We start from the raw sequence: 57,671 nt of genomic DNA on the forward strand, positions 1-57,671 counted from the left end.
GTACGGCTCGGGCGTGTCGGTGTAAAGCTGAAATTGCAAGGATTCGTGACGGCCGACGACGCGCTGCTGGCGCAGTAGGTTTGTCCGCGAGCCCAAGACGCTGGCCACGATCGTCGCGTTGTAGCGTTGCCGGACAACGCCGCAACGCGCTTCGATAAACTCCTCATCAGGCGCGATATCTATGCCCGAAGATAAAACGCGGCTGCGCGAGGAAAGATCCCTCACCACCTTGCTGGCCACCAACTCGTTGCGCGCTTGCTGGACCTCGTCTGCGGCAAACTCAGGGCCGAATAGTTTCTGCCATGCAACCAGTGCGGCTGCGTCATCTCGGCCTTGGAGATCGAAAGCCTCACGCGCCCAACGGGCATAGTCGGCAATCTTGGACTTGAAATTAGCGATCACCACCGGGTCTTCCCAGCGGTGGCCGAAACTCACCCCGGGACAGCTCGGATCGTCGAGCGGGGGACTCCCCACGTACCCGGCGAGCCAGGTATCGAGGGCTTCCAACAGGTGCACCAATGCCGTCGGCAGATCTGCGTACGTGGTCTCGGTTTCCCAGAACTGAACGCAGTTACCCAGCATCACGGTGAGGATGACTGAAGGGCAACTGAAGGTGTTCTTGAAGTCGCGTAGCCACTTGAGCAGCCGAATCACCCGGCGCAGCTGACCGCCCGTTATATCGTCGCGTTCCTTCATCCAGTCGGAGAACCCGAGGGGGTTCGTCTCTTCGAACTCATTGTCGCGATAGCAGATGATTACCTGCCGCCCGTCGTCCAGGGTGATCGACGGCACCACATCCACGTGACAATCGTTGGCGTAAGCGATACGAACACAGCGGTTCTTGCGTACCAGTTTGGCCTTATAGGTGTTGTTGCGTTTGAAGGCGGCCCTGACTTGCTGCAGGTACGTCTTGGGATTGCCGTTCCAGTCGTGGTTCTGTTCTAGATGCAGCAGAACGTCGGCGTCGAACTCGTCGTGTGTGGCGACGGGATTGATGATGGTTTTCTGGGACCAGGATCCCTGGGGCAAGTGTTCCTTGTACATGTGGCCGATCCCGGGGTCGCGCTTGAACGCGTTGGTGATGGCGTCGACATGAGCGTCTAGCTGATCGAGCCGATACTGTTTGAGATTGACCGTGCGGTCTAGGAAGGCATGGAAATGTGCGTCGAAATCGGTTGGCATGGTTACACCTCCAGTGCGCGGCGATAACCACCGTCCGCGCGGTCGTAAAGGACAATCACGGGCCGCAAGTCCTTTGACTTCAGGATCCGCCCGAAGGCGACGGCGGCCGATAGTGGAAGGGCGCCCACCACGTGCAAGCGACGCATCTGTTTATTCGTCGCTTCCAAGCCCGTGAAGTAGCTGCGGACGGCAGCGGTGAACCGGTCCAGAACTGCGGCATGTGAGAAGACGTCTTCTGCAGGCCCCACATCCGGAGCGAGCGTCCAAATCGAAAGCCCTTGCAGGCGTTCGGGTAGATCACCGAACGGAGTGGTGCCAGAAAGGTTGGTGATGAGCACCCCGTCCGCGGCAGATTCGTCGGTGGAAACTTGCTTGAGAATGAAATCAGTTCCTGGGTCTATTGATTGGGGCCACAACCACGAGTCCGTACAGCGGTGCCGCTGGTAGATCTCGGCCGGTGACCCGTCATCCAATTTCGACCCCAGATACACCAGCAGTGGCAATCTCGCGATCGCGAAAACACTCAAGTGAGTGATGTCACCCTTGCGGATCCCTGGCTGGACCCAATTTTCCACAACGCGGTCGATCTCGCCTGCGGCGAGGCGGTAGTAGTCCGGGCTCAGGGGATGTTCGCCCGGAATACGCTGCAGATCGATCTCTACACCCTGTCGATCGTAGGACTCCAGGAAATGCGGAAAGCGTTGAGCGCAGCGCAATACCGCCTCGGCAGCTGCGCGACGGGGCAATTCCATGACATCACCGCGGATATCGCCAGCCATCCGCAAGATCGCGGTGCGCCGATCCTGGACGAGGCCGGTCTGGAATTTGATCTCGGTCTCGTGTTGCCGTTTGCGTTCGCGCAGAAACCGGACGTCGAGAAGTCCAGCGACTTGCTGGCTGTCGATTTCGTTATGGCATGCACTGCACGCGAGGAGAATGTTGTCGACCTCGTCACGCTCGTCGACGGGCAGCGAATCCATTCCCCGCGGCGACTTCTCGGAATTGACTCGACCGACAATGTGGGCGCCCTCGCCCAACGACACCTCTTTCGCACTGAGATCACCCTCAAGCAGATACCGCTTACACAGTGTGCACCGCCCGCCTGCGCGCACCCACAAGATTCGACGGTCGGTATCGGTGAGGCTCATCGACGAGAGCCTCCGGAAAACCGGTTCTGCATAAAATTGAGGGAATCCAATTGTCAACCGTAACTTAGAGACCCAGGCAGCCCGGGCCCAGCAGCTCCTTGAGATCGCCCATCAGCGCCGGCGACGGCGTCACCCGCAGCGAGGCATCCAGCTCGAGCGTGGTGATCCGGTCCCCACTGATCAGTCGCAGGTGCACCTGCGACGTCCCGGGGTGGCGCGCCAGCACCTGCTTGAGCGCGCTCACCTTGTCGAAGGTGCACTGACGCGTCGGCATGCTGACCGCCAGCGGCCGGTCCGGCTGGGCGTTGGAAAAGTCCGGCACCACAAGCTCGTTGGCGATCAACGCGATCCGGTCGTCGCGAATCGCGACCTTGGCGTTGATCAACACCACCGCGTCGTCGACGATCTCGGCGCCGAAGGTGGAGTACGCGTGCGGGAAGAACATCACCTCGATGCCACCCGTGAGGTCCTCCAATTGCGCCGAGGCCCAGGGCATTCCGTTCTTGTTGACCCGCCGGTTCACCGACGCGAGGATGCCGCCAACGCGCACCTGGGTGTCGTTGGGGACGTCGCCGTCGAGGATCGCCGGGATCGCGGTGTCGACCTGCGCGGTCAGCAGGTGCGCCACCCGGTTGAGGGGGTGCCCGGACACGTACAGCCCCAGCATCTCCCGCTCGAGGGCCAGCTTGTGCTTGTCCTCCCACTCGTCGTCGGGCACCTTGATGGTGAACACGGAGTCGGTGGTGCCGGCCTCGCCGCCGCCGAAGAGGTCGAACTGCCCCATCGCCTCGGCCTTCTTGGTGCCCAGCACCGAGTCGACGGCGTCGGTGTGGACCAGGAACAGGCCCTTGCGGGCGTGGCCCAGCGAATCGAACGCGCCAGCCTTGATCAGCGACTCGGTCACCTTCTTGTTGCACGCCGAGACGTCGATCTTGTTGAGGTAGTCCGAGAAGTCGGTGAACTTGCCCTTCTCGCCGCGGGTGCTGATCAGCGAGCTCACCACGTTGGCGCCGACGTTACGCACCGCGCCCAACCCGTAGCGGATGTCGGCGCCCACCGACGCGAAGTTCAGGCCGGACTCGTTGACGTCCGGCGGCAGCACCGTGATGCCCAGCTTGCGGCAGTCGGCCAGGTAGACGGCGGCCTTGTCCTTGTCGTCGCCGACCGACGTCAGCAGGCCGGCCATGTACTCGGCGGCGTAGTTGGCCTTCAGGTAGGCGGTCCAGTAGGAGACCAGGCCGTAGCCCGCGGCGTGCGACTTGTTGAACGCGTAGTCGGCGAACGGAAGGATGGTGTCCCACAACGCCTTGATGGCGCCGGCGGAGAACCCGTTGGCCTTCATGCCGTCGGAGAAGCCCTCGAACTCCTTCTCCAGCACCTCGCGCTTCTTCTTGCCCATGGCCTTGCGCAGAATGTCGGCTCGGGCCAGCGAGTAGCTGGCCACCTTCTGCGCGATCCGCATGATCTGTTCCTGATACACGATCAGGCCGTAGGTCTCGGCGAGGATCTCGCGCAGCGGCTCCTCGAGCTCGGGGTGGATCGGCTTGATCGCCTGGCGGTTGTTCTTGCGGTCGGCGTAGTCGTTGTGGGCGTTCATGCCCATCGGGCCGGGCCGGTACAGCGCGAGCACCGCGACGATGTCCTCGAACCCGGTCGGCTGCATGCGGCGCAGCAGGTCGCGCATGGGCCCGCCGTCGAGCTGGAACACTCCGAGCGTGTCGCCGCGGCCCAGCAGCTCGTAGGTGGCCTTGTCGTCCAGCGGCACCGACTCCAGGTCGAGGTCAATTCCCTTGTTGGCCTTGATGTTCTCGATCGCGTCGCCGATGATCGTCAGGTTGCGCAGGCCCAGGAAGTCCATCTTCAGCAGGCCGATGGCCTCGCACGACGGGTAGTCCCAGCCGGTGATGATGGCCCCGTCCTGCGGGCGCTTCCACAGCGGGATCGCCTCGGTCAGCGGCTCGCTGCTCATGATCACCGCGCAGGCGTGCACGCCCGCGTTACGGATCAGGCCCTCCAGGCCGCGCGCGGTCTGGTAGATGGTGCGCACGTCCGGGTCGGTTTCGATCAGGCCGCGGACCTCGGCGGCCTCCTTGTAGCGCTCGTGGTTCGGGTCGGTGATGCCGGACAGCGGGATGTCCTTGGCCATGATCGCCGGCGGCAGCGCCTTGGTGATCCGGTCGGCGATGGCGAAGCCCGGCTGGCCGTAGTGAATGCGCGCCGAATCCTTCAGCGCCGCCTTGGTTTTGATGGTGCCGAACGTGATCACCTGGGCCACCCGGTCGGAGCCCCACTTGTCGGCGGCGTAGCGCACCATCTCGCCGCGGCGGCGGTCGTCGAAGTCGATGTCGATGTCGGGCATCGACGTGCGCTCGGGGTTGAGGAACCGCTCGAACAGCAGCCCGTGCGGGATCGGGTCGATGTCGGTGATGCCCAGCGCGTAGGCCACCAGGGATCCGGCGGCCGAGCCGCGGCCGGGCCCGACCCGGATGCCCACCGACCGCGCGTAGTTGATCAGGTCGGCGACGATCAGGAAGTACGACGGGAAGCCCTTGTCGCAGATGACCCCGATCTCGTAGGCCGCCCGCTGTGCGTAGCCGTCCGGCGGGCCCGCGGGAAACCGCCGGGCCAGCCCGGCGTCCACCTCGTGGCGCAGCCAGGACGCCTGGTCGTGCCCGTCGGGCACCGGAAAAACCGGCATCCGGTCGCGCGGCTGCCACACCTCGTCGTAGGGCTGGACGCGCTCGGCGATCAACAGCGTCGAATCGCAGGCGCCGGGCACCTCGTCGTCCCAGATCTGGCGCATCTCGGCCGCCGACTTCAGGTAATAGCCGTCGCCGTCGAATTTGAACCGGTTGGGATCCGACAGCGTCTTGCCCGTCTGCACGCACAACAGCGCCTCGTGGTTGTGGGCGGCGTCGCGGGTCACGTAGTGGCAGTCGTTCGTCGCCAACGGGGGAATCCCGAGCTTCCGGCCGATCTCGAGCAGCCCCTCGCGGACCCGGCGTTCGATGGACAGCCCGTGGTCCATCAGCTCGAGGAAGTAGTTGTCCGGCCCGACGATCTCGCGCCACTTGGCGGCCGCCTGAAGCGCCTCGCGGTCGTGTCCCAGCCGCAGCCGGGTCTGCACCTCGCCCGACGGGCAGCCGGTGGTGATGATGATGCCCTCGGCGTGTTCGGCGATCAGCTCGGCGTCCATCCGCGACCACTTGCTGAGCTGGCCCTCGAAGGAGGCGAGGGAGGACAGCTTGAACAGGTTGCGCAGGCCGGTGGCGTTCTCGGCCACCATCGTCAGGTGCGTGTAGGAGCCGCTGCCGGAGACGTCGTCGGACTTCTGGCTGGGATCTCCCCAGGTGACGCGGCGGGTGTCGAAGCGTGAGCCCGGCGCGATGTACGCCTCCACCCCGATGATGGGCTTGATCCCGGCCCTGGTCGCCTCGTTGTAGAACTCGCTGGCCCCAAACATGTTGCCGTGGTCAGTCATCCCGACGGCGGGCATCTGCAGCCGATCGACCTCGGCGAGCATCGGCGCGATCTTCGCGGCACCGTCCAGCATCGAGTACTCGGTGTGGTTGTGCAGGTGCACGAACGACGACTGGTCCATAGGGACGCCAGTGTATGACCGACCACCGACGCTTCCCCGGCGTGTCGCGTCGTGTGTCTCTTAACTCCGCCGTTTGGGCGCGGCGGATTTAAGGTGGCGCTATGACCCAGGCCGCCGACCCGTTCGCGGGGCCGCCGTGGTCGCCGCGAGAGGCCGAGCTGCTCGCGGTGACGCTGCGCCTGTTGCAGGAGCACGGGTACGACGGCCTGACGGTGGACGCCGTGGCCAGCGAGGCGCGGGCCAGCAAGGCCACGGTGTACCGGCGCTGGCCCTCGAAAGCCGAGTTGGTGCTGGCCGCCTTCATCGAGGGCATCTGCCAGATCGCGGTCCCGCCGGAATCCGGCACGTTGCGGGGCGATTTGCTGCACATCGGGGAGAAAATCTGTCAGCAGGGCCCCCAGCTCGCCAGCACCATCCGCGCGGTTCTCGTCGAAGCGTCGCGCCACCCCGCCCTCGCCGACGCCCTGCAGCACCAGTTCCTCGATCAGCGCAAGGCCCTGCTCCAGCACGTGCTGCGACAGGCCATCGACCGCGGCGAGATCCCCGAGGACGCAACCGCCGACGAGCTCTGGGACCTGTTGCCCGGATACCTGATATACCGCTCGATCATTCCAGGGCAGGCGCCCAACCGCCGCACGGTAAGAGCCCTCGTCGACGGCTTCATCATTCCCGGACTCACCCGGCACCACGGATATCAGGCAAATTGATAGATGATGCACAAAGTGCACGGTCGCGTCTCTTGTGCAGTACTGATCAGTACCGTAAGGTCATGCCCAGCGATGGCGCTCGAAGGGGCCGCGTGACCGTGGCGCCCGAGCATCGAAAGGCCGACGGATGAAGGGGATTTCGATCATGTCCCTCGTCAGACGGGGATGGATTCCACTGGTCGCGGTGCTCGTCGTCGCGCTCACGGGATTCGCCATCTACCGGCTGCACGGGATCTTCGGCTCCCACTCCAACGTCTCGGCCAACAGCGGCCTGGCCAACGAAATCGTCCCGTTCAACCCCAAGAAGGTGGTCCTCGACGTCTTCGGCGCACCGGGCGCCGTGGCGACCATCAACTACCTGGACGTCAACGCTCAACCGCAGCAAGTCAAGAACGCGCCGCTGCCCTGGTCATACACCATCACGACGACGGAGCCCGCGGTGATCGGCAACGTGGTCGCGCAGGGCACCGGGAACACCCTCGGCTGCCGGATCACCGTCAACGGTGAGGTTAAGGACGAACGCACCGTGAACCAAGTCGACGCCTACACCTTCTGCCTGGATAAGTCGGGATGAGCAATCACACAGAGAGACGGCCCCGCGTGCCGCACATCATCCGGCGGCTCTCGCTGCCGATCCTGCTGTTCTGGATCGCGCTCGCGGCCATCACCAACATCGCGGTGCCACAGCTGGAAGAGGTGGGCAAGACCCACAACGTGGCACTGAACTCCCCCGACGCGCCGTCGCTGAAGGCGATCAAGCGCATCGGCCAGAAGTTTGAGGAATTCAATACCGACAGCCAGGCCATGATCGTGCTGGAGGGCGACAAGCCGCTCGGCGCGGACGCGCACAAGTTCTACGACGCGATGATCCGCAAGCTCGAGCAGGACAAGAAGCACGTCGAGCACGTTCAGGACTTCTGGGGCGACACGTTGACCGCGGCGGGGTCGCAAAGCAACGACGGCAAGGCCGCCTACGTCCAGCTGTTCCTGGCGGGCAATCAGGGCTCGGCGTTGGCCAACGAGGGCGTCGGCGCCGTCCGCGACATCGTCGAGCACATGCAGCCCCCGCCGGGCGTCAAGGTCTACGTGACCGGCGCGGCGCCGCTCATCTCCGACCAGTTCGACGTCGGCAGCAAGGGCACCGCGAAGGTCACGGCGATCACCGTCGGGGTGATCGCGGTGATGTTGCTGTTCGTCTACCGTTCCCTCTTCACGATGCTGCTCGTGCTTTTCACTGTCCTCATCGAAATGTCCGCCGCCCGAGGGATAGTCGCGTTTCTGGGCAACGCCGGCATCATCGGATTGTCGACGTACGCGACGAACATCCTCACGCTGCTGGTGATCGCCGCCGGAACCGACTACGCGATATTTTTCGTCGGCCGCTATCAGGAGGCGCGCGGGACCGGCGAGGACCGGGAAACCGCCTACCACACCATGTACCGCGGAACGGCCCACATCGTCCTGGGCTCGGGGCTGACCGTGGCCGGCGCGGTCTTCTGTCTGAGCTTCACCCGGTTGCCCTACTTCCAAAGCCTGGGCATCCCGGCCGCTCTCGGCATCCTCGTCGCACTCACCGCCTCGCTGACCCTGGGCCCGGCGGTGCTCACCCTGGGTTCCGCCCTGGGCGTCTTCGAGCCGAAACGCGCGATGCGGACCCGCGGTTGGCGACGGATCGGCACCGCCATCGTGCGCTGGCCCGTCCCCGTGCTCACCGCCGCGTGCGCGCTGGCCCTCGTTGGCCTGCTCGCGCTGCCCGGATACAAGACGAGCTACGACACCCGGCCCTACATGCCCGCCAGCGCGCCGGCCAACATCGGTTACACCGCGGCCGAGCGGCACTTCTCGCGCGCCCGGCTCGAGCCCGAATTGCTCATGGTCGAAACGGATCACGACATGCGTGACCCGGCCGACATGCTGATCCTGGACCGGGTGGCCAAGGCGGTGTTCCACGTCCCCGGCGTCGCGCAGGTGCAGACCATCACCAGGCCGCTGGGGACCCCGCTCGTCCACAGCTCGCTCGCTTTCGTGATCAGCAATCAGAGCGCCGCCCAACAGGAAAACCTGTCGTACCAACGGGATCGAGCGAATGACCTGCTGACGCAGGCCGGCGAGCTGGCGAAGACGATCAACATCCTCAAGGAGCAATACACCCTTCAGCAACAGCTTGCCGCCGCCACCCACAGCGAGACTCAGAGCTTTCACGACACGGTCGACACGATCCGGGACCTGCGCGACAAGATCGCGAACTTCGACGACTTCTTCCGCCCGATTCGCAGCTATTTCTATTGGGAGAGACACTGCTTCGACATCCCCGCCTGCTGGGCGATCCGCTCGGTCCTGGACGCGCTCGACGGCGTCGACCAGCTCACGGAGAAGTTCGAGAACCTCACGGCCACTTTGGACAAGCTCGATGCGCTGCAGCCGAAACTGGTGGCATTGATACCGCCCCAGATCGACAGCCAGGAGACCAACCGCCAACTGGCGCTGGCGAGCCACGCCACCCAGGCCGGCATCAACGCCCAGACGCAGGACGCGATCGACAACGCGACGGCGCTGGGGCAGGCCTTCGACACGGCGAAGAACGACGACAGCTTCTACCTGCCCCCCGAGGTGTTCAAGAACCCCGACTTCAAGCGGGGGCTGAAGCTGTTCCTCTCCCCCGACGGCAAGGCGGCCCGGATGATCGTCACCCATGACGGCGATCCGGCTACGCCGCAAGGCATCTCGCACATCGACCCGATCGTCAACGCCGCGCACGAGGCGCTGAAGGGCACGCCGATGGCCGACGCCAAAATCTATGTCGGCGGCACGGCGGCGACATACAAGGATATCCAGGACGGCGCCAAGTACGACTTGTTCATCGTGGGATTCGCCGCCCTGGCCCTCATCCTGCTGATCATGATGATCATCACGCGCAGCCTGGTCGCGGCACTGGTAATCGTTGGGACGGTGGCCCTTTCGCTGGGCGCCTCGTTCGGACTGTCGGTGCTGGTGTGGCAGTACCTGTTCGGCATCAAGCTGTACTGGGTCGTGCTCGCACTGGCCATCATCCTGCTGCTGGCCGTGGGATCGGACTACAACCTGCTGTTGATCTCCCGATTCAAGGAAGAAATCCCCGCCGGCATAAAGACCGGCATCATCCGCTCGATGGCCGGCACCGGCTCGGTGGTCACCTCCGCCGGGCTGGTCTTCGCGATCACCATGTGCGCGTTCGTGTTCAGCGGTTTCCAAGTGCTCGGCCAGATCGGGACCACGATCGGACTGGGGCTGTTGTTCGACACACTGATCGTGCGTTCCTTCATGACGCCTTCCGTCGCAACGCTTCTCGGGCGCTGGTTCTGGTGGCCCCTACGGGTGCGCCCACGCCCGGCCAGCACGATGCTGCAGCCCTACGGGTCGCGCGCCTCGGTGCGTCAGCTGCTGCTGTGGGAGGACGACGACACCGCGGTGATGCCTAGCCGTACCGCTCGACAAACTGCTTCAGCGACTTCTCCACGTCTCCCCTGACGGCGCGCGCCGCGGCCGAGCCCACCGGGCCGAACAACGCGCGCCCGCCCAGCTCGAGACGCAGGCCCAGCGTCGACCCGCCGCCGGCCGCCCGCACGGAGAGCGTGACGGCGTACTTCGCTCCGCCCTTGCCCGCTCCCGACATCGCCACCTCGTGCGGCGGATCCCACTTGGTCACCGTCCACGTCACCCTGTTGCGCAGACCCTTGGAACGCGCCACGCCGACGATTTGAGTTCCCTCGGTGATCTCGTCGGGCAGCTCGCTGCGCCACGCCTCGTGCATCACCAGCCATTCGCCCAATTCCGAGAGGTCCGAAACGTGATCCCACATCTCATACGGGGTCATCGGCATGTCGGCGGTCATCTCTACGGCGGCCATGGTTCAAACGTAGCCGTCGACCAGTGTGCGCCCACGGCTGTGAGTGTGAACTCAGGGCTTTTCGAGTGAGCTCAGGGCGCGGAACGGGCGATTTTTCCGCCGTGGACGCACAGTCAACGCCGTGGATTCACACTCAACGCCCGCGCAGACAAAGCCGCTAGTGACTGGGCCCGCCCCGGAATCGGTTGCCGATCCGGAGTCCGGGCAGCAGCAAGGTGCGCGGCACGAACCTGCCGCCGGTGCTGACGACCTTTGGCACGATGCCCGGCACCACGCTGCGCTTGCCGGCGAGCATCCCGCCGATGGCCGCCTCGGCGACGTCGCGCGGCGAGACCTGCGCCACCGGGATGCTGAACCGCTCGGCGTTGGCGATCTCGGCCCACTCGGTGGGCACCGGACCCGGACACAGCACGGTGACCGACACCCCCGTTCCGTGCAGTTCCTCGTGGATGGCCTCGGAGAAGGTCTGCACGAAGGCCTTGGTGGCCGAATACACCGCCATGTACGGCAACGGCTGGAAGCCGGCGATCGAGGCGATGTTCATCACGGCGCCGGCGCCGCGCTCGACCATGCCCGGCAGGACGGCGTGGGTGAGTTCCATCAAGGCGAGCGCGTTGAGGGTGATCTCTTCGCTTTCGCGTTCCAGCGGCAGCTCGTGAAAGACCCCGCTGGTGCCGAAACCGGCGCTGTTGCACAGGCCGGCGATCGGCTCGTTGCGCAGCCGGTCCGCGAGCTTGCCGCGGCCCTTGGCGTCGCTGAGGTCCAGCGGCAGGACCTCGACGGCCACCGAGTACTCCTGGCCCACCTCGTTGGCGAGGTCGTCCAGGCGGTCGCGGCGCCGCGCCACCAGCAATAGCGGGAAGCCGCGGCGGGCCAGGCCGCGGGCCAGTTCGGCGCCGATGCCGGAGGAGGCGCCGGTGATGACGACGGTGGTGTCGGTGTCGGGTTTCGGAAGACTCATGGTGTCACCAATGTATCCCTCGGGTCGCGCGGACAAACGTCTCGCTCCGCTTGTCGAAATGCTCTGCCTCACTGGATGATTCGCCGCCCCTGGCCGCGTCGGAGTCTTTGAACATGGCGAACGCGCGGTTGCGCACTCGGTCCATCACCGCCGGGTTGACGGCGTCGGCGACGGCGGCGAATTGCCCGAACGGCGAGCTCGCCCGCCGGGGTCGGTGCACGATCGCGTCGGCGATCACGCCAGCCGCCTGGTCCGGCGTCAGCGCCGGGAACTTGTCGTACATGGTGGTCGGGCTGATCATCGGCGTGCGCACCAGCGCCATGTGCACGGTGGTGAACTTGACGTCGTCGTTGACCACTTCGGCCTGCAGTGCGTCGCACAGGCTGTCGAGGGCGGCCTTGCTGGCGATGTAGGCGCCGAAGCGCGGCGCGCGGGTCTGCACGCCGACCGAGGAGACGTTGATGATCTGGCCGAAGCCGCGCTCGCGCATGCCGGGGATGAACTTGAGGATGAGCTGGACCGCGCCGAGGTAGTTCAGTTGCATGGTCCGCTGGTAGTCGTGGATGCGGTCGTAGGACAGCTTCAGCGAGCGCCGAATCGATCGCCCCGCGTTGTTGATGAGGATGTCGACCCCGCCGAGGTCGTCGAGCACCTGATCGGCCATCGCGGCGATGGCGTCCATGTCGGTCAGGTCGCACGGGTACACGTGGGCGGTGCCGCCATTGCCCTCGATCTCCGAGGCGACCTTCTCGAGGTTCTCCCGGGTTCGGGCCACCAGCACCACCACGCCGCCCGCCTCCGCGATCCTCTTGGCGGCGGCCGCGCCGATGCCCGACGACCCGCCGGTGATGAGGACGGTGCAGCCCTCCACGGCGTCGCTGAGCGTACGGCCCTGCACCACGTCCAGCAGATTCCGCAGGTAGAACGGTCGATATCGCCCGGTCGAGTTGGGGGTGTTGATGATGTTGGAGACCGCCGCGAAGGGCTTTTCCACCAAGTGGGTCAAGTCACCAAGCAGATTCATCGGCGCTCGCTCCTGAGGGGCAATGTGACGTGGATCATAAATCCAACCTAGGGCATTAACCGACCGCGAGCGGCAGATTCGCTCACACAGCTGCCCAAATCGTGACCATTAGAGAGCAATCGGCTTGTTACACAGGGTAATCCGGGTGTGATCGTGGACTAACTGACGGGCAACGCTCAAATGTTCCAATCGGCGTTATGAAAATGCTGGCGCACTTCCGCAAACCGGAGCCGCACACGATCTACGACCGGATCGGCGGACGCGAGGCCATCGAAGTCGTCGTCGAGGACTTCTACGTTCGCGTGCTTGCCGACAGCCAACTGGCGGGCTTTTTCACCGGGACCAACATGAACCGCCTCAAGGGCAAACAGGCCGAGTTCTTTGCCGCCGCACTGGGCGGCCCCGAGCCGTACACCGGGGCGCCGATGAAACAGGTGCATCAGGGCCGCGGCATCACGATGCACCACTTCAGCCTGGTCGCCGGGCACTTGGCCGACGCGCTCGCCGCGGCGGGGGTCTCCGCCGCGACGGTGACCGAAATCCTCGGCGCCATCGCGCCGCTGGCCCCCGAGATCACGTCACCGGAAACCACGAAGGTCTAAGCGCGGCGCTCACCCGCGACCGATGCGGGCCGAGATTGCCGTGACGGCTGCGATCGGGCGCCAATCACGACCACGGCGGCAATTTCGGTGATTGCTCGCATGACGATTGAGGCGATGGCACCCGATCGACGCGTCGGTGAGAATGCAATGCATGCCCCGCACATTCGAAGATCTGGTGGCCGAAGCCGACTCGGTCAACGTTGACGGCTGGGACTTCTCCTGGCTCGACGGCCGCGCGACGGAGGAACGGCCCTCCTGGGGCTTCCAGCGGCTGCTGAGCGGCCGCCTGGCGACGGTGTCGGCCGCGCTGGACATCCACACCGGAGGGGGCGAGGTGTTGGCGGGGGCGGGCCCATTCCCGCCCACCATGGCGGCGATCGAGACCTGGCCGCCGAACGCGGCCCTGGCGACCAAACGCCTGCATCCGCTGGGCGTGGTGCTGGTGGCGACCCGCGACGAGCCGCCGCTACCCTTCGCCGACGAAGCGTTCGACCTGGTGACCACCCGCCACCCGATCTCGGTGTGGTGGAACGAGATCCTGCGGGTGCTCCGGCCAGGCGGCAGCTACTTCGCGCAGCACATCGGGCCCGCCACCATGGGTGAGCTGGTCGAGTACTTCATCGGGCCGCAGCCCGAGAAATGGGCCGAGTTCCACCCGGACGCCGTGCGCGCGCAGGTGCGGGCCGCGGGCCTGGAGGTGGTCGAGTTGCGCATGGAAAAACTGCACGCCGAGTTCTTCGACATCGGCGCCGTCGTCTACTTCCTGCGCAAGGTGGTGTGGACGGTGCCGGACTTCACTGTCGAGCGCTACCGCGACCGGCTGCGCGAACTGCACGAGCGGATCGAGGCCGACGGGCCCTTCGTCGCGCACCCGACGCGGGTGCTCGTGGACGTCCGCAAGCCCGGCTGATCAGCCCTCGTCGCGCAGCACGTCCAGCGCGTGCTGCAGATCGGGCGGGTAGGGGCTGACGATCTCGATCCGCCGGCCGTCCGCCGGGTGGGCGAAAGCCAGCGAGCGTGCGTGCAGCCATTGCCGTTCCAGCCCAAGCCTTTTCGCGAGTTTCGGGTCGGCGCCGTAGACGAGGTCGCCGCAGCACGGGTGGTGCAGGGCGGAGAAATGCACCCGGATCTGGTGGGTGCGTCCGGTCTCCAGGTGCACGTCGAGCAGGCTGGCGGCGACGTGGGCTTCCAGGGTGTCGTAGTGGGTGAGGCTGTGCCGGCCGTCCTTGGTGACCGCGAACTTCCACTCGCCGCCGCGGTGCCGCCCGATCGGCGCGTCGATCGTCCCGCTGGACGGATCCGGATGCCCCTGCACCAGCGCGTGGTAACGCTTGTCGACGGTGCGCTGCTTGAACGCCCGCTTGAGCACCGTGTAGGCGCGCTCGGAAAGCGCCACCACCATCACCCCGGAGGTGCCGACGTCGAGGCGATGCACGATGCCCTGGCGCTCCGGCACGCCGGATGTGGTGATCCGGTAACCGGCCGCGGCCAGGCCACCGAGCACCGTGGGTCCGGACCACCCGACCGACGCGTGCGCGGCCACCGCCGCAGGTTTGTCGACCGCGACGATGTCGTCGTCGGAGTACAGGATGGTCATGCCCTCGATGTCGACGGGCGTGTTTTCCACCGGCGCCGGCGCGCCGGGCAGGCGCACGTGCAGCCAGGCGCCGCCCGTCAGGCGGTCGGACTTGCCCGCTTGCACCCCGTCCAATTCCACGCCGCCGTCCTCGGCCAGCGCGGCCGCCGCGGTCCGCGACAGCCCCAGCAGCCGCGACAGCCCGGCGTCGACGCGCATGCCCGCCAGTCCCTCCGGGACGGGCATCGAACGCTCGGTCATCGGTGCTGATCGGCCTGGCGCCGGGCGACGGCCTCCCCGTTGGCCTTTCGGCGGCCCACGGCGTCGAAGTCGTATCCGAAGACCGACAGCACCACCAGCAGGATGGCCCCGCCGACCACCGACGGGTCGGCGACGTTGAACACCGGCCACCAGCCGACCGACAGGAAGTCCACCACATGGCCGCGCAGCGGGCCGGGTGACCGGAAGAACCGATCGACCAGGTTGCCCATCGCGCCGCCGAGGATCATGCCGAGCCCGACCGCCCACCACGGCGACACCAGCCGCCGCCCCATCCAGAAGATGCCGGCCACCACGCCGGTCGCGATCAGCGTCAGGACCCAGGTGTATCCGGTCGCCATCGAGAACGCCGCGCCCGAATTGCGCACCAAGGTCCACGTCACGGTGTCACCGATGATCGACACCGGCTGGCCGGGGGGCAGCAGCCTGACGGCGAGCACCTTGGTCACGATGTCGAGGGTCAGCACCACCGCCGCGACTGACAGCAGCAGGCGCAGCCGCCTCGGCGGCCTGGCGGGTGCGGGTTCGGGTTCGGCCACCTCCCGGGCCGGTCCTGAGGGTTCGTCGGACACGTCACCATCATCCCCTAACCCGAAGGTGCGCGATGATGCCACCGTGGCTTATTCGAAGAGCCGGCTCACCGTGATCGCCACCGGAGGCACGATATCGACGGGCAAAGGCGCCGACGGGGTGCGCCGACCGGCCTATAGCGGCGCCGATCTCACCTCGGGGCTGGACGTCGACGTCGTCGACCTGCTGGCCCTCGACAGCTCCGAGCTGACGCCGGCCGATTGGGACCGCATCCGGGCCGCCGTGCGCGCGGCGATCGACGGCGGGGCCGACGGCGTGGTCGTCACCCACGGCACCGACACCATGGAAGAGAGCGCCCTGTGGCTGGACCTCACCCACGCGGGGGACGTCCCGGTCGTGCTCACCGGCGCCATGCGCAGCGCCGACGCCCCCGACGCCGACGGGCCGGCCAATCTGCGCGACGCGCTGGCGGTCGCGGCCAGCCCGGCCGCCCGCGGCCTGGGGGTTCTGGTGTGCTTCGCCGGCCGGGTGCTGCAGCCGCTGGGCATGCACAAGGTGGCCACCGAGGACCTGAGCGGCTTCGCCGGCGAACTGGTCGGCAGGGTGGACAGCGGCGACGTGACCCTGACCGGCCCCAAGACCCGCCCGTATCTCGGTGATCTCGGCGCCGCGGCCGCCCCCCGCGTCGACATCGTCGCGGCATACCTGGGGAGTGACTCGGTGGCGCTGGACGCCTGCGTGGCCGCCGGCGCGCGGGGCGTGGTGCTGGAGGCGCTGGGTTCGGGCAACGCCGGTCCGGCGGTCGTCGACGGGGTGCGCCAGCATTGCCGAGACGGCGTGGTCGTCGCGGTGTCGACCCGGGTCCCGGGCGGGCGGGTCGGCGCGAGTTACGGTCCCGGCCACGACATGGCCGCCGCCGGCGCGGTGATGGTGCCGCGGCTGCGGCCGCCGCAGGCGCGGGTGCTGACGATGGCCGCGCTGGCCGCCGGGCTACCCGTCGCCGACGTCGTCGACCGCTGGGGTTAGCAGCGCGTCGGCCTGCAGGCCACCGAGATAGTCGGGCCAGTCCAGGGAGTCGACCGGGTTGGCGCCGGTGAGGTCGTCGGTGTCGGCGGGAAACGTGCGCGCCTGACCCGGGCCGGAGCCGCGGGTCTCGAAGCGCACCGTCACCACACCGTGGCCGGCGCCCTGCACCCAGCCGTGTCCCAGTTCGCGGTGTGTCACGTCGTCACCGATCCGCCACGGCGCGGCCTCCTCGGGCGCCGGCGCGAACATCGCCTCGGTCGCGGTCTCGATGTGCTGCGGGTCGGACGTCTCCCCCGACAACTCGAGGTCGGGGAACAGCGACTCCTGGCGGACGTCGCTCAACCCCGAAAACCCCACCCCGAGAAGGCGAATCGGCCCGATTTCGCGTGGGTCGAGCAGCAGCCGGCGGGCGACCGCGGTGAGCGCGCCGGCCTCGGTGGTCGCATAGGGCAACGTCGCCGAGCGGGTCAGCGTGCTCATGTCGGACTTCTTCAGCTTCACCGTGACGGTGCGCGCGCCGCGGCCGTCACGCAGCAGGCGCTGGTGCGCGTGCTCGGCGATGGGATCGATCGCGTCGCGCAGTTGCTCGAGGCTGGTCAGGTCGGTGGCGAAGGTCGACTCGGCGCTGATCTGCTTGGCCACCGCGCGCTCGGCTACGGGCCGGTCGTCGATGCCGCGGGCGAGGCGGTGCAGCGCCGGCCCGACCGTCGCGCCCAGGATGTTGGCTACCTCGGCGTCGGTGAGCGCGGCCAACTCTCCGACGGTCTCGATGCCGAGCCGGTTCAGCTTCTCCTCGGCGACCGGGCCGATCCCCCACAGCCGCCGCACCGGCAGCCCGCCCAGCAGCGCCTGCTCCTCGGCGCGCCGAACCACCCGCACCCCATCCGGTTTGGCCAGTCCGGACGCGATCTTCGCGATCTGCTTGCCCGAGCCCGCACCGACCGACGCGACCAGGCCGGTCTCGTCGCGAATGCGCCGCCGCAACTGCTCGCAGAACGCCTCGACGTCCTCGGCAGGCGCCCCGGCGAGCCGCGGCGGCTCGCCGAAACCCTCGTCGACGGACAGCTGCTCGACGACCGGTACCAGGCTGCGCACGGTGTCGAAGACGCGGCGGCTGGCCACCCCGTAGACCACACCGCGCGGCGGCAGCACCACCGCGGTCACTCCGATCAGCCGGCGCGCCTGATGCATCGGCATGGCCGACCGGGCGCCGAACACGCGGGCCTCGTAGCTGGCACCGGCCACGACGCCCCGCCCACCCAGGCCGCCGACCAGCACCGGCCGCCCCCGCAGGGTCGGTCGGGTGAGTTGTTCGACGGAGGCGAAAAACGCGTCCATGTCCAGGTGCAGCACCCACCGGGACTCCACACCTGCAAATGCTATTGGTCTACCGTCGTTGGGTATGGCAATGAACCTCGCGCACCGACGGATTTGCAGCTCGGATCGCTGGGCAAAGCAGGTGGAAGACGAGCTGCTGCCATGGGCTCTTGCCGATGTGGACCTTGGCGACAACACCCTCGAGATCGGGCCCGGTTACGGCGCGATTCTGCGAGTGCTCGTTGACAAGACGCCGAAACTGACCTCGGTGGAGATCGACGCCCCGATGGCGCAGCGTCTGCAGCGGCTCTACGGCGATCGCGCGCGCGTCATCAACGGCGACGGCACCAATACCGGGTTGCCCGACAACGAGTTCAGCTCGGTGGTGTCGTTCACGATGCTGCATCACGTCCCGACCGCCGAGCTGCAGGACCGGCTGTTCGCCGAGGCGTTCCGGGTGCTTCGACCCGGCGGCGTCTTCGCCGGCAGCGACAGCGTGACCTCGCTGCGATTCCGCCTCCTGCACTTCCGCGACACCTGCAACACGGTGTCACCGGAAACCTTGCCGGATCGCCTGCGGGCAGCGGGTTTTCGCGATGTGGAGGTCGAGGTTCGCGGCGGCCGGCAGCGCTGGCGGGCGGTCAAGGCCGCCTAGCCGCGAGAAGGCAACTGCCGACCATCCCTCTCGGGAAACGTGTCGGCAGTTGCACTTTCGCGGTTCGAGCGGGCCGGCTCACTTCTTGCCGGGGATCACCTGCGGGTGGATCGGCTGCTGCTGGATCGGCTGCGGGTGGACGGGCTGCTGCTGAATCGGCTGCGGGTGGATGGGCTGCTGCTGGATCGGATGCTGCTGGCATGCAAGGCACTCGATCGGACCGTGGCCGCCGCCCTGCTTCGGGCCGCCACCTTGCTGCTGGCCGCCACCCTGTTGCTGGCCACCGCCCTGCTGCTGGCCGCCATCGTGGTCCGACGGCACTGGCACCGGGATGGGCACGGGCACGACCACCGGCGGGATGTTCACCGTCACGTTCGGCGGCGGCGGGGAGTCGGGGTCGGCCGGGGCGGCGGGCGGGATACCCGGGTCGGCAGGGGGCGCTGCGACGACCGGCGCGGGCGCGGTCCACACCGGCGCTCCCCCACCGTTCACGGGTCCGCTCGGCAATTGCGCGGCGTCGGGAGGCGTCGCGATGGACGGCGGCGCCGGCGCCACGGGCGGCGGCGCGACCGCGCCGGCCGACTGCGGTGTCACCGAACTGACGCTGGAGTTCGGAACGACGACGGCCGGCTTATCCTGCTTCGAACTCGTCGAGTCGATGAGCATCATGCCGAGCCCGCCGACCACTCCGAGCCCGGCGATCACCGCCGCGGCCACCAGGACGGTCGTTGCCCGCGAGCGCGGCTGCTCGGTCACGGTCGTGGCGGGAAAGTCCTCAAATTTTGCGGGCTCCGAGAGGGATCCGTCCTCGACCGCCGGGTCACCCAGCGGGCTCGACGCCCACGCCTCGGCGACCGTCAGGTCCTCGTGCGGGATCGCGGCGAAAGTAGTGGACTGGAAGTCTTCGATGGTGCTCATGGTGTTCCTTAACTGTGGTCGCGGCCCCCGTTGGACCGCCGTCACAGGTAGGAGCAGCGAGCCCCGTCACCTCGGACACTTTTTTGAAAGTTCTTTTTCGGAACCTCCGGCCGACCGGTCGCGGTCAGGCCTTACTGATGGCCACGCGCACGCCGTCGCCGATCTCCGAGCCGTCGGCGGGCTCACCGAACTCGAAGCTGGTGGCCAGGATCTCCCCCGCAATCAGGTCGCGGTGCGCCCGCGCCCAGTCGGCGCGCTCGCCGGGCACCGACATCACCACACTGATGCGGTCGGACACGTCCAGCCCCGTCGACTTGCGCAGCTCCTGCAGCTCGCGGATCCGGTCCTTCGCCCAGCCCTCGGCCTCCAGCTCCGGGGTCACGGTGCCGTCCAGCACGACCAGACCGGAGCCGTCGGGCAGCGCCGCCGTGTAATCCGGGTCGGCGGCCACCAGCCGGGAGCTGTACTCGTCGGGCTGCAGCACCGCCGGACCCGCCGTCAGGGTGCCATCGGGGTTGACGACGCCCTCGCCGGCCTTGACCGCCTTGATGGCGGCCTGCACGTCCTTGCCGAGCCGCGGCCCGGCGACCCGCGCGTTGACCGTCAGCTCGAACCGGCCGTACGTGTCGATCGCGTCGGTCAGTTCGACGCGCTTGACGTTGAGCTCGTCGGCGATCAGGTCCACAAACGGCTCGAGCCGCTGCGGGTTCTCCACGGCCACGGTCAGTTTCGGCAACGGCAGGCGCACCCGCAGCTTCTTGGCCTTGCGCAGCGACGACGCCGCCGAGCAGACTTCGCGGACCTGATCCATCGCGGCGACCAGGCCGGGATCCGCGGGCACCGCGTCCGCGTCGGGCCAATCGGTCAGGTGCACCGAACGCCCGAAGGTCAGGCCTCGCCAGATGATCTCGGTGACCGACGGGAGCAGCGGCGCGGCCAGGCGAGCGCTCACCTCCAGCACCGTGTGCAACGTGTCGATGGCGTCGGCGTCTTCCTCCCAGAACCGCGAACGCGACCGTCGCACATACCAATTCGTCAGCGCCTCGGTGAACTGGCGCAGCTGCTCGCAGGCCCCCGAGATGTCGCAGACGTCCATCGACCCGGTGAGGTCGTCGCGTAGCTCCGCCAGCTTGGCCAGGATGTAGCGGTCCAGCACGTTGGCCGAATTAGTCCGCCAATTACCGACTTTCGGCGCGTAGAGGGCCAGGAAGCTGTAGGCGTTCCACAACGGCAGCAGCACCTGGCGCACGCCTTCGCGGATGCCCTGCTCGGTGACGATCAAATTGCCCCCGCGCAGGATCGGCGAGGCCATCAGGAACCACCGCATCGCATCCGAGCCGTCACGGTCGAACACCTCGGAAACGTCGGGGTAGTTGCGCAGCGACTTGCTCATCTTCTGGCCGTCGGAACCCAGCACAATCCCGTGCGCCACACAGGTTTTGAACGCGGGACGGTCGAACAGCGCGGTGGCCAGCACGTGCAGGGTGTAAAACCAGCCGCGCGTCTGCCCGATGTATTCGACGATGAAGTCGCCCGGATAGTGGCCGTCAAACCAGTCGCGGTTTTCGAATGGGTAGTGCACCTGCGCGTAGGGCATCGAGCCCGAGTCGAACCACACGTCGAGCACGTCGGGGATGCGCCGCATCTTGCTGCGACCCGTGGGGTCGTCGGGGTTGGGCCGGGTCAGCTCGTCGATATAGGGCCGGTGCAGGTTGGTGGGCCGCACCCCGAAGTCGCGTTCCAGCTCGTCGAGGCTGCCGTAGACGTCGATGCGGGGGTAGGCCGGGTCGTCGGACTTCCACACCGGAATCGGGCTGCCCCAGTACCGATTTCGGGAGATCGACCAGTCGCGCGCGCCCTGCAGCCACTTGCCGAACTGGCCGTCCTTGACGTGTTCGGGGTACCAGGTGATCTGCTGGTTGAGCTCCACCATGCGGTCCCGGAATTCGGTGACCGCGACGAACCACGACGACACCGCCCGATAGATCAGCGGGTTGCGGCAGCGCCAGCAGTGTGGGTAGGGGTGTTCGTAGGTCTCGTGGCGGACCAACACCGCGCCGTTGGCCGCCACCGGACCGCTGCCGTTCTTCAGGTCGCGGATGATGTTCGGATTGGCGTCAAAGACGCGCTGCCCCCGGTAATCCGGGACCGTGGAGTCGAAGCGGCCCTTGGAATCCACCGGAGTGGCCGGGGCAATGCCGGCCGCGTCGCAGACCGCCATGTCGTCCTCACCGTAGGCGGGCGCCATGTGGACGATCCCGGTGCCGTCCTCGGTGGTCACAAAGTCACCACGAAGCACCTGGAACGCCCTGTCGGTGTCCATGAAGTAGGGGAACGGCGGAACATACCGCAGACCCAGCAGGTCCGCGCCCCGATACGTGCCCAGCACCTCGGGCTCTTCTCCCAGTTCGCGCGCGTAGCCGGCCAGCCGCGCCTCGGCCAGCACGAAACGGCGCTCCCCCACCCGCACCTGCACGTACGTCACGTCCGGGTTGACGGCCACCGCCAGGTTCGACGGCAGGGTCCACGGCGTCGTCGTCCACACCAGCAGGTAGGCCCCGTCCAGCTCGCCACCCGTGACCTTGAACCCCACCGTCAGAGCCGGGTCCTGGCGGCTCTGGTAGACGTCGTCGTCCATCCGCAATTCGTGATTGGACAACGGGGTTTCGTCGCGCCAGCAGTACGGCAGCACCCGATACCCCTCGTACGCCAGGCCTTTGTCCCACAGCTGTTTGAACGCCCAGATCACCGACTCCATGTAGCTGAGATCCAGCGTCTTGTAGTCGTTGTCGAAGTCGACCCAGCGGGCCTGGCGCGTCACGTACGCCCGCCACTCGTCGGTGTAGCGCAGCACCGATTCGCGGCAGGCGTCGTTGAACGCGGCGATCCCCATGTCGTCGATCTGGGACTTGTCGTTGATGCCGAGCTGGCGTTCGACCTCGAGTTCGGCGGGCAGCCCGTGGGTGTCCCAGCCGAACCGGCGCTCCACCTTGTAGCCGCGCATGGTGCGATACCGCGGCACGATGTCTTTGACGTAGCCGGTGAGTAGGTGACCGTAGTGGGGCAGCCCATTGGCGAACGGCGGCCCGTCGTAGAACACGTACTCCGGGGCGCCGTCGCGGCGAGCGATGCTGGCCCGGAAGGTGTCGTCGCGGGCCCAGTAGTCGAGAACCTCGACTTCGAGCGCCGGGAAATCGGGCGCCCCGCCGGCCGGCTTCGGGTACGCCTTGACGTCCGCGTTCTCGGTCACGATGTGTGTCGTCTCCTGTGGCCTCGATACTCAGGCCGGGGACGACGACGCGCAAGGTGCGCGAGCGCCGCGGTACCACCCCGCTTGCCGCGCTCGCGCGCGACCGCTCGACGAGGGCTGTGACGGGCCTACCCGTTCGGTTCTACTGAGCCTGCCGGCCGTTCTTCCGAAGGCTCCCCGGTGATCGCCGGATCGATGCCATTGGCTCGATTCTACTCAAACCCCGCACTCCAAGGGGCTACCTGGCCTCAGGACAGACCTGCGGCCGGGTAGCCCCTTGGAGCGAATAGAGCACCATTAGGCCCGGACTTCCAGCACACCCACCCGCCACAGCGCCGCGTACACGTGACGCACGCCGATGGCCAGGAAGTGGGCGGCACCATCCACCAGCGGGTCAGTGATGACGATGGTCGTGCCCTTCTTGGGCGCGGGGGTGGGCGCGGGGGCCGGGGTCGTGTCGCGCACCACGGTCAGCTTGGGTGCGACGGTTACCACTTCGTCGTGCAGAACTGCGGTCATGATCGTCTCCTCGGAATCCAAACGAGCGGATGGAATCAAAACAAGAGCTTTGATTGGACTGACGTGTCCCATCCCGTTGGGGTTCCGATCCGAGAACGCTTGGCCGGTAAGCCTATTAGCGTTGCGGCGACTCAGCCGAGAACGTCGCGCCGGAAGTCGGATCGGGACGGAACACAGCCCGGACTTCGACCCGGACTATCGCTGGAACTCATGCGTCCCTCACCTCCTCGACGGTCACGACGCGCGTGCGGTTTGCCCGCGCGATCCACGCGCACCGAAAGGAGTACAGAAGCCGGCGAACGCCGGATCCGCACCCCTCTCGTCAGAGCTTTGGCACTACACGACGTGTCCGATTCCTCGGAAGCCACCTGGGCTCAACCCTTAAGCCGGGAGGAGCTGTCCTGACCCGGGGCGTCTTTGGACGTTCGGGGTCAGTGGCCTGTATTCGTGTAGACGCCTCACCTAACGAGGTGCATACGCGACCGATCATGCACGACCGCCACGACACGGTCAATGTGATCTGGTCGTGTCGCCGAATCTTTATGCGGTCATTACGGGAACACACAGGCGTTAACAAGCTGCGGGCGCGCTGGACCCCGCCCCCCGCGGGCGCAGCCCGTCCAGCACTAGCGCCACCACGAAATCAGCCACCTGAGCTGCGGTGACGTCGTCGTCGGTGCTCAGCCGCCGTTGCGCCAGCTGGCCGACCAGCGCCGCCAGCGTGTACGCCACCATGCGCGGCGGGGCGCTCACCACCTCACCGCGCTCCTGGGCGGCCACGATGAAGCTTTCGATGTCGTCGATGAACCGCTCGTAGATCCCGCCGAGATGTTTTTCGAATCGCTCGCCCAGCGCGCACGGGTCGCGCAGCAGCAGCTTGACCGTCGCCCTGTCGGACTCGAAGAACTCCAGCGTCGCCCGCACCGCGACCCGAAGCGACTCCTCTTGCCCGACGCTGCGGGCCGGAACCCCCAGCGCCGCAACGACATGGGTGCGCAGTGCGCTCTCCTCGGCCGCCATCAACGCGTGGAACAACTCGTCCTTGGAATCGAAGTACCAATAGACCGAGCCGTAGGCCAGGCCGGCCCGCTTGGCGATGTCGGCGATCGTCGTCGCATGAAAACCCTTGCGCGCGAACACTTCCTTGGCGGCCGACATGATCTGCTCGCGCCGCTGTGACTTGTCTTCGTCGCTGACCGCGCGGCGCCGGCGGGCCGCGCTTGTCACGTATCGACCAGGCCGTCGAGCCGGCCGATGGTGTCGATGAACTCCTCGACCATGTCGAGCACCACCGAGCGGGCCGGGCGGACCCGGTCGAGCGAACCGACCACCTGGCCGACGAAGTACGTCGCCAGCTCGCGCGCCTTGGACTCCGGATTGGTGGCGGCCTGGTTGATGCGCACCTGCGAGCCGGTGACCAAGGCGGTCTGCAGCGGCATGCCGAGCGGATCGGGGGTGTCGGGCCGCGCCCACTCGTCGGTCCAGGCCGTGCGCAGCATCCGCGCCGGTTTGCCGGTCATCGATCGGGAGCGCACCGTGTCCGAGGAGCTGGCCGCCAGGAACTTCTCCTTGACCACGGGAACCGTCTCGGCCTCCTCGGTGGTCAACCACACCGAGCCGCACCACACCCCCTCGGCGCCCAGCGCCAGGGCGGCGGCGACCTGGCGGCCGCGCGCGATCCCGCCGGCCGCCAGAACGGGCACCGGTGCCACGGCATCCACCACCTCGGGCACCAGCACCATGGTCGCCACCTCGCCGGTGTGGCCGCCCGCCTCGGTGCCCTGCGCGACGATCAGGTCGACGCCCGCGGCCGCATGCCGCCGCGCGTGCTGCGTGGTGCCCGCGAGCGCGGCCACCACGACGTCGCGGTCGTGGGCGCGCTGGACGAGGTCGGCGGGCGGCGACCCGAGGGCGCTGGCGATCAGCCGGATGTCGTGCTCGAAGGCCACGTCGAGCAACGGCTCGTAGCCCTTGGGCGAGATGTTGAGGCCCCCGGACGACGCCCTGGGCGCCTCGGTGGGGGCCGCGACGCCGTAGCGGGACAGGATGTCCTCGACGAACGCGCGGTGCTCCTCGGGCAGCAGCTCGCGCGCCTGTTTGGCGTCGATCCCGCCCTGCTCGGCGCCGACGTACTTGGGGGGCAACAGCAGGTCGACGCCGTATGGCTTGCCGCCGGTCTGCTCCTCGATCCAGGTCAGCTCGTTGTGCAGGCGCTCCGGACTGTGCGCGACGGCGCCGAGGATGCCGAGGCCGCCCGCATTGGTCACCGCGGCGACGACGTCGCGGCAGTGGCTGAAGGCGCAGATCGGAAATTCAACGCCGAGCATCTCGGCGGCCCTGGTTCGCATTGCCCGACGCTAAGAGTTACTGATTGATAAGTCAATCGGTTAAGGGGACCGGCCGTCCGGCGGCCAGCTGGACACGCCCTCTTCCAACGGGACCTGGAGGCTGCGCAGGATCGACGAGACCATTCGCCACGCGCCGATGGCGGTGACGAGCTCTATGAGAACCACTGTGTCGCTTTGTAATTCACGCTCGCACGCGGCCCAGCTCTCGGCGCTTACCGCGCCGTCGCGCACCACGTCGTCGGTGGCCGCCAGCACCGCGCGCTCGGCCGGCCCGAAGCCCTCATATGCCCGCCAATCGCGCACGCCGAGGAGATCGCCGGCGCTCACGCCCAGCCCCGACGCGACCCGCCAGTGCTGCGTCCACTCGTAGTCGCACGCGGTGAGCCAGCCGATCCGCATGATGACCAGCTCACGCAACCGCGGGTCCAGGCTGCCGTGCCAGAGCATGGTGGCGAGCAGGTCGTTGATGCCGCGCGCCAGCGGCGGATGGTTCAGCAGCACCTGGAAGATGCTGAGCTCCGCCATGTAGTCGGGCACCGCGGCCTCGTCGGCGGCGGCCTTGGCCACGTCAAGCGGCAGTCTGGGGACCCGGGCTTGCCCGATAGGTGGGGTCATGGTGTGAGCACTCCGTCCACTGGTGGACACCTCGCGTTCACGGGCAATGGTAGCCAGCAGCCACAGCCGTCGGACCGGGAGAATGACGGACGAAAAGCCCGGAGCCCCAACGCCGCAACGCCGGGCGGCCTGATGAAAACGACGGTTCCGGCTCGAGCGGCGCCGGGGGCGCATGCGCGAATACCGTTGGCGCCCGGAGGGATACCGCGACGACGACGGCGTCGGGCCGGCTCGTCCCGGTCGCGCCGCACGGCCGTCGCCAGCGAATGAATTCAAAGCTGTGGCCGGGCCGTGATCGGCCCGTGATCGGTCCCCCAGACGGCGCCCGCGCCGCTCCCCCGACACCACGGTTCGGCCTCGAACCGGGCACGGCAATCACGGCAAAGTATGAATCTCGACACAATTTAGGCAGGACTTAACTTGCAATCTTAAAGATTTCAGCGATTTTCCTGCGGAGTTTCGCAATAGCCCCTACCATGGCGTGATTCGCATCTTCGATGCAGCGCATCGGTGCGTCCAATTTGGTCTACGCCTCGGCCCCCGCGGGTCGGGCTGGTTCACGCTGTCCCCGACGCTCGGCGCCGACAACGCCCGTGGTCGGCGCCGGTTCGGGCTGGTAAACGCCGGAGACCTTGTCGGACAGCGTGTCTGGTGGCGACGCCGGTACGAGGCAATGGGCGAATACCGTCCCAAAAGTATGCGTCTGGCCGGTTCGCCAAGCCGGGTGTCGACCGGCCCTGGCCAGGGCTTTGTTAAATTTTTGTACGTTCGCACGATTTTTCCACGCGTGAGAAGCGAAGCCGCTACGCTGCTGATCGCGCCATGTTGTTACGGGTGGGCTTCGATGCGGGGGTCGGTGGGTTTTTTTGCGTTGCGGCGGAGTTGCCAGCTCGCGCAAAAAAATTCGACGAGATTTCTCGAAGCTCTGATAAGAGCGAGCAGCAGTGATAGGAACTTGTGGATAGGCAAGGAGAGGTGAAGGACAGTGGATAAGGCAGGCGTGACTCCGGTCGCGGTCATCGGGATGGCTTGCCGGCTGCCCGGGGGCATCAACTCACCTGACCTCTTTTGGGAAGCGTTGCTCCGCGGCGACGACCTTGTCAAGGAAATTCCCGCCGAACGCTGGGACGTCGACTACTACTACGACCCCGAGCCGGGCGTGCCTGGGCGGTCGGTCTGCAAGTGGGGCTCCTTCCTGGACAACGTCGGCGACTTCGACCCCGAGTTCTTCGGCATCACCGAAAAAGAAGCCACGGCGATGGACCCCCAGCACCGCCTGCTGATGGAAACCGCGTGGGAGGCCATGGAACACGCCGGCCTCACCAAGGAAACCATGGCCGAGGAAACGGGTGTTTTCGTCGGATTGAACTATGGCGACTACCAATTCGTCCACGCCGCCACTGACGCCTTTGACGGCCCGTACGGAAACCCCGGGACCATCTCCTGCATGGCGTCCGGGCGGATCGCCTACGCGCTCGGCCTGCACGGCCCCGCGGTCACGATCGACACCGCGTGCTCTTCCGGCCTGTTCGCCATCCACCAGGCCTGCCGCAGCCTCAACGACGGGGAGAGCAACCTCGCGTTCGCCGGTGGCGTGAACGTGATGCTGGAACCGCGCCGGTCCGCCTCCGCGTCGGCGGGGGGCATGCTGTCGGGCAGCGGGCACTGCCACGCGTTCGACATCAAGGCCGACGGCTTCGTCTCCGGCGAGGGCTGCGTGGTGCTGCTGCTCAAGCGCCTGACCGACGCGCAGCGCGACGGCGACCGGATCCTCGGTGTGATCCGCGCCACGGCCGCCAACCAGGACGGCCACACGATGAACATCGCGATGCCGTCCGGCGAGGCGCAGTCGGCGGTTTACCGCGCGGCGCTCGCGGCGGCGGGTGTGGACGCCGGCACCGTCGGCATGGTCGAGGCGCACGGCACGGGGACCCCCGTCGGCGACCCGATCGAATACGGCAGCCTCGCCGAGGTATACGGCATCGGCAACCCCTGCGTGCTCGGCGCCGCGAAGACGAACTTCGGGCACACCCAGGCGGCAGCGGGTGCGCTGGGGATGATGAAGGCGGTTCTCGCCGTCCAGCACGGTGTGGTTCCCAAGAACCTGCACTTCGAGAGCCTGCCCGACGAGATGGCCAGGATCGACACCGGATTGTTTGTGCCGCAAGAGATTACGCCGTGGCCGCTGAGCGGCGACCAGCCGCGGCGCGCGGCGGTGTCGGCGTACGGGATCTCCGGCACCAATGTGCACGCAATCGTCGAGGAGGCTCCCGAGCCCATTTCGCGCAACGGCGCGGCGACCCGCCCGGGCCGCGACGGCACCCTGCTGTTCCCGCTGTCGGCCACCTCGGACGACAGTCTGCGCGAAACCGCCGCCCGGCTGGCGGACTGGCTCGAGGCCCACGTCACCGAGGTGGCTGCGCCGGACCTGGCCTACACGCTCGCTCGCAAGCGCGGGCACCGTTCGGTGCGCACCACCGTGCTGGCCAGCGACACGCCGGAGCTGCTGACGGCCCTGCGTGACGTCGCCAACGGTGACGCCCTGTTCCAGGAGGTCGTCGGTCAGGAGGAGCGCGGCCCGGTCTGGGTGTTCTCCGGCCAGGGGTCGCAGTGGGCCGCCATGGGCACCGACCTGCTGGCGAACGAGCCCGCGTTCGCAGCGGCCATCGCCGAGGTCGAGCCGCTGATCGCCCACGAGTCCGGGTTCTCCGTGACCGAGGCGCTGACCGCCCCCGAGAAGGTCACCGGCATCGACCGGGTGCAGCCGACGATCTTCGCGATGCAGGTCGCGCTGGCGGCCACGATGAAGGCCTACGGCGTCCGCCCCGGCGCGGTGATCGGCCACTCGATGGGCGAGTCCGCGGCGGCCGTCGTCGCCGGAGCGCTGTCGCTCGAGGACGGGGTGCGGGTCATCTGCCGCCGCTCGCGGCTGATGACCAAGATCGCCGGCTCGGGGGCGATGGCGTCCGTGGAACTGCCTGCCCAGCAAGTGCTTTCGGAGCTGATGGCTCGCGGCGTCAACGACGCCGTGGTAGCGGTCGTCGCGTCGCCGCAGTCCACCGTCATCGGCGGCGCGACCGATTCGGTCCGCGAGCTGGTGGCGGTCTGGGAGCAGCGCGAGGTGATGGCCCGTGAGGTGGCCGTCGACGTGGCGTCGCATTCGCCGCAGGTCGACCCGATCCTCGACGAGCTGTACGACGTGCTGGCCGAGATCGAGCCGCTGACCCCGGAGGTCCCGTACTACTCGGCCACCTCGTTCGACCCGCGCGAGGAGCCGTACTGCGACGCGAACTACTGGGTCGACAACCTGCGCCACACGGTGCGGTTCTCGGCCGCGGTGCAGGCGGCACTGGAAGACGGCTTCCGCGTCTTCGGCGAGCTGTCGCCCCACCCGCTGCTGACCCACGCGGTCGACCAGACCGCCCGCAGCCTCGACATGACCGTGGCCGCACTCGCCGCGATGCGGCGCGAACAGCCGCTGCCCCACGGCCTGCGCGGCTTGCTGGGTGACCTGTACGCCACCGGCGCCACGGTTGACTTCTCCGTGCTGTACCCGGGCGGGCACCTGGTGGACGCGCCGCTGCCCGCGTGGACCCATCGGTCGCTGCTGCTGAGCCGCGAGGGTCACAGCTCGCGCGCGCTGGCCTCCAGCGTCGCGGTGCACCCGCTGATGGGCCAGCACGTGCGCCTGCCCGAGGAGCCGGAGCGCCACGTGTGGCAGGCAGACATCGGCACGGCGACGCTGCCCTGGCTGGCCGACCACCAGGTGCACGGCACGGCCACGCTGCCGGGTGCGGCCTACTGCGAGATGGCGCTGGCCGCGGCCCGCACCGTCTTCGGTGACGCATCCGAGGTTCACGACGTCCGCTTCGAGCAGATGCTGATGCTCGACGAGGAAACCCAGATCAGCCTCACCGCCACCGCGGAGACGCCCGGCACGCTCGCCTTCGCGGTGGAAACCAACGAGGACGGCGTGCAGGCACGTCGCGCGTCGGCCGTGTTGCACGACGTCGACGACGAAGACGTGCCGGCCGCGCAGGACATCGAGGAGCTGCTGGAGACGCACCCGAGCCGGCTGGAGGGCAGCGACCTCCGCGACGCCATGGACCTGTGCGGTATCCAGTACGGCCCCGCCTTCACCGGCCTGGCCGGCGCGCACACCGCCGAGGGAACCGGCACCACCGTGCTCGCCGAGATCGGGCTGCCCAGCGTGATCCGGACGCAGCAGACGAACTACGGGGTGCACCCGGCGCTGCTGGACGCCTGCTTCCAGTCGGTCGCCGCGCACCCCAGCGTCGCGAACGCCAGCCTGGGCGGCCTGCTGCTGCCGCTCGGTGTTCGCCGGCTTCGGGTCCACGGCCCCGTCAGCACCGCCCGCTACTGCTACTCGCGGGTGACCGCGGCGAGCGGCGGAGCCGTCGAGGCCGACCTCGACGTGCTGGACAAGCACGGAACCGTGCTGCTGACCGTCCGCGGGCTGCAGATGGGCACCGGCGTCTCGCCCAGCGGCGAGCGGGCCAAGGTGATGGCCGAGCGCCTGCTGACCGTGGAATGGCAGCAACGCCAGCTGCCCGAGGCTGCCGCCGAGACCGGCGCGTGGCTGCTGATCAGCACCTCCGACGCCGCCGACCTGGTGGCGACGGCGCTCACCGACGCGATGAAGCTGCACGACGCGGAAGCCAAGACCCTGTCCTGGCCGCAGCAGGCCGACCACCAGGCGATCGCCGGGCTCCTGCGCGACGAGGTCGAAAAGGGTGAGTTCGCCGGCGTGGTCGTGGTCACCGAGCCGAAGAACGGCAACCCGGACGACGAAAGCGCCGTGCGTGGCGGCGATCTGGTACACCACCTGGTGCGCATCGCCCGCGAGCTGCCGGAACTCCAGGGCGAGTCGCCCCGCTTGATCGTCGTCACCCGCAACGCCCAAAAGGTGTTGTCGGAGGACGTTCCCAACCTCGACCAGGGCGGCCTGCGCGGCCTGCTGCGGGTGATCGGTGCCGAGCACCCCCACCTGCACACCACCCACATCGACGTCGATGAGCAGACCGCCGCCGAGCAGGTGGTGCGCCAGCTGCTGATGACGGGCCCCGGAGAGGACGAGACGGCCTGGCGCAACGACGAGTGGTACAGCGCGCGCCTGTGCCCCACCCCGCTGCGTCCCGAAGAGCGGCTGTCCACCGTCGTCGATCACGAGGCCGCCGGGATGCGCATGCAGATCCGCACGCCGGGTGACCTGCAGACGATGGAGTTCGCCGCGTTCGACCGGGTTCCGCCGGGACCGGGTCAGATCGAGGTGGCGGTCACCGCGTCGAGCATCAACTTCGCCGATGTGCTGAACGCGTTCGGCCGCTACCAGAGCCTCGACAACATCCTGCCCCAGCTGGGCACGGATTTCGCGGGCGTGGTCACGGCCGTCGGACCCGACGTCACCAACCACAAGGTCGGTGACCACGTCGGCGGCATGTCCCCCAACGGCTGCTGGGCCACGTACGTCACCTGCGACGCGCGCCTGGCCACCACGCTGCCCGAGGGGCTGAGCGACGCGCAGGCGGCCGCGGTGACCACCGCGCACGCCACCGCCTGGTACGGCCTGAACGAACTGGCCCGCATCCAGGCCGGCGACAAGGTGCTGATCCACTCCGGCACCGGCGGGGTCGGGCAGGCGGCCATCGCCATCGCCCGCGCCGCGGGCGCCGAGATCTTCGCCACGGCCGGCAGCGAGCAACGCCGGCAGTTGTTGCGGGACATGGGAATCGAGCATGTCTACGACTCGCGCTCCGTCGAGTTCGCCGACGCGATCCGGCGCGACACCGACGGCTACGGCGTGGACATCGTGCTCAACTCGGTGACCGGCGCCGCGCAGCTGGCCGGGATCAAACTGCTCGCGCTCGGTGGGCGGTTCGTCGAGATCGGCAAGCGCGACATCTACGGGGACACCAAGCTGGGTCTCTTCCCGTTCCGTCGCAACCTGGCGTTCTGGGGCGTCGACCTCGGGCTGATGTCCGTGAGCCATCCCAGCCAGGTCAGCCAGGTCCTGAGCACCGTCTACCGGTTGACCGCCGAGGGCGTGTTGCCGATGCCCGAGAGCACGCACTACCCGCTCTCCGAGGCGGCCACGGCGATCCGCGTGATGAGCGCGGCCGAACACACCGGCAAGCTCATCCTCGACATCCCGCGGGTCGGTCGCAGCAGCGTGGTGCTGCCGCCGGAGCAGGCACCGGTCTTCCGGCGCGACGGCTCCTACATCATCACCGGTGGGCTCGGTGGCCTCGGGCTGTTCCTGGCCGAGAAGATGGCCGCGGCCGGCGCGGGCCGGATCGTGCTCACCTCGCGGTCCGAGCCCTCGCAGAAGGCGCTTGAAACGATCGAGCTCGTCCGAGCGATAGGTTCTGACGTGATCGTGGAGTGCGGCGACATCGCCCAGGCAGACGTCGCAGCGCGATTGGTGGCCACGGCGACCGCCACCGGCCTGCCGTTGCGGGGCGTGCTCCACGCGGCAGCGGTGGTCGAGGACGCCACCCTGACCAACATCACCGATGAACTGATCGACCGCGACTGGGCGCCGAAGGTGTACGGCGCGTGGAACCTGCACGAGGCCACCGCATCCGCGGACCTGGACTGGTTCTGCTCGTTCTCGTCGGCGGCGGCCCTGCTGGGCTCGCCGGGCCAGGGCGCCTACGCCGCGGCCAACAGCTGGCTGGACGCCTTCACCCACTGGCGGCGTGCGCAGGGCCTGCCGGCCACGTCGATCGCCTGGGGTGCCTGGGGCGAGATCGGCCGCGGTGCGGACTTCGCCGAAGGCAGCGGCGCCGCGATCGCTCCCGACGAGGGCGCCTACGCTTTCGAGGCGCTGCTGCGCCACGACCGGGCGTACACGGGCTACAGCCCGCTCATCGGTACCCCGTGGATCGCGTCCTTCGCGGAACGCAGCAAGTTCCTCGAGATGTTCAAGTCGGCCGGCGAAAAGCGTTCGGGCTCAAGCAAACTGCGCGCCGAGCTGTCCGACCTACCGCTCGACGAGTGGCCTACCCGGCTGCGGCGCCTGCTCTCCGAGCAGATCGGCCTGATCCTGCGCCGCAACATCGACGTGGACCACCCGCTTGCCGAGTACGGCCTCGACTCGCTGGGCAACCTCGAGCTGCGCACCCACATCGAGGCCCAGACCGGCGTCCGCATCACCTCAGCCGACATCACCACCGTGCGGGGTCTGGCGGATCACCTGTTCGCGAAGCTGGCGCCGAAGGAGGAGACCGCTGCGGCACCCGCGTGAGATACGTACTGCGTCAACGTCGACTGTATTGCTTAGGCCGGTATTAAGGAGGGAAACGTGTTCATAGGTGGAGGCTCTGAGCACGACAGCCTGCGAGTTGGCAACGCGTACGACTGGTACCCGGGTGCGGGATCAGTCGTGACGTGGCAGCCCACGCCCGGCTGCATCGTGAAGGCTCGGCAGGCCCCGGTGAGCCCGGTGCCGCCCAGCTCGATGCAGGCGGGTCACATTCGTGGGTTCGTCGAGTTCGGCGAGCGCGGTCTCGACTACTCGCGAGCGATCATGGGTTCCTGGGATGTGCCCGGCCGCTGCGACATCCGAGCCATGAGCTACGTGATCAACGCGCACCTTAGGCGTCACGCGACGTACCACAGCTGGTTCGAGTACACCGAAGACAAGAACATCATCCGCCACACCCTGAAGAACCCGCGCGACATTCAGTTCGTCGCGAAGGAGTACGGCGTGATGACGGAGCTCGAATGGCGCGACCACGTGCTGGCCACGCCCGACCCGCTGCAGTGGGACTGCTTCAGGTTGGGCATCGTCCAGCACGACGACCGCTTCTCGCTGTACGCGGTCGTGGACCACCTGCACTGCGATCCGATGTTGCTCGCGGGGCTGTATGTCGAGATCGTGATGAATTACACCGCGCTCATCGAGGGCAAGGCGCCCGTCACGCTGCCGCCGGCGGCGAGCTACGACGACTTCTGCATGCGCGAGCACCAGATCGTGTCGGGGATGACGTTGGAGTCCCCCGAGGTGCGCAAGTGGATCGAGTTCGCCGAAGCCAACGGCGGGACCCTGCCCGACTTCCCGCTGCCGCTGGGCGACCAGTCGATTCCCTGCGGCGGGGACACCCACGTGGAGCGGCTGCTGGGCCCGGAACAGACGGCCCAGTTCGAGGCCCTCTGCCGGCAGGCAGGCGCCCGGTTCAGCGGTGGCCTGTTCGCCTGCGCCGCCCTGGCTCACTACGAATTGACCGGCGCGGAAACCTATTACGGGCTCACCCCCACCGACAAGCGGAAGAGCCCGGCGGACTTCATGACGGTGGGCTGGTTCACCGGCGTGGTGCCGTTCACCGTGCCCGTCGACCCGAACTCGTTCGAGGAAACGGCCCGCGCCGCGCAGGCCTCCTTCGACGCGAACATGGATCTGGCGAACGTGCCGTTCGACCGCGTGCTGAAATTGGCGCCCTGGCTCCGTAAGCACGGACCCCAGTTCACCATGATGAGCTACATGGACGCGGGCCTTCCTCCCCTGTCAGGCATCGTCGCCACCGCCCTGGACGGCGTGAACGCGACCGCGTTCACCGATGGCCGCAGCCCGGCGTACATGTACTCGACGGTGTTCCGGCTGTTCGACGAGGTCTCGATCATGGTGTCCTACCCGAACAACCCGGTTGCCCGCGAATCCGTGATTCGCTACACGGAGGCCTTGAAGTCGGTGTTCGACCGGGTCGTCGCGGGCAAGCTGGCCGCGGTTCCGGTTCGCGTAGCAAGGTAAGCTGCGAAGCGCTTCGTCCCCGAGCGAAGTGGAAGGCTGAGCTCCGTCGATGAAGTTTGTCTTGGCGGCCCACGGTACCCGCGGCGACATCGAGCCCGGCGCCACGGTCGGCGTGGAACTGCGGCGCCGCGGGCACGATGTCCGAATGGCGGTGCCGCCCAACCTGGTTGACTTCGTCGAGTCGGCCGGGGTGCCCGCCGTCCCCTACGGTCCGGACACGCGCGAGCAGGTGGTGGCCGTCGCCGACTTCACCCACAACGCATTCAAGCCCCAGAACCCGGTCAACTTCATGCACACCTTCAGGTCGCTTTTCGTCGAGGGCTGGGCGGAGATGAGCCGGACGCTCACCTCGCTGGCCGACGGGGCGGATCTGCTGCTGACGGGCCAGACGTACCACGGGGTGGTGGCGAATGTCGCGGAATACTACGACATTCCGGTGGCGGGGCTGCATCACTTCCCGGTGCGGGTCAACGGTCAGATCGGCGTTCCGTTTCTGCCGTCGCCGGCGCCGGCCGTCCGCACCACGCTGTCGGCGGGCTGGTGGCTGTATTCGCGTTTCACCAAGCCCGACGAGGACGCGCAACGCCGCGAACTGGGTCTGCCGCGCACGACGGTTCCCGCGTGGCAGCGGATGGGCGACGGCGGAACGCTCGAAATCCAGGCGTACGACCGAGCACTGTTCCCAAGGCTCGCGGCGGAATGGACTGGCAAGCGCCCCTTCGTGGGTTCGCTGACCCTGGAGTTGGCCGCGGACACCGACGACGAGGTCGCGTCCTGGATCGCGGCGGGAAAGCCGCCGATTTACTTCGGTTTTGGCAGCACGCCGGTCCGGTCCCCCGCCGAGACGGTGGCCATGATCGCCGACGCCTGCGCCGAGTTGGGCGAACGGGCGCTGATCTACTCCGGCGCCGAGGGTTCGCAGCCCGCCGCGGATCGTGAGCACATCAAGCTGGTCGGGCATCTCAACTACTCCGCGATCCTGCCCACCTGCCGGGCGGCCGTGCACCATGGCGGGGCGGGCACGACGGCGGCGAGCCTACGAGCCGGACTCCCGACGCTCATCCTGTGGGACGTGGCCGACCAGTTCATCTGGGCCACTCAGGTCAAACGGCTGAAAGTCGGTTCCGCCAAGAAACTTTCGCACATGACCCGCAAATCGTTGGTCTCCCAGCTCCGCAAGATCCTGGCACCGGACTGCGTGGCCCGGGCCCGCGAGATCGCACCGCAGATGTCCAAACCGGCCGTGGGCGTGGTGGCCGCCGCTGACCTCCTGGAGCAGACCGTCCGCGTCGGGGTCTGAGCCGACCCGCATTCTGTGCGTTGATGCAGCACAAGACTTCTGCCGTTTGCTGTAATCGCCGCTCCGTTTGCCCGGCGTCAATTCCCACCGGAGGAGCGGCGCTAATCCCCCGTCGATGGCGCCAGCGCGCCGGGCATCGGATACCGACTGGATTTACGGAACATAAACGGCGACAACGAATATGGCAATTCGATTCAAGTGTGCAACATCGAAATCGTCCGGCTGTGCGCGCGCGAGAAACGTCGATTACGGTCTGCCGAGACGGTCGGATATGGCTGCGCGGTGTTCCCTCTCGCCAAAGCCTCTCGCGAGTCGGCGGCAATGGGCACATGGGCGGCCAGGGAAGCCTGTCTGTGTGGTTGGGCCCGACCAATGCTGTTGCGCCGTCGATCTGAGAGGATCGGTGTCAGTTTGGCCGGGCCGCATTTCGTACTGGAAACGAACCAGGGGGATCCCTCATGAAGGTCGCCATCGGCAGCACCGTCGCCTGCGTCGTCTTCATTGCCGCCTATGTCACCGCGGTTGCGTTGTATGCCAGTACCGGATTGGGACGGCCCAGTGAGGTCAGAGCAGGACAGCTGGCGACTGATGGCACCTCGGTTACCGTGGACCTGGTGGATGTTCAGCCCATCAACGGCGTTCTGGTGGCGAACATTCTCGTTGCACCGGGGCCCCAGTTGCTCGCACCGCACACCCACATCCTCGCGCAAGAATTCAGTGTCGCGGTCACCTCGGCTGTGACGCCCACCAAGCGCACCTGGCCAAAAGGCGACGTGCCCGGTGTTTTCCAGGTTTCCATGAGCATTACCGGCGACCCTGCTGAATACCCCTTGGATCACTACCGCTCGCGGCCGATCACCGTCGAGCTCTTCCGGGGCCCAGCTCAAATACCGGAACGGGCCGCGGTGACTTTTGTCGACCGGTTGCGCGGCTGGAAGGTCTCAGTTGAAGATGCCGCCCGGAAGATTTCCGATCCAGTCGACCCAAAGTCCGTGTCTCAGGACTACCGCGTGCTGGTGCAGCGGTCCCCAAGTACCGCCGCGATTGCCACGATCATCCTCTTTGTCCTGACCCTCATCGCGGGTATGGGGCTATTCGTCGCAGTCCAAACAGCGCGAAACAAACGGAAATTTCAGCCGCCCATGACAACCTGGTACGCGGCAATGCTCTTTGCCATTGTTCCCCTGCGCAACGCGCTTCCGGATTCACCACCCATGGGATGGTGGGTCGATGTCACAGTCGTTGTCTGGGTGATCCTGATCCTGGCACTGTCGATGCTGCTTTACATCTTCTGCTGGTGGCGGCACTTGCGACCCGAAATCGGGACCCAGCATGACTGCTCGCGTATGCCAGATACGCACCCGTGCGCGCCACCGACAAATCATTAGATGGTGATTACCGAGCAGGTTCGCGTGTGGGCGTTCTCGCTATTCCCACGTTGACTGGGTTTACTCCCGCATCCGCCCCGGCAGCCATTCGGCCCTCATCGGCGCAGGGCCTTGAGCTCGTGGCGAAGGGGCTCTACGGTTGCCGGCTGGCGGCGGCGTCGCGCCCGACGAGCGGGAACGACTTGTACCACTTGCGGTGGTGCGCCGCCCCCATCTCGCGCAAGATCCCCATGGCCGCGAACCAACCGTGCGTCTTGCGCAACCCCAGGATCATCGCGCGGCTGGAGCCCCAGTGGTACTTCAAGCCGCCGAAGTGGACCTTCGCGGTCCGGCGCCCGAAATGGTTGACGTAGGCCATTTCCGTCGTATAAACACCGAATCCGGCTTTGCGTGCCCGCAGCGCGAGGTCGAGATCGAGCCCCCAGCCGTAGCGCCCGAAGGTGTCGAGATCCATTCCCCCCATTGCGTCCCAGCATTCCCGGGACATCGCCAGCGCCGTCCCCTCGATGGCGGGCACCACCCGATACCGCGGTCGCGGAACGTAACTCGCTGCATCCGGTATCCCCCCGACCACCGCGTAGGGGAACCCGATGTTGAACAGCGGCCCCACCATCCCGACGTCCGCGGGCAGGCGCGGGTCGAGCAACGCGGCGACGAATCCGCGGGAGAGCCGGGTGTCGTTGTTGAGCGTCATGGCGTGGGAGTAGCCCTCCGCGAACGCAGTTCGGAAACCGAATTCGCTGCCCCCGGCCCACCCGAGGTTCTTACCCGGTGTGGCCACGCGTTCGTTGCCGATCTTGGGGTAGTCGCCGCGGTTGTCGACGATCAAGTAGTCGGCGCCCTCGCGCTCCAAATCGGCTATCAGCGCGTGTGTGTACTCGTGCTGCCCGTAAACCGGCACGGTGATCAGTAGGGACACCACCGGAGCGTACCGCGAGCCGGGCGACCCCGCGGGGCGTTCGGGCATCAGCCGAATCCGTCGCGTCGGGCGGCCTTTTCCAGCAGATCGGCGGCGCCGGCGACGCTCTCGGCGGGCTTGGTCATCCGCGAGGCGATCTCACGCGCCCGGCCGACATACGCGGGCGCGAGGACCGAGCGGAGGTCGGTGACCAACGTTTTGCGGGTGGTGCTCGAGAAGCGACGGGCCGAGCCGACTTTCAGCTGCTTGATCTGGGCCGCCCAGATCGGCTGATCGGAGGTGATCCAGAGGATCAGCGTGGGGACGCCCGCGCGCAACCCCGCGGCCGTCGTGCCGGAGCCACCGTGGTGCACGACCGCGCGGCAGGTCGGAAAGATCGCGGCGTGATTGACCGCCGCGACGACCTTCACATGATCGAAATCCGGAACGCCGCCGTCCTGGGCGCGCGAGCAGACCAGGGCTCGCTCGCCCAGCTCCGCGCAGGCCCCGCCGATCATGGTGACGAGATCCGCAAGCGACCCGACGGGCATGCTGCCGAACCCGAAATAGATCGGCGGCTTTCCGGCGGTGATCCACGACGCGACCTCGTCGTCGGCATCGGTCGGCGACTCCATGGTCAGCGCGCCGACGAACGGCCGCCGGGTGCCCCATTCCGCGGCCAACCCGGGAAAGCAAAGCTCGTCGTAGGCCTGGATCTCCAGCGCGCCAAGTTCTGACATGCGTTGCGGCGCGGGGCAAGTGGCCTTCGGCAGGCCCAAATCCCGGCGCTGCGCGTCCTCGGCGCCCCGGGTGAACCGCCAGTACATCCAGTCGAGGGTTTTCATCGCCGAGCGCACCAGCGGCGCCGGTAACCGCGCGGGAAACGCCACTTGGCCGTTGGGCCGCATCGGGTAGAAGTGCAACGCGGCCAACGGAATGCCGTAGCGCTCCGCGACATTGGCGGCGATTTCCTGATAGAGCTGGCCGGTCAGTAGCAGGTCGACCCCGGCCGCGAGCGGCTTGAGCGCGGCACCCAGCTCCTCGTAGCCCACCCTGACCGGCTCCATGGCCTCGCGCGCCAGCTTGACCGGATTTTGGATCTTCCACGAATTATGCAGGAAGTCCTCGTCCAACTGCTGCTGGGAATCCCGCTGCCCGTAGGCGACGGCGGGCAGCCCGGCCGACTCGACGAAGCCAATCAGGTTGGGCGGCACCGCCACCCGCACCTCGTGCCCCCGGCGCTGCAGCTCCCGGCCGATGGCGGCGCACGGCTCGATGTCGCCGCGAGTTCCGTAGCTCGCCAACGCAAACTTCATGACGGAGTCGAGCCCATCAATCCTTGACGAAGTGGTAGACGCGGTACGAAAACCCCCCGGCGCGGCGCAGATCCCAGTCCATCACCCCGACGCCGTACCGGATCAGGGAATTCATGAAGCCGGGCAGGCGGTCGCTGATCTGCTGCTGGGTCCGCCGCGTGTTGGCGTCCAACCCGCGCTTGGCCTCCGCGTCGACGTCCCGCTCCGAGACCTTCCGCAGCGGCGCGTTGGCCAGCGCCGCCTCCCATTCGGCGACGACGGGAGCGCGGCGCGAATCGGTGTACAGGAAATGCCCGCCGGGCCGCAGCACGCGGGCCACCTCCTCGAGGAAACGACTGAAGTGGGGGTACTGGTGGGAGGCCTCGACGTTGACCACCGCGTCGAACGAGCCGTCGGGGAAGGGCAGGTTTTCCGCATCGCCCTGCACGAAATCCAGGCCGGGAAGCTGGTGGCGTTCCCGGCACTTGTCGATGCTCGCGGGGTTGAGGTCCAGCCCCGTGTAGGAGGCCGGCCCCAGGTTTCGCACGATGTAGGAGGCGCCCCCGCCCGCCCCGCAACTGACCTCCAGCACCTTCTTGCCGGTGAGATCGGTCTGCGAGGCCGTCACGTGATAGAGCTGGATGCAGTAGCGGTTGGGTTCATCGGATGCCGCCAGCGGCAGGCCCATCGGCGGATCCTCTTCGTAGCCGAAGTTGAAGAAGACCACGTCATCGCCGACCTGGCGGGTGCCGAGGGGCAAGAAGTACTTCGTGGTGAGCTTGCCGACCAGTGGGTTGGATTGCAGGCGGTATTTGAGAGCCACGGGGAGAGTGTTGCACGGATCCGCGGCACTACACGCCGAATAGCCGCCTTGCCGACTTCGCGACCAGCAATTGCGCGTCTGACCTGCGCGTTCACCCAAAGATCACAGCAATGTCACGGTCGCCGCGCAGATCTTGATTACCCCACGCGAGTGTGGGCCGGATTGTAGGGTGGGTTGGGTGTCGAGCCGGACTGGCACGGGCGAGGCAGCCAAGCCTGGGGGAATCTTCGACCGCATAGGCGACATCGTCGTGCGGTGGCCCCTGCTTGTCATCGCCGCGTGGATCGGGGTCGCGGCCACCCTGGCGCTGGCGTTTCCGCCGCTACCGGTGCAGGCCAGCAAGCACGAGCCGAAGGCCCTGCCGGACAACGCCCCCACGGTGCTCCTCAACCAGGAAATGGCGAAAGACTTCGCCACACCCGGCGCCGACTCCGCGGCTAAAGGCCCCGGAGACACCAAAAAAGGCGGGGACGCAGCCGGGGACGGGGGCGGCGACAACCCGTTCGGCGGCGGCGGTTCCCTGCTGATGATCCTGCTCAGCGACGAGAACGGCATCTCGCCCGCGGACGAGGCCGTCTACGCCAAGCTGGTCGACAGGCTGCGACAGGACAAATCCGACAAGCTGACGGTGCAGGACTTCCTGTCCAGCCCCCAGATGCGCGAAGTCCTGGCGAGCAAGGACGGCAAGGCCTTCATCCTGCCGATTTCGTTTCCCGGTGCCGGCACCGCGCCGTCGACGATCGCGGCCTACCACCACGTCAAAGAGATTGCCAAAGAGGTCACCGCGGGAACCTCGCTGACCGCGCATGTCAGCGGACCACTGGCCACCATCGCCGACGCGACCGCCATGGCGCTGGAAGACGCGCACTTCATCGAGATCTTCACCGTGGCGGCCGTGCTGCTCATTCTCTTTATGATCTACCGCAACATCATCACCATGTTGGTCCCGTTGATCAACATCGGTGCGTCCATCGGAACGTCGCAGGGCGTCTTGTCCGCGGCGAGCGAGATCGGCCTGACGGTGGGCCTGCAGTCCCTCGTCCTGATGACCGCGGTCATGGTCGGAGCGGGAACGGACTACGCCGTCTTCCTGATCAGCCGCTATCACGACTACGTGCGACACGGCCACCATTCCGATGAAGCGGTGAAGATGGCGTTGATGTCGATCGGCAAGGTGATCGCCGCGTCGGCGGCCACCGTCGCGGTCGCATTCCTCGCGATGGTCTTCACCAAGCTGGACGTGTTCTCGACCGTCGGCCCGGCCATTTCGATTTCGGTCATCGTGGCGTTCTTCTGTGCGGTGACCCTGTTGCCCGCCCTGTTGGTGCTCGCCGGGCGTCGCGGCTGGATCAAACCCCGACGCGAACTCACCACTCGCGTGTGGCGGATCATGGGAACGCGCGTCGTGCGCCGGCCAAAAATCCACCTGATCGGCAGCCTGATCGTGCTCATCGGGTTGGCCAGCTGCACCAGCGTGATGCGCTTCAACTACGACGACCTCAAGACGATGCCCTCGTCGGTGGACAGTTCCAAGGGATATGACGTGATGAACCGCCATTTCCCGGCCAACTCCTTGACGCCCATGGTGTTGTTCGTCAATTCGCCATCCCACGACCTGAGGACGCCGGCCGCCCTTGCCGACCTCGAGCAGATGGCCGCCCGGGTGAGCCAGCTGCCCGACATCACGATGGTGCGGGGGCTGACCCGGCCCAACGGCGAACCGCTGGAGCAGACCAAGATCTCGTTCCAGGCCGGCGAGGTCGGCAACAAGCTGGACGACGGATCCCGCCAGATCACCGAGCACGGGAGCGATCTGGACCGGCTGGTCAACGGCTCCAATCAGCTGGCTGACGCCCTGGCCATGCTGCGCGATCAGGTCAGCGGCGCCGTTTCCAGCCTGGGCCCGGCGGTCTCGGCGCTGACGGCGATGGAGCAGATGGCGGGCGGCGATAGCACGATCGCCGCGCTCGACCAGGGCGCCGCCCTCACCGGGCGGATGAAGACGCTCGGCGACAACCTCAACATGTCCACCACGAACACCGAAAACATCGCCGCGTGGGCCACCCCGATGTTGAACGCCCTCAACAACAGCCCCGACTGCAATGCCGACCCCGGGTGCGTGAGTTCGCGGTCGGGGCTGGCCGCGATGGTGCAGGCAAACAATGACGGCACGCTGAACTCGATCAAGATCATGGCCCGCAACCTGCAAGCGGCCGGGAAATCACAAACCGTGGGGCAGACGCTGAACACCGCTCAGCAAACCCTGACCCAGGCCTCCAGCGCCATGAAGACGATCCGGGACCTCCAGTCCACCATGGCCAACGCGCAGCAGGGCGCCAACGCCCTCGCCGACGGCAGCCGCGCCATCGCCGGCGGGGTGAAGCAACTCGTCGATTCGACCAGGCAGATCGGTAGCGGCCTCAACGAGGCGTCGCAGTTCCTGCTCACCATGAAACACGACACCGACAACAAGCCATCGATGTCCGGTTTCAACATCCCGCCGCAGATCTTGACGCGGGACGAGTTCAAGCAGGGCGCCGCGATCTTCCTGTCCCCCGATGGTCACTCGGCGCGCTACCTGATCCAAAGCGCGATCAACCCGTTCACCACCGACGCGATGGACCAGATCCCGAAGATCATCAAGGCCGCGCAGTCGGCGCAGCCGAACACCGATCTCTCGGACGCCAAGGTGGCAGTGGCCGGCTTGCCGAGCGGGCTTGCCGACACGCGTGACTACTACAACAACGACATCGGCTACATCGTCTTCGCCACGATCATGATCGTGTTCCTGATCCTGGTCGGCTTGTTGCGGGCGGTCGTCGCGCCGCTCTACCTGATCGGCTCAGTGCTGCTTTCCTACCTGTCGGCAATGGGTTTGGGCGTCTTGGTGTTTCAGCTGCTGCTCGGGCAGAACCTGCACTGGAGCCTGCCCGGGCTGTCGTTCATCCTGCTCGTCGCGGTCGGCGCCGACTACAACATGCTGCTCATCTCGCGCATCCGCGACGAGTCCCCGCACGGCGTGCGGGTCGGCGTCATTCGGACCGTGGGTTCGACCGGGGGCGTGATCACCTCGGCCGGCCTCATCTTTGCCGCCTCGATGTTCGGGTTGATGAGCGCCAGCATCTACACCATGGCCGAGGCCGGCTTCATCCTCGGGATGGGCATCCTGATCGACACCTTCCTGGTGCGCTCGATCACGGTGCCGGCCATGGCCGCGCTGATCGGACAGAAGAACTGGTGGCCTTCACACCTCGGCAAGACGCCCGCCCAGGTTGTCGCGGCGCACCAGAAGAAGCAGCACCAGCTCGATCAGCTGACCGACCAACTGGTCAAGATGAAGGTGATTCCCAGCCCGGCCGCGTTGGCCCCGGCGGCCGCTTCCCCGGCGGCGAACGGGGCCCATGAACCGTGGATTCCCGACGACCTGCTCGTTCGCCTGAAACTCGTTCCCCCTGGGCACAAGCCGCGGACCAAGTCGCGTCGGACCCGGCCCACCGCCGCCGCCAAGCCGACGCCCGGCGTCGCGGCCGCCAAGAACGGGAAACGGTCCAAGCGCCAACGCATTTCCAACCACGCCCTTCCGCTGTTCGACCTCAGCGGTCTGCCCGGTCACGTGACCGACGACCTTCGCGATGCGGCGCCGGATTATGGCCCGGCCCCCAACGGCAACGGCAAGCGCAGGGGCGACGGCTACCTCGGCCACTCGCTGCCGCTGTTCGGCCAGGACTTCCTGTCGCCGCGACCAATCACCGTCGGCGCCAACGGAAACGGGCATTCGAACGGCAACGGACACAGCGAACAATCAGCGGACGACGACCTCGGCAACCCGCTGCCGCTGTTCGGGACGGGCGCACCGGCGCAGCAGCCCACCAACGGCAACGGGCGCGGCAAGCACCCGCTCCTGTAATCCGCTTAGCCGTCCAACCGGACGAACTCGTCCTGCCGGTAGAGCTCGACGCACTGCGATCGCCTGATCTTGCCGCTGGTGGTGATGGGAATCGAACCCGGCGATACCAGAACCAGATCCGCCACCTTCAGCCCGTGTGACTTCGAAATCGCCGACGTGACTTCGCGTTTCACGCCGCGCAGCTTGTCCGCGGCCTCCTCCTCGGAGCCGCCGCGCTTCTTCATCTCGATGATCGCGACCAGCTTCTCGACGCCCTTGTCGGGCACCGCGATGGCCGCGCAACGTCCCGCGGTGATCTCCTGGATCGTCGCCTCGATGTCGTCGGGCGAATGGTTGCGCCCGTAGACAATCAACAGGTCCTTGATCCGGCCGATGATGAACATCTCGCCGGTGGAGAAGAAGCCCGAGTCGCCGGTTCGCAGCCACGGGCCTTCGGGTGTGCCCGGCGACGGCTCGACGATCTTCGCGCGGAACGTGCGCTCGGTCTCGTCGGGCTTCTGCCAATACCCGGCGGCGACGTTCTCGCCGTGCACCCAGATCTCGCCGACCGTGCCCTCCGGGCACTCGCGACCGGTGTCGGGGTCGACGATGCGGTGCAACATCGATTTCGGGTCGCCGTAACTGACCAGTGGTGTGCCGCTTCCGGTTTCACAGCGCACCGCCTCGCCGCCGGGCAGCTTCTCGGAATCGAAGTAACCGATCTCGGGCGGGTCGCCCACCTGGCGGGTCGACATGTACACCGTGGCCTCCGCCATGCCGTAGCAGGGCCGCAGCGCCCGGGGATCGAAGTTGAAGGGCGCGAACCGGTCCGTGAATCGCTTGAGGGTGGCCGGCTGCACCCGCTCGCTGCCGTTGAGGATCGTGTGAACGACGCTGAGGTCGTGCCCGACCATGTCGTCGTCGGAGGTCTTGCGCACCGCGAGCTCGTAGGCGAAGTTCGGCCCGGCCGAGATCGTGCAGTCGTTCTGGGCCATCATGTGCATCCAGCGGGCCGGTCGCTGCAAGAAGCCCACCGGGCTGGACAGCACCGTCGGTACGCCGGCCAGGATCGGCATGATGATCCCCAGCAGCAGACCCATGTCGTGGTAGAGCGGCAGCCAGGTCACCACCGTCATGCCGGGAGGCGCCACCCCGCCCTCCAGGGCGAAGAAGTCGCCCATGATCTGCTCGAAGTTGGCGAAGACGTTCTTGCTGGAGACCATGACACCCGCGGGCGTACGGGTGGAGCCGGAGGTGTACTGCAAGTAGATGAAGTCCGACCCGTCGTTGGCGCCGGGTCGGGGCCGCGGGCCGGTGGGCCGCTGCCGTGTCTCGAGGTCCAGCAAATCGAGTTCGACGATCGTGGGCGCGGATTGCCCCTGCTGCGACTGCACGGACGCGGCAACGTTGTCGATGACCGCGGACGTCGTCAGGACGACGGCGGGCGAGGTGTCGGCCAGCACCGAGATGGTGCGTTCGTCGTGCGCACCGCCATAGGGAACCGAGAGCGGAACCGCGACCAGCCCGGCCTGGAGGGCGCCAAGGAAACCCAGGACGTAATCGAGTCCATTGGGAGCGAGGATGAGCGCCCGATCGCCGGTCGACGCGCTGGCCCTCAGCTGTTCGCCGAGGTTGACGACGCGCTTGTACAGCTGCGACCACGTCAGGGTGTGTGGGACGCCGTCCCAATCCTGGTCGTAGTCAAGGTATGTGAAAGCTGCGTCGTTGGGCTGCAGGCTCGCGCGTTCGCGCACCACAGCGGGTATGGATGACTGAACCACGGAGAACACACTACCTTCGTCGAAAGCGTTTACGGCCCGGAACGGGCAGCTTACAACCGCACCGCCCCGCGGTTTCCCCCCACGCACAAAGCGCTCCGCCCCTGGTGGCGAATAAACTACTGTGTACGCGGTGGACAATCGACTCGCACACATGGACCAGGCGTCTTTCCTCGGTCTGCGGGCGCTTGGCTACGGGGCGCACGTGCAGTTCAACTGGATCTACAACCGCCCCGCAAACATTGACGGATTGCGCCGCTTCCACCGAAATCTCGGATACGGGTTGCTGGGGCGGCTGGTCGAACCGTCGCCGCTGCCTTTCGCCCGTGATCGATGGGTCGTATCCCGGGGACCCGAAGACATCGAGATCGCCGAAACACCGCGCTCCCGTGCGGATCTGAACGCGTGGCTTCATGAGCGGGCGTGCCTGCCCCTGGATCCCGAATACGGGCCCGGTTGGCATATCGGGGTCCTCCCCCTCGATGACGGGGGGACCGCGGTGTGCCTGACGGCGTCGCACACCCTCGTCGACGGCCTCGGCATCCTGCAGGCGATCTCCGACGCGGCAACCGGACGGACCCGCCACCTGGGCTACCCATCCCCCGATTCGCGCCGCCTCGGGCGGGCCGCGCGCCAGGATGCCCGGCAAACGATCGCGTCGGCTCCCGAGCTGGCGCGGGCGGTGGCGGCGGTGGTGCGCATCGCCCGGCGCCGGCGCAAGGACGTCGTCGCCTCGATGACGTCCGCACCACCTTCACCGCGCCGGGCCGCCCCCGATCGTCCCGTCGTGGTGCCGTATCTGACGGCCTATGTGGACGTGGCGCGCTGGGACGCGTGCGCGAAAGGCATTGGCGGGAACAGCTTCACGCTGCTGGCGGGGTTCGCGGGCAGGCTCGGCGTGCGAATGGGGCGCGTCTGCGACGACGGAACCGTCACGCTGGCGTTCCCGGTCAGCGACCGCACCGAGGACGACACCCGCGGCAATGCGGTGGTGTTCCCCACCATCTCCGTCGACCCGGCCCACCTGTCCTCCGATCTCGGGGAGGTCCGTCTCAAGTTCAAGCAGGCGTTCGCCGACCTGACGGAGATCACCGAGGAGCTGCTGGGACCGCTGCCGCTCGCGGCGCTGGCGCCCAAATGGGCCGCGCGCCGCGCGGCGGGAATGGGATTGGGTGCCGCCAGCCATCCCATCGGCTGCTCCAACGTCGGGGACATGCCCCCGGCGACGAACCGCCCGGACGGGACCGAGGCCGACTACGCCGCCGGGCGGCTGATCGAACCGGGCATCAACCGGCGTGCCCTCGAGCGCATGGGCGGCCAGCTGTTCGTCGCGTCGGGGCGGGTGCACGGAAAGATCTTCCTCGCGGTCAACGCCTACCTCGCCGGGCGGACGAACTCCCAAGCCGCGCTGCGCGAGGACGTCTCACGCACGTTCGAGGAATTCGGCCTTGCCGCGGAAATCCACGGCTAGCGCGCGGGCGCGGGAAAATTCGCGAAAAGGCGCCCGCGCCAAGGTCTTCAGATGCTGTGCCCGCTGCGGCCCGAAGACCGCGATCTCCACGGCCAGCGCCAGCCACGCGGGAAACCACCAGAGTCGCGCGAGGATTCGGATCGAGCGGGGAGACGCCGGGTCGACTGCGAGCCAACTGAGAATGCGCAGCTGATCGAGCAGGTAGCCGCGGGACTTCATCAGGTGCGTGGTTTCGGTCCCCTTCATGTGGCTGCGCACCGACAGTTCCCGGGGCACAAAGCAAACGGTCGACCGCAGCATCAGGCGCAACCAGAAATCCACGTCGACGAGCTGGTAGATGTCGGTGCGCAGGCCCCCCGCGTCGAGCGCCAGCTGGCGGCGAAACATCACGCAGGTGGGTTCGCCCACCCAATTTTCCTTGGCGCCGCGCAGCGCGACCTGGCGCACCAACGACGGTCCGTCGTTGCGTTCCCGCAGGTTACGGAAGCGCGAGTGCATCTTGCCGTACCGGCGCTGCCACCGCTCGTCGTCGCCCACCACCTGGCGCGGGGCGAACGCGAGCCCGACCGCCGGGTCCTCGAAGCACCGCGCCAGTGTCGCCAGGGCGCCGGGCAGCAGCCAGTCGTCGCCGTGCACGAACTGGACGCACGTGCCCCGGGCCAGTTCCAGGCATTTGTTGTGGTTCCCGTTGAGGCCGAGGCGGGGCCGATTCTTGACCAGCCGGTCCCCGGGCCGCAGCAGCGCGGCGGCGACAGCGGCGCCGTCGTCCGACGAATCATCGTCGGCGACGATGATCTCGAAGTCGGCGCCATCCTGGTCCAGGATGCTGCGCAGGCAACGCTCGATGGTGGCGCCGTTGTTGTACATCGGCACGCAGACCGAGACCAGCGGGATTGCAGGCGGATCGTCAACCTGATCGGGATTCACCGATGTGGCGCCCTCGGCAGCGCTATCAGAGAGCGGCAACACCCTGGGTCACCCACACGACCCCCCCGAGACCCAGCACGGCCTGGGTGATCTTCAGGCGGTAAGTCAGCAGCCAGGTCTGCATCTTCAGCATGAGCGCCAAGGTCTTCTCAGGCCTGACCAAGTAGCTGACCAGGGGAATCTCGATGACCGCGAGCACCATGAACGTGAAGACGATGAAGACGGAGAACTGCGTGAAGATGCCCGTCCCCGAGGCCATGATGAAGGTCAGCAAAATCACGCCCTCGTAGGGGGGAAACGTCGATGCGGCGCCGACCACGAACGCCGGCCAGAGCGCATCGCCGCTCAGCATCGCCTGGGTGCGCGCGCCTAGCCGCGCGAACAGGCTCTTGGGGCGCTCGTCCTCCACCAGGACCGCCGTGTTGCCGCCACCCACGGTTGTCTCGATTGGCGGCCCAACCGGGACCCGGGCCGCCGCCCGTTCGCGGGCCAACATGACCGCCAGGATCACCAGTGAGAGCACGCCGACGGTGATCATGAGGCGCGGGCCGGAGAAGATGATGACCGCTGCCCTGACCTCTGCGATGGCGGCTGAGGCGGCTCGGATGGCCGCCAACGCGACGTCACGCATCCCTAGCAGCACAATTGTTGCGATCGCGACACCCGATACGATGCCGCCCAGCCAGAAAGCGAACAGGTTCAGCATGGGTCGCCGCCGAGACAACATCACGACGGCAAGCCCCAGCCGCACGGGATCGATCGCCATCCCCAAGCCGGCTACCACCAGTAAGGCCCACATCATTGAGGACGCTACATTGCTGCCGCGTATCCCGTGGCGTTACTGGCGAATTCGTTCGTTGGCCCACGGCGTGCGCACCGCCACCACCACAGCGTCGAACATGTCGGCGAACCGTGCGACGTGGCGTTTAGGCGCCCGATCAACGCAGGCCCCGCGCCCACGTGTGAGCACCCGGGGAGCGGGCTACTTATTGCGCTACCCGTCCGGGGGTGATCCAGGGGTTCCGACGGCACCTTGGATGGTTCAATAGGGGCCAATGGCGGCTTAACGTGCGCATACGCCGTGCTCACGGGTATCCGCGCCAGGAAAACTAGGAAGGGCGGCATGAGGGCGCTCATCTGCGGCATCTCAGGCCAGGATGGTGCGTACCTGGCGCGCCTGCTGCTCGACAAGGGCTACGAGGTGTGGGGAACCTCACGCGACGCGCAGATCGGTGGATTCGCGAATCTCGCGGGCCTGGGCATTCGGGAACGCGTGCGCCTGGAATCCATGGCAGCTAACGATTTTCGCAGCGTCCTGAACGTGCTGCGCAGGACCAATCCGCAAGAGGTCTACAACATGGCGGGGCAAAGTTCGGTCGGCCTGTCGTTCGAGCAACCCGTGGAAACGCTCGAAAGCATCGCCGCGGGGACGCTGAATCTCCTTGAGGCGATACGCTTTCTCGACGAACCGATCCGCTTCTATAACGCCGGGTCAAGTGAGTGCTTTGGCGACACGGCAGGTCGCGCGGCGAACGAAGAGACGCCGTTTCGTCCCCGTAGCCCCTACGCCGTGGCGAAGGCGACGGCGCATTGGCTGGTTGCCAATTATCGCGACGCATACGGATTGCACGCGAGCACCGGCGTGCTGTTCAACCACGAGTCCCCTTTGCGCCCGGAACGTTTCGTGACGAAGAAGATCGTCGCGGCGGCGGTCCGCATCGCCAGGGGCGCCCCCTCGCGTCTCACGCTGGGCAACATCGAAGTCAAACGAGACTGGGGCTGGGCTCCCGAATACGTGGACGCGATGTGGCGCATGCTGCAACAGTCGCGCGGCTCGGATTTCGTGATAGCGACAGGCGAGAGCCACACGCTGGGAGAGTTTGCGGAGACTGCGTTCGCGCAGGTCGGACTGGACTGGCGCGAGCATACGGACCTTTCGGAGGCACTGGTGCGCCCGACAGACATCGCAGAAGGGCTTGGCGATGCATCGCGGGCACGGGAAGTCCTCGGCTGGTCGCCGACCTACCGGATGCCCGACGTCGTCAAGGCAATGGTGGAGGCCGAGTGGGCTTTGAGTGAGCGCCGGTGAAAGTCGCGTTCGACCACCAGATCTTCGCTTTCCAGCGGTATGGCGGCGTCTCGCGCTACTTTTTCGAGCTCGCTCGCCGCCTGCCGGACCACAACGTGTCGGAGGTGTCCATCGTGGCTCCGCTGCACGTCAACAACTATCTGACGGCGGATTCCGCCCGCCCCTTCACGCGGGGCAGGTATGTCCCGTACACCTTCAAAGACACTGCGCGCGTCGTAGGGGCCGTCAACCGGTTCGCCGTGCCGATCGCACTGCGGAAGGCGAATCCAGACATCCTCCACGAGACCTACTACGCCATCAAGCCCATCGGTAGGGCACGGCGCCGCGTTGTCACCGTCTACGACATGATCCACGAGCTGTTCCCCGAAGAGTTTCCCGACGCCGCGCAAGCAACCGCTGCCAAGCGAGCCGCCATCAATCGCGCCGACCACGTCATCTGCATTTCCGAAAACACGCGCCGAGATCTCGTCAGTCTCTTCGGCGTCGACCCGGCGCGCACAAGCGTTGTCCACCTGGGTTATTCGGTGGATGTTGACACGCCCGCCGAGCAGGAACATACGGGCAGGCCCTCCCTGCTCTATGTGGGAAACCGCTACGGCTACAAGAATTTCAAATCTCTGCTGCAAGCCTTTGGTAGCTCTCCGATATTGCGGGAATTCGACCTGGTGGCTTTCGGCGGACAGCCGGTGCTGCCCGATGAGCTCGAAGAGATCGAGCGACTCGGTGTTACGGACAGGGTGCGGTTCGAGTCCGGATCGGATCGTGAGCTCGTCACGCGCTACGGGTCGGCCACCGCGTTCATCTATCCGTCCAAGTACGAGGGGTTCGGGATTCCTCCGCTCGAAGCCATGAGCTATGGGTGTCCGGTCGTGTGCAGCGATGCGGGCCCCATCCCGGAAGTGGTGGGCGACGCCGGGGCCTATTTCGATCCCAACAGCGTCGAGGACCTGCGGGCGACCCTGGAACGCGTCGTGACCAGCGACGAATTGCGGACGGATCTGCGGGACCGCGGCCAGGCCCGGCTAGCATCCTTTTCGTGGGATGATTGCGCGGCGGCCACCGCACAGATCTATCGCGACCTGGTGTAACTCTCGCCGCAGGCGACTCCCACGCCGGGTTTCAGCCCGTGACGGCAGCTATCAGCCGCTCGTGGTCGGCCCAGGCGCGGGAACCGAGCGCGCGGCGCGGCAACCAGGACAGAAGTCCTGAAACACGTGGCGACATTAGGAAACGCAGGGCCAGCGGGTTGATTTTTGCTCGCGTCCAGATATGGAACGTTCCCGCGCTGTACAGGCGCATGCCGAAGCGCTTTCCTATGAGCTCCAGCGTCCGTTTCTGATAGAAGCTGATGTGCTGTCCGGTGGCAAAGCAGTAGTACCACCACGCGTCCGGAGCGGGAGGCTCGCCGGAGAACAGCTCCGTCGAAAAGATGATCGTGTCGGTGCCGGAGCTGCCCAGGAGCTCATCTACGAAGGCCACCGGGTCTGGCAGGTGCTCCAGCACTTCGAAGGCGGTAACGGCTGTGTACGGTAGCTCCCCCGCCTCGCTCATCTCGAAGCCCCTCGCGACCAGGTTGGGGCTGTATTTGTCGGCCCAGTAGTAGTCGAAGCCGATATCCCGCATCAGGCGGGTGAAAATGCCATAGCCCCCGGCCGCGTCCAGGAACCGACCCCGGTGGTCAAACAGGAAAAACAAGACCAGCGACGTCACCCGTGCCAAGTCGAGGTTGCGGACCAGAATTCCCGTGTCTGCGGACGCCACGGGGCTGTCATAGGCTTCTTCCAGCCAGTAAGGCTCTTCCGTCTGCAGTCCGCCACAGTCAGCGCAGAAGTAGTAGCGACATTCGTGCTTGCCAAGCACCTCGTGCTCGAACGCCGTCCTGGCAGCGGAACCGCAAATTCGGCACTGCACGGACATACCCACCCTCCCAAACGTCTTCCGCATATCGACGAGTGCGGAAGAAGGCAGTCATAGCTCGATGCCATGGCCAGCGACCGGCTGCGCCGAGCGGTCGACCGTATCCACAATGTAACTAACCTGGGCGCCGTTCGGCGCCCGTTTGCCAGCTGTAGCACCAACTCGCGCTGGGTAGGACCTCTACTATGAAGCGACGGCAATGCGGGGCGTAGCGGAGTAGCGCCAGTGGGCCCACGATCCAAGGACTTGGGCAGAGGTCTGCATCGACAGGGGTGAGAAATTGGTGAAGCGAGCGCTGATCACTGGAATCACGGGGCAGGATGGCTCCTACCTGGCCGAACTGTTGCTCAGCAAGGGCTATGAGGTCCACGGGCTCATCCGCCGAGCCTCCACGTTCAACACCTCGCGGATCGATCACCTCTACGTTGACCCGCACGACCCCGATGCCCGCTTGTTTTTGCACTACGGGGACCTCATCGATGGAACCCGCTTGGTCACTTTGCTCAGCACCATCGAACCGCACGAGGTGTACAACCTCGCGGCGCAGTCGCACGTGCGCGTCAGTTTCGATGAGCCCGTGCACACCGGCGACACCACTGGCATGGGATCCATGCGACTGCTCGAGGCCGTCCGGCTTTCCAAGGTGCACTGCCGCTTCTATCAAGCGTCCTCGTCGGAGATGTTCGGCGCGTCGCCGCCACCGCAGAACGAGCTAACGCCGTTCTATCCGCGCTCGCCGTACGGTGCCGCGAAGGTCTACTCGTATTGGGCGACCCGCAATTACCGGGAAGCGTACGGATTGTTCGCAGTGAACGGCATCTTGTTCAACCACGAATCCCCAAGGCGCGGCGAAACGTTCGTGACCCGCAAGATCACCCGGGCCGTGGCGCGCATCAAGGCCGGCGTTCAGTCCGAGCTGTTCATGGGCAATTTGGACGCGGTCCGCGACTGGGGATACGCGCCCGAATACGTCGAAGGCATGTGGCGGATGCTCCAGGCGTCCGAGCCGGAGGACTTCGTTCTGGCGACGGGACGCGGCTACACCGTGCGTGAGTTCGCCCAAGCGGCATTCGAGCACGCCGGACTGGATTGGCAGAAGCACATCAAGTTCGACGAGCGTTATCTGCGGCCCACGGAGGTGGACGCGCTGATCGGCGACGCGTCAAAGGCCGCCGAAACGCTTGGTTGGACGGCGTCTGTTCACACTGGCGAGCTTGCGAGGCTCATGGTGGACGCCGACATCACCGCACTGGAGTGTGAGGGCAAGCCGTGGATCGACAAGCCGACGCTCGCTAGGTCATAACGAGGCCGGCTAACGGTTCTGCCGGCGCTTAGTCGCCCGATTGGCGAGCAGCTTGATGGCGGAGGCCGCGGTATTGAACCGCAACGGCGAGCTGTCTGAGTGCGCAACACGAAGTTTCGCCTCCAGCTCATCTATGTCAGAGCTCGCCAGCGCGATCGCCGGATGGGTGAGGGGCCATTGCAATTCTTCAGCGTCCAGCGAGGAGTAAACAGTGTCCCCCGTCGTGTGCGTCGCCTCGGCGTGAAAGCCGATGTTGCGTACTAGATTCCGGGTAGGCGCAACGGAAAGGCCCGCGTTGGCCCATATGCTGTAAACCCACTGGTAATCCCAGGTGTCGATATTGCCGTCGTAAACGCTTTGAAAGACCGATTCCCACTGGTAACGCTCACTGCGCCTCGGAAGATATTGGTCAAAGAGCTTCCTATCCCTGATCTCCGGCCAGCGCGTCATGTTGAGGTCATACTTTGCCCAGGCCCGCCTCCAGGTGGCCCACCCCCACACGTGTGGATATCTGGAGAAGTAGTAGCTGTCCGACGTCGCCACGCGCCCGAATAGATGATTGTCCCCGGAGATCATCATGATGCGCTCGTCGCTCTCGTAGCGATCGAGGAGTTCAGCACAGTACTGGAAGAACGAAGTCGAGGCCACGCAGTCGTCCTCGAGGATTATCGCCTTGTCGACTTGGTCGAAGGCCCAGCCGATGCCGGAAGAGACACGCAACCGGCACCCCAGGTTAGTGTCCGAGAAATTGGTCTGGACTTCGCAGTCCCAGTCGACCTCTTTGGCGATTTCGCGTGTCTCTGAGCACTTCTCAGCCTCGCCGGGCCTATTCGCACGGGGTCCGTCGGCAACGATCAGCAGCTTCTGGGGCTTTGCGGCCCGGATCGTCTCGAACACCTGCCGCGTGGTGTCCGGCCGGTTGAAGACGATGAAGATGATTGGGGGCGTCGTTGTCACAGTCCGGTCCTCGGGGTGGTTCTGGGCTTGAAGTATTCGATCGTCCGCGCGACACCCTCCTCGAAAGTGACTTTCGGGGCCCAATCGAGCTCGGACGCGGCGAGGCTGATGTCTGGTTGGCGCTGTTTCGGGTCGTCGGGAGGCAGGGGCTGGTAAACGGTGGGCGAGGTCGATCCGGTCATTTCCTTGATGAGGGTTGCGGCCTGCTCGGCGGTGAATTCGCCTCTGCTGCCAAGGTTGACGGGTCCGACGAACGAGGGGTCGCTGGCGGCCATTCTCACGAGTCCCTCGATGAGGTCGTCTACGTAGCAGAAGGACCGGGTTTGGCTGCCATCCCCGAACACCGTGATCGGTTCACCCGCCAGCGCCTGGGTGATGAAGGTGGCCACGATGCGCCCGTCCGCGGGGTCCATCCGCGGGCCGTAGGTGTTGAAGATGCGGACGACCTTGATTCGGACGCCATAGCGGCGCGCGTACTCGAGCATCAACGTCTCCGCGATTCGCTTACCCTCGTCATAGCAGCTCCGGGGGCCGAAGCAGTTGACGTTGCCCCAATAGCTTTCGACCTGGGGATGGACGGTGGGATCCCCATAGACCTCGCTGGTGGAGGACTGAAGTATCGTCGCTCCCTTCTGGTGCGCCAGTTCGAGGAGATTTCTCACGCCGGTGTAGTTCGTCTCGAGGGTGAACAGCGGATCGCGCTGGTAGGTCAGCGGCGAAGCCGGGCAGGCCATGTTGAAGACGACGTCCAGCGGGCCCGCCGCAGCCGCATCGATCGGTTGCGTGATGTCGTGCTCGAAGAAAACAAAGCCCGGGTCATCCTCGAGGTGACTGATGTTCTCGCGACTACCCGTATAAAAGTTGTCGAGTCCGAGAACCTCGACGCCGTCGCGACGAAGGCGATCACAGAGGTGGGATCCCAGGAAGCCGGCCGCCCCGGCGACGAGGGCTCTCATTCGTTTCTTTCTCCTAAGTTCTAGTTCCGGCCCATGCCGTAGTACTCAAAACCCTCGGCCCGCAGGCGCTTTGGGTCATAGATGTTTCGGCCATCGAACACGACGAAACCTCGCATTATCGACTTGAGGCGCTGCCACGATGGCCGCTGGAACTGCTTCCATTCGGTGACCAGAAGCAGGGCATCTGCGCCCTCGGCGGCCTCGTACATATTCTCGGCGTACTCGATCGAGTCCCCCAGCGCCTTTTTCGCCTGCACGGTCGCTTCGGGATCATAGGCCCGTAGTGTCGCCCCCATCTCGACCAGCCGCCTCGCGATGACGATGGAGGGGGCCTCGCGCATATCGTCGGTCTGGGGCTTGAAGCTGAGGCCCCAAAGCCCGAAGCGCAGGCCTTCCAGGGTCGTCGCAGGCGACTGGCCTGAAAAATGGGTCACGATCTTGGACACGAGGGCGGATTTCTGCCCGCTGTTGACCTCGTCGACCGCACGCAGCAGGCGCGAGTCCGAGCCCAGGCTCTTGGCGGTATGTATAAGCGCCTGAACGTCTTTCGGCAAGCAGGAGCCACCATATCCCACCCCGGGGAACAGGAATTCATAGCGGATTCGCCTGTCCGCGCCGATCGCCTCCCGCACCGCCGAAATGTCTGCGCCGGCCTTCTCGCACAGGTTCGAGATCTCGTTGATGAAGGAAATCTTGGTCGCCAGGAAGCAGTTCGCCGCGTATTTCGTCATCTCGGCGCTCCTGATGTCCATGGCGATCAAGGGATTGAACGTGCGCAGGAACGGCTCGTATACCTCACGCATAATGTCGAGGGCGCGCTTTGAGTCGCTGCCTATCACCACGCGATCGGGCTTCATGAAGTCCGCGATCGCCGTCCCCTCCTTTAAAAATTCGGGATTGGACACGACGTCGAACTCGTGCCTGGCCTTCTTGCCGACGATCGCCCGCACCTCGTCGGCAGTGCCGACGGGCACGGTGGACTTGTCGACAACGACCTTGTAGCGGTCCATATACGACCCGATGTCATCGGCCACGGAGTAGACGTAGGACAGGTCCGCCTCGCCACCCTCGCTCATGGGCGTCGCGACGGCGATGAAGATCACGTCTCCGTGCTCCACCCCGCGCTGTTTGTCGGTCGTGAAGTCGATGGACCCCATCTCCCGGCTGCGTTCGATGAGCTCGGCCAGTCCCGGCTCATAAATCGGAACCTCACCCTCGAGAAGCCGGTCTACCTTCGCCTGGTCGATATCGACGCAGACGACCTCGTTGCCGCTGTCTGCCAGGCACGCGCCCGTGACCAGCCCGACGTAACCGCATCCGATCACCGAAATCTTCAAGATGACCCCTTCATCCTCTAAGTCGATCGCCGCCCATAGTCTCGCAAGCGCGACGTTCCCATGTGGTTTTAGCGAACGATCGTCGGTGGCGCCTGAGAGGTGAGGACGAGCCGCAGCAGGTCATCGCCGTCCGAGTGGATATCGCAGACGCGACTCGCCACCAGGGCAGCGGCGCCTCCGTCCGGCAACATCAGTGCGGCCCGGCGGGCCGAAGACTTTCCTCCGGTGATGATTTCGTCACCGGCTCCGCTGCCGACGATGTAGGACTCGCATCGGGATCTGGGGGGCCTTGCGCCCGGGCCAGCCCGTCGTCGCTGCCACGCGGGGAAACCGGTCGACGCGCGTAGGAAACGATGATGACGGCGCACGCGACCAGCCATATGAACGGGGTCAAAAACGTCGTGGAACCGGTGACCGTACGGGTCCCGATA

42 protein-coding genes and 1 riboswitch (2 of these 43 running past the window's edge) are annotated in these 57,671 nt (G+C 66.6%); of the genes, 16 read left to right on the forward strand and 26 right to left on the reverse strand.

Going from position 1 to position 57,671, the window contains the following annotated elements; all coding sequences use genetic code 11:
• The 3 genes from AC5Y5E_RS05775 to dnaE all read right to left on the reverse strand — a co-directional run.
• Positions 1-1,182, reverse strand: partial view of an SMODS domain-containing nucleotidyltransferase gene (locus AC5Y5E_RS05775; protein ID WP_499902030.1) — the 5' portion only. 207 nt of this gene lie to the left of the window's left edge; only the first 1,182 of its 1,389 coding nucleotides appear in the window; it begins with the start codon at positions 1,180-1,182; the stop codon falls past the left edge of the window.
• A 2-nt stretch (positions 1,183-1,184) separates the two neighbouring features.
• A complete protein-coding gene (locus tag AC5Y5E_RS05780; protein ID WP_499902031.1) occupies positions 1,185-2,330 on the reverse strand; it encodes an HNH endonuclease in 1,146 nt (381 codons plus the stop codon).
• Positions 2,331-2,394: 64 nt separating this feature from the next.
• A complete protein-coding gene (gene dnaE / locus AC5Y5E_RS05785) occupies positions 2,395-5,931 on the reverse strand; it encodes a DNA polymerase III subunit alpha (protein WP_499902032.1) in 3,537 nt (1,178 codons plus the stop codon).
• Positions 5,932-6,032: 101 nt separating this feature from the next.
• On the opposite strand from dnaE, the gene AC5Y5E_RS05790 reads away from it, so the two are divergent.
• The 3 genes from AC5Y5E_RS05790 (at position 6,033) to AC5Y5E_RS05800 (ending at position 10,145) form a co-directional block, all read left to right on the forward strand.
• Positions 6,033-6,638, forward strand: coding sequence for a TetR/AcrR family transcriptional regulator (locus tag AC5Y5E_RS05790; protein ID WP_499902033.1), 606 nt, complete (start codon positions 6,033-6,035; stop codon positions 6,636-6,638).
• Between the two features lie 127 nt (positions 6,639-6,765).
• Entirely contained in the window at positions 6,766-7,212 is a 447-nt protein-coding gene (locus tag AC5Y5E_RS05795) for an MmpS family transport accessory protein (RefSeq protein WP_499902034.1), read from the forward strand.
• Positions 7,209-10,145, forward strand: coding sequence for an MMPL/RND family transporter (locus tag AC5Y5E_RS05800; RefSeq protein ID WP_499902035.1), 2,937 nt, complete (start codon positions 7,209-7,211; stop codon positions 10,143-10,145). Before AC5Y5E_RS05795 ends, AC5Y5E_RS05800 begins: the two co-directional genes overlap by 4 nt.
• Here AC5Y5E_RS05800 and AC5Y5E_RS05805 read toward each other — a convergent pair.
• The 3 genes from AC5Y5E_RS05805 to AC5Y5E_RS05815 all read right to left on the reverse strand — a co-directional run bounded on the left by AC5Y5E_RS05805 (position 10,093) and on the right by AC5Y5E_RS05815 (position 12,509).
• Positions 10,093-10,524: a type II toxin-antitoxin system Rv0910 family toxin gene (locus AC5Y5E_RS05805; RefSeq protein WP_499902036.1), complete on the reverse strand. Its 432-nt coding sequence runs from the start codon at positions 10,522-10,524 to the stop codon at positions 10,093-10,095. The genes AC5Y5E_RS05800 and AC5Y5E_RS05805 overlap by 53 nt on opposite strands.
• 157 nt (positions 10,525-10,681) lie before the next feature.
• On the reverse strand, positions 10,682-11,485 hold the full coding sequence (locus tag AC5Y5E_RS05810; protein ID WP_499902037.1) for an SDR family NAD(P)-dependent oxidoreductase: 804 nt from the start codon (positions 11,483-11,485) through the stop codon (positions 10,682-10,684).
• Between the two features lie 4 nt (positions 11,486-11,489).
• Positions 11,490-12,509: an SDR family NAD(P)-dependent oxidoreductase gene (locus tag AC5Y5E_RS05815; protein ID WP_499902038.1), complete on the reverse strand. Its 1,020-nt coding sequence runs from the start codon at positions 12,507-12,509 to the stop codon at positions 11,490-11,492.
• A 197-nt stretch (positions 12,510-12,706) separates the two neighbouring features.
• Here AC5Y5E_RS05815 and AC5Y5E_RS05820 point away from each other — a divergent pair, with 197 nt between their 5' ends.
• Both AC5Y5E_RS05820 and AC5Y5E_RS05825 read left to right on the forward strand, forming a co-directional pair.
• Positions 12,707-13,111, forward strand: a complete 405-nt coding sequence (locus tag AC5Y5E_RS05820; protein WP_499902039.1) for a group I truncated hemoglobin — start codon at positions 12,707-12,709, stop codon at positions 13,109-13,111.
• Positions 13,112-13,262: 151 nt separating this feature from the next.
• A complete protein-coding gene (locus AC5Y5E_RS05825; protein ID WP_499902040.1) occupies positions 13,263-14,021 on the forward strand; it encodes a methyltransferase domain-containing protein in 759 nt (252 codons plus the stop codon).
• On the opposite strand, the gene AC5Y5E_RS05830 is transcribed toward AC5Y5E_RS05825, so the two are convergent.
• Together AC5Y5E_RS05830 and lspA are read right to left on the reverse strand one after the other, a co-directional pair.
• Positions 14,022-14,948, reverse strand: coding sequence for an RluA family pseudouridine synthase (locus AC5Y5E_RS05830; protein WP_499902041.1), 927 nt, complete (start codon positions 14,946-14,948; stop codon positions 14,022-14,024).
• Positions 14,945-15,538, reverse strand: coding sequence for a signal peptidase II (gene lspA / locus AC5Y5E_RS05835; protein WP_499902042.1), 594 nt, complete (start codon positions 15,536-15,538; stop codon positions 14,945-14,947). The genes AC5Y5E_RS05830 and lspA overlap by 4 nt, the downstream gene beginning before the upstream one ends.
• 43 nt (positions 15,539-15,581) lie before the next feature.
• Between lspA and AC5Y5E_RS05840 the strand changes: the two genes are divergently transcribed.
• A complete protein-coding gene (locus AC5Y5E_RS05840) occupies positions 15,582-16,523 on the forward strand; it encodes an asparaginase (RefSeq protein WP_499902043.1) in 942 nt (313 codons plus the stop codon).
• Here AC5Y5E_RS05840 and AC5Y5E_RS05845 read toward each other — a convergent pair.
• Positions 16,488-17,891 (reverse strand): DNA polymerase IV, encoded by a 1,404-nt coding sequence (locus tag AC5Y5E_RS05845; protein ID WP_499902044.1) that lies wholly within the window; start codon positions 17,889-17,891, stop codon positions 16,488-16,490. The genes AC5Y5E_RS05840 and AC5Y5E_RS05845 overlap by 36 nt on opposite strands.
• Before the next feature lie 34 nt (positions 17,892-17,925).
• Between AC5Y5E_RS05845 and AC5Y5E_RS05850 the strand changes: the two genes are divergently transcribed.
• On the forward strand, positions 17,926-18,495 hold the full coding sequence (locus AC5Y5E_RS05850) for a class I SAM-dependent methyltransferase (RefSeq protein ID WP_499902045.1): 570 nt from the start codon (positions 17,926-17,928) through the stop codon (positions 18,493-18,495).
• Positions 18,496-18,573: 78 nt separating this feature from the next.
• Here the strand turns inward: AC5Y5E_RS05850 and AC5Y5E_RS05855 are convergent, their stop codons facing one another.
• From AC5Y5E_RS05855 to AC5Y5E_RS05880, 6 genes are all read right to left on the reverse strand, one after another.
• Positions 18,574-19,413 carry a hypothetical protein gene (locus tag AC5Y5E_RS05855; RefSeq protein ID WP_499902046.1) on the reverse strand — a complete coding sequence of 280 codons (840 nt, stop codon included), beginning with the start codon at positions 19,411-19,413 and terminating at the stop codon, positions 18,574-18,576.
• A gap of 124 nt (positions 19,414-19,537) precedes the next feature.
• Positions 19,538-22,663, reverse strand: coding sequence for an isoleucine--tRNA ligase (gene ileS / locus AC5Y5E_RS05860; RefSeq protein WP_499902047.1), 3,126 nt, complete (start codon positions 22,661-22,663; stop codon positions 19,538-19,540).
• Positions 22,664-22,960: 297 nt separating this feature from the next.
• Positions 22,961-23,182, reverse strand: coding sequence for an Rv1535 family protein (locus AC5Y5E_RS05865; protein ID WP_499902048.1), 222 nt, complete (start codon positions 23,180-23,182; stop codon positions 22,961-22,963).
• Positions 23,183-23,489: 307 nt separating this feature from the next.
• Positions 23,490-23,659, reverse strand: a riboswitch (M-box (ykoK) riboswitch).
• Between the two features lie 93 nt (positions 23,660-23,752).
• Positions 23,753-24,409, reverse strand: coding sequence for a TetR/AcrR family transcriptional regulator (locus AC5Y5E_RS05870; RefSeq protein ID WP_499902049.1), 657 nt, complete (start codon positions 24,407-24,409; stop codon positions 23,753-23,755).
• Positions 24,406-25,530, reverse strand: a complete 1,125-nt coding sequence (locus tag AC5Y5E_RS05875) for an NAD(P)H-dependent flavin oxidoreductase (RefSeq protein ID WP_499902050.1) — start codon at positions 25,528-25,530, stop codon at positions 24,406-24,408. Before AC5Y5E_RS05875 ends, AC5Y5E_RS05870 begins: the two co-directional genes overlap by 4 nt.
• Positions 25,531-25,569: 39 nt before the next feature.
• Complete coding sequence (locus tag AC5Y5E_RS05880; protein WP_499902613.1) at positions 25,570-26,133, reverse strand: carboxymuconolactone decarboxylase family protein; 564 nt, start codon at positions 26,131-26,133, stop codon at positions 25,570-25,572.
• Positions 26,134-27,130: 997 nt separating this feature from the next.
• Here AC5Y5E_RS05880 and pks2 point away from each other — a divergent pair.
• The 4 genes from pks2 (at position 27,131) to AC5Y5E_RS05900 (ending at position 37,603) form a co-directional block, all read left to right on the forward strand.
• Positions 27,131-33,412: a sulfolipid-1 biosynthesis phthioceranic/hydroxyphthioceranic acid synthase gene (gene pks2, locus AC5Y5E_RS05885; RefSeq protein WP_499902051.1), complete on the forward strand. Its 6,282-nt coding sequence runs from the start codon at positions 27,131-27,133 to the stop codon at positions 33,410-33,412.
• A gap of 57 nt (positions 33,413-33,469) precedes the next feature.
• The gene (locus tag AC5Y5E_RS05890; protein ID WP_499902052.1) at positions 33,470-34,915 is read left to right on the forward strand and encodes a condensation domain-containing protein; all 1,446 of its coding nucleotides are present in this window, start codon (positions 33,470-33,472) and stop codon (positions 34,913-34,915) included.
• Positions 34,916-34,964: 49 nt separating this feature from the next.
• Positions 34,965-36,215: a glycosyltransferase gene (locus AC5Y5E_RS05895; RefSeq protein ID WP_499902053.1), complete on the forward strand. Its 1,251-nt coding sequence runs from the start codon at positions 34,965-34,967 to the stop codon at positions 36,213-36,215.
• Positions 36,216-36,673: 458 nt separating this feature from the next.
• Positions 36,674-37,603, forward strand: coding sequence for a DUF4436 domain-containing protein (locus tag AC5Y5E_RS05900; protein WP_499902054.1), 930 nt, complete (start codon positions 36,674-36,676; stop codon positions 37,601-37,603).
• Between the two features lie 133 nt (positions 37,604-37,736).
• Here AC5Y5E_RS05900 and AC5Y5E_RS05905 read toward each other — a convergent pair whose 3' ends face one another.
• From AC5Y5E_RS05905 to AC5Y5E_RS05915, 3 genes are read right to left on the reverse strand one after another with little or no spacing between them, the layout of a single operon-like run.
• Complete coding sequence (locus tag AC5Y5E_RS05905; RefSeq protein ID WP_499902055.1) at positions 37,737-38,570, reverse strand: glycosyltransferase family protein; 834 nt, start codon at positions 38,568-38,570, stop codon at positions 37,737-37,739.
• Entirely contained in the window at positions 38,570-39,817 is a 1,248-nt protein-coding gene (locus AC5Y5E_RS05910; protein WP_499902056.1) for a glycosyltransferase, read from the reverse strand. Before AC5Y5E_RS05910 ends, AC5Y5E_RS05905 begins: the two co-directional genes overlap by 1 nt.
• Before the next feature lie 16 nt (positions 39,818-39,833).
• A complete protein-coding gene (locus AC5Y5E_RS05915) occupies positions 39,834-40,586 on the reverse strand; it encodes a phthiotriol/phenolphthiotriol dimycocerosates methyltransferase (protein ID WP_499902614.1) in 753 nt (250 codons plus the stop codon).
• Positions 40,587-40,842: 256 nt separating this feature from the next.
• Here AC5Y5E_RS05915 and AC5Y5E_RS05920 point away from each other — a divergent pair, with 256 nt between their 5' ends.
• Entirely contained in the window at positions 40,843-44,526 is a 3,684-nt protein-coding gene (locus tag AC5Y5E_RS05920) for an MMPL/RND family transporter (protein WP_499902615.1), read from the forward strand.
• 5 nt (positions 44,527-44,531) lie between these two features.
• Here the strand turns inward: AC5Y5E_RS05920 and AC5Y5E_RS05925 are convergent, their stop codons facing one another.
• Entirely contained in the window at positions 44,532-46,286 is a 1,755-nt protein-coding gene (locus AC5Y5E_RS05925) for an AMP-binding protein (RefSeq protein ID WP_499902057.1), read from the reverse strand.
• A gap of 130 nt (positions 46,287-46,416) precedes the next feature.
• Here AC5Y5E_RS05925 and AC5Y5E_RS05930 point away from each other — a divergent pair, with 130 nt between their 5' ends.
• A complete protein-coding gene (locus tag AC5Y5E_RS05930) occupies positions 46,417-47,754 on the forward strand; it encodes a hypothetical protein (RefSeq protein WP_499902058.1) in 1,338 nt (445 codons plus the stop codon).
• On the opposite strand, the gene AC5Y5E_RS05935 is transcribed toward AC5Y5E_RS05930, so the two are convergent.
• Positions 47,707-48,681 (reverse strand): glycosyltransferase family 2 protein, encoded by a 975-nt coding sequence (locus tag AC5Y5E_RS05935; RefSeq protein WP_499902059.1) that lies wholly within the window; start codon positions 48,679-48,681, stop codon positions 47,707-47,709. The genes AC5Y5E_RS05930 and AC5Y5E_RS05935 overlap by 48 nt on opposite strands.
• A gap of 25 nt (positions 48,682-48,706) precedes the next feature.
• Positions 48,707-49,483 carry a GAP family protein gene (locus AC5Y5E_RS05940; protein WP_499902060.1) on the reverse strand — a complete coding sequence of 259 codons (777 nt, stop codon included), beginning with the start codon at positions 49,481-49,483 and terminating at the stop codon, positions 48,707-48,709.
• A 321-nt stretch (positions 49,484-49,804) separates the two neighbouring features.
• On the opposite strand from AC5Y5E_RS05940, the gene AC5Y5E_RS05945 reads away from it, so the two are divergent.
• Both AC5Y5E_RS05945 and AC5Y5E_RS05950 read left to right on the forward strand, forming a co-directional pair.
• Positions 49,805-50,770, forward strand: coding sequence for a GDP-mannose 4,6-dehydratase (locus AC5Y5E_RS05945; RefSeq protein WP_499902061.1), 966 nt, complete (start codon positions 49,805-49,807; stop codon positions 50,768-50,770).
• Positions 50,767-51,858 (forward strand): glycosyltransferase family 4 protein, encoded by a 1,092-nt coding sequence (locus AC5Y5E_RS05950; protein WP_499902062.1) that lies wholly within the window; start codon positions 50,767-50,769, stop codon positions 51,856-51,858. The genes AC5Y5E_RS05945 and AC5Y5E_RS05950 overlap by 4 nt, the downstream gene beginning before the upstream one ends.
• A 31-nt stretch (positions 51,859-51,889) precedes the next feature.
• Here AC5Y5E_RS05950 and AC5Y5E_RS05955 read toward each other — a convergent pair whose 3' ends face one another.
• Complete coding sequence (locus AC5Y5E_RS05955) at positions 51,890-52,687, reverse strand: class I SAM-dependent methyltransferase (RefSeq protein ID WP_499902063.1); 798 nt, start codon at positions 52,685-52,687, stop codon at positions 51,890-51,892.
• A gap of 283 nt (positions 52,688-52,970) precedes the next feature.
• Between AC5Y5E_RS05955 and gmd the strand changes: the two genes are divergently transcribed.
• Positions 52,971-53,990, forward strand: a complete 1,020-nt coding sequence (gene gmd / locus AC5Y5E_RS05960; RefSeq protein ID WP_499902064.1) for a GDP-mannose 4,6-dehydratase — start codon at positions 52,971-52,973, stop codon at positions 53,988-53,990.
• A 9-nt stretch (positions 53,991-53,999) separates the two neighbouring features.
• Here gmd and AC5Y5E_RS05965 read toward each other — a convergent pair whose 3' ends face one another.
• From AC5Y5E_RS05965 to AC5Y5E_RS05980, 4 genes are all read right to left on the reverse strand, one after another.
• Positions 54,000-54,947 (reverse strand): glycosyltransferase family protein, encoded by a 948-nt coding sequence (locus tag AC5Y5E_RS05965; RefSeq protein ID WP_499902065.1) that lies wholly within the window; start codon positions 54,945-54,947, stop codon positions 54,000-54,002.
• The gene (locus AC5Y5E_RS05970) at positions 54,944-55,903 is read right to left on the reverse strand and encodes a UDP-glucuronic acid decarboxylase family protein (RefSeq protein ID WP_499902066.1); all 960 of its coding nucleotides are present in this window, start codon (positions 55,901-55,903) and stop codon (positions 54,944-54,946) included. Before AC5Y5E_RS05970 ends, AC5Y5E_RS05965 begins: the two co-directional genes overlap by 4 nt.
• A 20-nt stretch (positions 55,904-55,923) precedes the next feature.
• Positions 55,924-57,240, reverse strand: coding sequence for a UDP-glucose dehydrogenase family protein (locus tag AC5Y5E_RS05975; RefSeq protein WP_499902067.1), 1,317 nt, complete (start codon positions 57,238-57,240; stop codon positions 55,924-55,926).
• A 190-nt stretch (positions 57,241-57,430) separates the two neighbouring features.
• A protein-coding gene (locus AC5Y5E_RS05980) for a hypothetical protein (RefSeq protein ID WP_499902068.1) crosses the window boundary here: on the reverse strand, positions 57,431-57,671 show its 3' end. It continues 1,205 nt past the right edge of the window; 241 of the gene's 1,446 nt are visible here — the last part of the coding sequence; its start codon lies off the right edge, out of view — the gene reads right to left on this strand; the stop codon is at positions 57,431-57,433.

It is taken from the genome of Mycobacterium sp. NGS54 (genome assembly GCF_059812465.1).

Bases quoted from the DNA above. Each gene is read 5' to 3' on its own strand.
- AC5Y5E_RS05825 (WP_499902040.1), top strand. From the start codon at position 13,263: ATGCCCCGCACATTCGAAGATCTGGTGGCCGAAGCCGACTCGGTCAAC.
- AC5Y5E_RS05815 (WP_499902038.1), bottom strand. From the start codon at position 12,509: ATGAATCTGCTTGGTGACTTGACCCACTTGGTGGAAAAGCCCTTCGCG.
- AC5Y5E_RS05850 (WP_499902045.1), top strand. From the start codon at position 17,926: ATGGCAATGAACCTCGCGCACCGACGGATTTGCAGCTCGGATCGCTGG.
- AC5Y5E_RS05800 (WP_499902035.1), top strand. From the start codon at position 7,209: ATGAGCAATCACACAGAGAGACGGCCCCGCGTGCCGCACATCATCCGG.
- AC5Y5E_RS05795 (WP_499902034.1), top strand. From the start codon at position 6,766: ATGAAGGGGATTTCGATCATGTCCCTCGTCAGACGGGGATGGATTCCA.
- AC5Y5E_RS05790 (WP_499902033.1), top strand. From the start codon at position 6,033: ATGACCCAGGCCGCCGACCCGTTCGCGGGGCCGCCGTGGTCGCCGCGA.
- AC5Y5E_RS05945 (WP_499902061.1), top strand. From the start codon at position 49,805: ATGAGGGCGCTCATCTGCGGCATCTCAGGCCAGGATGGTGCGTACCTG.
- AC5Y5E_RS05955 (WP_499902063.1), bottom strand. From the start codon at position 52,687: ATGTCCGTGCAGTGCCGAATTTGCGGTTCCGCTGCCAGGACGGCGTTC.
- AC5Y5E_RS05940 (WP_499902060.1), bottom strand. From the start codon at position 49,483: ATGATGTGGGCCTTACTGGTGGTAGCCGGCTTGGGGATGGCGATCGAT.
- AC5Y5E_RS05900 (WP_499902054.1), top strand. From the start codon at position 36,674: ATGAAGGTCGCCATCGGCAGCACCGTCGCCTGCGTCGTCTTCATTGCC.
- AC5Y5E_RS05780 (WP_499902031.1), bottom strand. From the start codon at position 2,330: ATGAGCCTCACCGATACCGACCGTCGAATCTTGTGGGTGCGCGCAGGC.
- AC5Y5E_RS05805 (WP_499902036.1), bottom strand. From the start codon at position 10,524: ATGGCCGCCGTAGAGATGACCGCCGACATGCCGATGACCCCGTATGAG.
- AC5Y5E_RS05895 (WP_499902053.1), top strand. From the start codon at position 34,965: ATGAAGTTTGTCTTGGCGGCCCACGGTACCCGCGGCGACATCGAGCCC.
- AC5Y5E_RS05855 (WP_499902046.1), bottom strand. From the start codon at position 19,413: ATGAGCACCATCGAAGACTTCCAGTCCACTACTTTCGCCGCGATCCCG.
- AC5Y5E_RS05830 (WP_499902041.1), bottom strand. From the start codon at position 14,948: ATGACCGAGCGTTCGATGCCCGTCCCGGAGGGACTGGCGGGCATGCGC.
- AC5Y5E_RS05820 (WP_499902039.1), top strand. From the start codon at position 12,707: ATGAAAATGCTGGCGCACTTCCGCAAACCGGAGCCGCACACGATCTAC.
- AC5Y5E_RS05910 (WP_499902056.1), bottom strand. From the start codon at position 39,817: ATGAAGTTTGCGTTGGCGAGCTACGGAACTCGCGGCGACATCGAGCCG.
- AC5Y5E_RS05875 (WP_499902050.1), bottom strand. From the start codon at position 25,530: ATGCGAACCAGGGCCGCCGAGATGCTCGGCGTTGAATTTCCGATCTGC.
- AC5Y5E_RS05970 (WP_499902066.1), bottom strand. From the start codon at position 55,903: ATGAGAGCCCTCGTCGCCGGGGCGGCCGGCTTCCTGGGATCCCACCTC.
- AC5Y5E_RS05905 (WP_499902055.1), bottom strand. From the start codon at position 38,570: ATGCCCGAACGCCCCGCGGGGTCGCCCGGCTCGCGGTACGCTCCGGTG.
- AC5Y5E_RS05810 (WP_499902037.1), bottom strand. From the start codon at position 11,485: ATGAGTCTTCCGAAACCCGACACCGACACCACCGTCGTCATCACCGGC.
- dnaE (WP_499902032.1), bottom strand. From the start codon at position 5,931: ATGGACCAGTCGTCGTTCGTGCACCTGCACAACCACACCGAGTACTCG.
- AC5Y5E_RS05865 (WP_499902048.1), bottom strand. From the start codon at position 23,182: ATGACCGCAGTTCTGCACGACGAAGTGGTAACCGTCGCACCCAAGCTG.